The sequence below is a fragment of the Ureibacillus yapensis genome, from assembly GCF_003515775.1.
GTDB lineage: Bacteria > Bacillota > Bacilli > Bacillales_A > Planococcaceae > Ureibacillus > Ureibacillus yapensis.
Genome location: NZ_QWEI01000002.1, coordinates 402,927 through 460,597, shown reverse-complemented (window position 1 = coordinate 460,597; position 57,671 = coordinate 402,927). Strand labels below are relative to the sequence as shown.

The 57,671-nt window shown below is 40.2% G+C and carries 58 protein-coding genes, 1 pseudogene and 1 riboswitch (1 of these 60 only partly in view); of the genes and pseudogenes, 52 read left to right on the top strand and 7 right to left on the bottom strand.

What is annotated here, in order from left to right:
* The 7 genes in view from yqeH to D1B33_RS06965 are tightly spaced (at most 36 nt apart) and all read left to right on the top strand, a layout consistent with a single transcriptional unit that may run on beyond the window.
* Nucleotides 1–1,003: the 3' portion of a ribosome biogenesis GTPase YqeH gene (gene yqeH / locus D1B33_RS06995; RefSeq protein WP_118875648.1), read on the top strand. It extends 101 nt beyond the left edge of the window; the window shows 1,003 of its 1,104 coding nt (coding positions 102–1,104); its start codon lies off the left edge, out of view; its stop codon occupies nt 1,001–1,003.
* 36 nt (nt 1,004–1,039) lie between these two features.
* Nucleotides 1,040–1,870: a shikimate dehydrogenase gene (gene aroE, locus D1B33_RS06990; RefSeq protein ID WP_118875647.1), complete on the top strand. Its 831-nt coding sequence runs from the start codon at nt 1,040–1,042 to the stop codon at nt 1,868–1,870.
* Between the two features lie 5 nt (nt 1,871–1,875).
* On the top strand, nt 1,876–2,181 hold the full coding sequence (yhbY, locus tag D1B33_RS06985; RefSeq protein ID WP_118875646.1) for a ribosome assembly RNA-binding protein YhbY: 306 nt from the start codon (nt 1,876–1,878) through the stop codon (nt 2,179–2,181).
* Between the two features lie 12 nt (nt 2,182–2,193).
* Nucleotides 2,194–2,763 carry a nicotinate-nucleotide adenylyltransferase gene (locus D1B33_RS06980; protein ID WP_118875645.1) on the top strand — a complete coding sequence of 190 codons (570 nt, stop codon included), beginning with the start codon at nt 2,194–2,196 and terminating at the stop codon, nt 2,761–2,763.
* Nucleotides 2,753–3,328, top strand: coding sequence for a bis(5'-nucleosyl)-tetraphosphatase (symmetrical) YqeK (gene yqeK / locus D1B33_RS06975; RefSeq protein WP_118875786.1), 576 nt, complete (start codon nt 2,753–2,755; stop codon nt 3,326–3,328). Before D1B33_RS06980 ends, yqeK begins: the two co-directional genes overlap by 11 nt.
* Nucleotides 3,325–3,672 carry a ribosome silencing factor gene (gene rsfS, locus D1B33_RS06970; protein ID WP_118875644.1) on the top strand — a complete coding sequence of 116 codons (348 nt, stop codon included), beginning with the start codon at nt 3,325–3,327 and terminating at the stop codon, nt 3,670–3,672. Before yqeK ends, rsfS begins: the two co-directional genes overlap by 4 nt.
* Nucleotides 3,672–4,415, top strand: a complete 744-nt coding sequence (locus D1B33_RS06965; protein WP_118875785.1) for a class I SAM-dependent DNA methyltransferase — start codon at nt 3,672–3,674, stop codon at nt 4,413–4,415. Before rsfS ends, D1B33_RS06965 begins: the two co-directional genes overlap by 1 nt.
* A gap of 54 nt (nt 4,416–4,469) precedes the next feature.
* Here D1B33_RS06965 and D1B33_RS06960 read toward each other — a convergent pair whose 3' ends face one another.
* Entirely contained in the window at nt 4,470–5,342 is an 873-nt protein-coding gene (locus D1B33_RS06960; RefSeq protein WP_118875643.1) for an amidase, read from the bottom strand.
* Between the two features lie 44 nt (nt 5,343–5,386).
* A riboswitch (cyclic di-GMP riboswitch) is annotated at nt 5,387–5,476 on the bottom strand.
* 237 nt (nt 5,477–5,713) lie between these two features.
* Here D1B33_RS06960 and D1B33_RS06955 point away from each other — a divergent pair.
* The 3 genes from D1B33_RS06955 to D1B33_RS06945 all read left to right on the top strand — a co-directional run bounded on the left by D1B33_RS06955 (nt 5,714) and on the right by D1B33_RS06945 (nt 9,223).
* A complete protein-coding gene (locus tag D1B33_RS06955; RefSeq protein ID WP_233549405.1) occupies nt 5,714–6,304 on the top strand; it encodes a helix-hairpin-helix domain-containing protein in 591 nt (196 codons plus the stop codon).
* A 77-nt stretch (nt 6,305–6,381) separates the two neighbouring features.
* A complete protein-coding gene (locus tag D1B33_RS06950) occupies nt 6,382–6,954 on the top strand; it encodes a ComE operon protein 2 (protein WP_118875641.1) in 573 nt (190 codons plus the stop codon).
* Nucleotides 6,938–9,223: a DNA internalization-related competence protein ComEC/Rec2 gene (locus tag D1B33_RS06945; RefSeq protein WP_118875640.1), complete on the top strand. Its 2,286-nt coding sequence runs from the start codon at nt 6,938–6,940 to the stop codon at nt 9,221–9,223. The genes D1B33_RS06950 and D1B33_RS06945 overlap by 17 nt, the downstream gene beginning before the upstream one ends.
* Before the next feature lie 147 nt (nt 9,224–9,370).
* Here D1B33_RS06945 and D1B33_RS06940 read toward each other — a convergent pair whose 3' ends face one another.
* Nucleotides 9,371–9,541: a YqzM family protein gene (locus tag D1B33_RS06940; RefSeq protein ID WP_118875639.1), complete on the bottom strand. Its 171-nt coding sequence runs from the start codon at nt 9,539–9,541 to the stop codon at nt 9,371–9,373.
* Nucleotides 9,542–9,712: 171 nt separating this feature from the next.
* On the opposite strand from D1B33_RS06940, the gene holA reads away from it, so the two are divergent.
* The 3 genes from holA to D1B33_RS06925 all read left to right on the top strand — a co-directional run bounded on the left by holA (nt 9,713) and on the right by D1B33_RS06925 (nt 12,886).
* Entirely contained in the window at nt 9,713–10,723 is a 1,011-nt protein-coding gene (gene holA / locus D1B33_RS06935; RefSeq protein ID WP_118875638.1) for a DNA polymerase III subunit delta, read from the top strand.
* A 151-nt stretch (nt 10,724–10,874) separates the two neighbouring features.
* On the top strand, nt 10,875–11,558 hold the full coding sequence (locus tag D1B33_RS06930) for a hypothetical protein (protein ID WP_118875637.1): 684 nt from the start codon (nt 10,875–10,877) through the stop codon (nt 11,556–11,558).
* Complete coding sequence (locus D1B33_RS06925; RefSeq protein WP_118875636.1) at nt 11,555–12,886, top strand: hypothetical protein; 1,332 nt, start codon at nt 11,555–11,557, stop codon at nt 12,884–12,886. The genes D1B33_RS06930 and D1B33_RS06925 overlap by 4 nt, the downstream gene beginning before the upstream one ends.
* Nucleotides 12,887–13,033: 147 nt before the next feature.
* On the opposite strand, the gene rpsT is transcribed toward D1B33_RS06925, so the two are convergent.
* Nucleotides 13,034–13,285 (bottom strand): 30S ribosomal protein S20, encoded by a 252-nt coding sequence (gene rpsT / locus D1B33_RS06920; RefSeq protein WP_118875635.1) that lies wholly within the window; start codon nt 13,283–13,285, stop codon nt 13,034–13,036.
* 162 nt (nt 13,286–13,447) lie between these two features.
* Between rpsT and gpr the strand changes: the two genes are divergently transcribed.
* From gpr to D1B33_RS06900, 4 genes are all read left to right on the top strand, one after another.
* A complete protein-coding gene (gene gpr / locus D1B33_RS06915) occupies nt 13,448–14,476 on the top strand; it encodes a GPR endopeptidase (protein ID WP_118875634.1) in 1,029 nt (342 codons plus the stop codon).
* A 48-nt stretch (nt 14,477–14,524) separates the two neighbouring features.
* The gene (spoIIP, locus tag D1B33_RS06910; RefSeq protein WP_118875633.1) at nt 14,525–15,388 is read left to right on the top strand and encodes a stage II sporulation protein P; all 864 of its coding nucleotides are present in this window, start codon (nt 14,525–14,527) and stop codon (nt 15,386–15,388) included.
* A 302-nt stretch (nt 15,389–15,690) separates the two neighbouring features.
* Nucleotides 15,691–17,523 (top strand): translation elongation factor 4, encoded by a 1,833-nt coding sequence (lepA, locus tag D1B33_RS06905; protein WP_118875632.1) that lies wholly within the window; start codon nt 15,691–15,693, stop codon nt 17,521–17,523.
* A gap of 261 nt (nt 17,524–17,784) precedes the next feature.
* Nucleotides 17,785–18,111 carry a hypothetical protein gene (locus D1B33_RS06900; RefSeq protein ID WP_118875631.1) on the top strand — a complete coding sequence of 109 codons (327 nt, stop codon included), beginning with the start codon at nt 17,785–17,787 and terminating at the stop codon, nt 18,109–18,111.
* A gap of 145 nt (nt 18,112–18,256) precedes the next feature.
* Here D1B33_RS06900 and D1B33_RS06895 read toward each other — a convergent pair whose 3' ends face one another.
* Both D1B33_RS06895 and D1B33_RS06890 read right to left on the bottom strand, forming a co-directional pair.
* Nucleotides 18,257–19,036, bottom strand: a complete 780-nt coding sequence (locus D1B33_RS06895; protein ID WP_158582932.1) for an IclR family transcriptional regulator — start codon at nt 19,034–19,036, stop codon at nt 18,257–18,259.
* Nucleotides 19,017–19,805, bottom strand: a complete 789-nt coding sequence (locus D1B33_RS06890; RefSeq protein ID WP_118875629.1) for an IclR family transcriptional regulator — start codon at nt 19,803–19,805, stop codon at nt 19,017–19,019. The genes D1B33_RS06895 and D1B33_RS06890 overlap by 20 nt, the downstream gene beginning before the upstream one ends.
* 248 nt (nt 19,806–20,053) lie before the next feature.
* On the opposite strand from D1B33_RS06890, the gene D1B33_RS06885 reads away from it, so the two are divergent.
* The 29 genes from D1B33_RS06885 to recO all read left to right on the top strand — a co-directional run bounded on the left by D1B33_RS06885 (nt 20,054) and on the right by recO (nt 47,924).
* A complete protein-coding gene (locus D1B33_RS06885) occupies nt 20,054–20,461 on the top strand; it encodes an acyl-CoA thioesterase (protein WP_118875628.1) in 408 nt (135 codons plus the stop codon).
* 248 nt (nt 20,462–20,709) lie between these two features.
* The gene (locus D1B33_RS06880; protein ID WP_118875627.1) at nt 20,710–21,483 is read left to right on the top strand and encodes an IclR family transcriptional regulator; all 774 of its coding nucleotides are present in this window, start codon (nt 20,710–20,712) and stop codon (nt 21,481–21,483) included.
* A 22-nt stretch (nt 21,484–21,505) separates the two neighbouring features.
* Nucleotides 21,506–22,273 carry an IclR family transcriptional regulator gene (locus D1B33_RS06875; protein ID WP_158582931.1) on the top strand — a complete coding sequence of 256 codons (768 nt, stop codon included), beginning with the start codon at nt 21,506–21,508 and terminating at the stop codon, nt 22,271–22,273.
* Nucleotides 22,274–22,462: 189 nt separating this feature from the next.
* Complete coding sequence (locus D1B33_RS06870; RefSeq protein ID WP_118875625.1) at nt 22,463–23,149, top strand: CoA transferase subunit A; 687 nt, start codon at nt 22,463–22,465, stop codon at nt 23,147–23,149.
* Nucleotides 23,133–23,786 (top strand): 3-oxoacid CoA-transferase subunit B, encoded by a 654-nt coding sequence (locus D1B33_RS06865; RefSeq protein ID WP_118875624.1) that lies wholly within the window; start codon nt 23,133–23,135, stop codon nt 23,784–23,786. The genes D1B33_RS06870 and D1B33_RS06865 overlap by 17 nt, the downstream gene beginning before the upstream one ends.
* A 44-nt stretch (nt 23,787–23,830) precedes the next feature.
* Nucleotides 23,831–25,006, top strand: coding sequence for an acetyl-CoA C-acetyltransferase (locus tag D1B33_RS06860; protein WP_118875623.1), 1,176 nt, complete (start codon nt 23,831–23,833; stop codon nt 25,004–25,006).
* A gap of 70 nt (nt 25,007–25,076) precedes the next feature.
* Nucleotides 25,077–26,390: an MFS transporter gene (locus tag D1B33_RS06855; RefSeq protein WP_118875622.1), complete on the top strand. Its 1,314-nt coding sequence runs from the start codon at nt 25,077–25,079 to the stop codon at nt 26,388–26,390.
* Nucleotides 26,391–26,630: 240 nt separating this feature from the next.
* The gene (hemW, locus tag D1B33_RS06850; RefSeq protein WP_118875621.1) at nt 26,631–27,776 is read left to right on the top strand and encodes a radical SAM family heme chaperone HemW; all 1,146 of its coding nucleotides are present in this window, start codon (nt 26,631–26,633) and stop codon (nt 27,774–27,776) included.
* Nucleotides 27,777–27,866: 90 nt separating this feature from the next.
* Complete coding sequence (hrcA, locus tag D1B33_RS06845) at nt 27,867–28,901, top strand: heat-inducible transcriptional repressor HrcA (protein WP_118875620.1); 1,035 nt, start codon at nt 27,867–27,869, stop codon at nt 28,899–28,901.
* A 13-nt stretch (nt 28,902–28,914) separates the two neighbouring features.
* Complete coding sequence (gene grpE / locus D1B33_RS06840) at nt 28,915–29,475, top strand: nucleotide exchange factor GrpE (protein ID WP_118875619.1); 561 nt, start codon at nt 28,915–28,917, stop codon at nt 29,473–29,475.
* A gap of 43 nt (nt 29,476–29,518) precedes the next feature.
* Nucleotides 29,519–31,357, top strand: a complete 1,839-nt coding sequence (gene dnaK, locus D1B33_RS06835; protein WP_118875618.1) for a molecular chaperone DnaK — start codon at nt 29,519–29,521, stop codon at nt 31,355–31,357.
* A gap of 175 nt (nt 31,358–31,532) precedes the next feature.
* Nucleotides 31,533–32,651 (top strand): molecular chaperone DnaJ, encoded by a 1,119-nt coding sequence (dnaJ, locus tag D1B33_RS06830; protein ID WP_118875617.1) that lies wholly within the window; start codon nt 31,533–31,535, stop codon nt 32,649–32,651.
* 76 nt (nt 32,652–32,727) lie between these two features.
* The gene (prmA, locus tag D1B33_RS06825) at nt 32,728–33,666 is read left to right on the top strand and encodes a 50S ribosomal protein L11 methyltransferase (protein WP_118875616.1); all 939 of its coding nucleotides are present in this window, start codon (nt 32,728–32,730) and stop codon (nt 33,664–33,666) included.
* Between the two features lie 76 nt (nt 33,667–33,742).
* On the top strand, nt 33,743–34,486 hold the full coding sequence (locus D1B33_RS06820) for a 16S rRNA (uracil(1498)-N(3))-methyltransferase (protein ID WP_118875615.1): 744 nt from the start codon (nt 33,743–33,745) through the stop codon (nt 34,484–34,486).
* A gap of 15 nt (nt 34,487–34,501) precedes the next feature.
* A complete protein-coding gene (gene mtaB / locus D1B33_RS06815) occupies nt 34,502–35,839 on the top strand; it encodes a tRNA (N(6)-L-threonylcarbamoyladenosine(37)-C(2))-methylthiotransferase MtaB (protein WP_118875614.1) in 1,338 nt (445 codons plus the stop codon).
* 145 nt (nt 35,840–35,984) lie between these two features.
* Complete coding sequence (gene deoC, locus D1B33_RS06810; protein ID WP_118875613.1) at nt 35,985–36,653, top strand: deoxyribose-phosphate aldolase; 669 nt, start codon at nt 35,985–35,987, stop codon at nt 36,651–36,653.
* A gap of 109 nt (nt 36,654–36,762) precedes the next feature.
* Nucleotides 36,763–36,936 (top strand): 30S ribosomal protein S21, encoded by a 174-nt coding sequence (rpsU, locus tag D1B33_RS06805; RefSeq protein WP_004227078.1) that lies wholly within the window; start codon nt 36,763–36,765, stop codon nt 36,934–36,936.
* Nucleotides 36,937–37,216: 280 nt separating this feature from the next.
* Entirely contained in the window at nt 37,217–38,542 is a 1,326-nt protein-coding gene (locus D1B33_RS06800) for an NfeD family protein (RefSeq protein ID WP_118875612.1), read from the top strand.
* A 2-nt stretch (nt 38,543–38,544) separates the two neighbouring features.
* A complete protein-coding gene (gene floA / locus D1B33_RS06795) occupies nt 38,545–39,543 on the top strand; it encodes a flotillin-like protein FloA (RefSeq protein WP_199677370.1) in 999 nt (332 codons plus the stop codon).
* A gap of 35 nt (nt 39,544–39,578) precedes the next feature.
* Nucleotides 39,579–40,058: a hypothetical protein gene (locus D1B33_RS06790; protein WP_118875610.1), complete on the top strand. Its 480-nt coding sequence runs from the start codon at nt 39,579–39,581 to the stop codon at nt 40,056–40,058.
* Nucleotides 40,059–40,194: 136 nt separating this feature from the next.
* On the top strand, nt 40,195–40,446 hold the full coding sequence (locus D1B33_RS06785) for a hypothetical protein (RefSeq protein ID WP_118875609.1): 252 nt from the start codon (nt 40,195–40,197) through the stop codon (nt 40,444–40,446).
* The gene (locus tag D1B33_RS06780) at nt 40,433–41,557 is read left to right on the top strand and encodes a sporulation protein YqfD (RefSeq protein ID WP_158582930.1); all 1,125 of its coding nucleotides are present in this window, start codon (nt 40,433–40,435) and stop codon (nt 41,555–41,557) included. Before D1B33_RS06785 ends, D1B33_RS06780 begins: the two co-directional genes overlap by 14 nt.
* A gap of 3 nt (nt 41,558–41,560) precedes the next feature.
* Nucleotides 41,561–42,517 (top strand): PhoH family protein, encoded by a 957-nt coding sequence (locus tag D1B33_RS06775; RefSeq protein ID WP_118875607.1) that lies wholly within the window; start codon nt 41,561–41,563, stop codon nt 42,515–42,517.
* Nucleotides 42,518–42,640: 123 nt separating this feature from the next.
* A complete protein-coding gene (locus D1B33_RS06770; RefSeq protein ID WP_118875606.1) occupies nt 42,641–44,758 on the top strand; it encodes an HD family phosphohydrolase in 2,118 nt (705 codons plus the stop codon).
* Between the two features lie 39 nt (nt 44,759–44,797).
* Nucleotides 44,798–45,283: an rRNA maturation RNase YbeY gene (gene ybeY / locus D1B33_RS06765; RefSeq protein WP_118875605.1), complete on the top strand. Its 486-nt coding sequence runs from the start codon at nt 44,798–44,800 to the stop codon at nt 45,281–45,283.
* Nucleotides 45,270–45,620: a diacylglycerol kinase family protein gene (locus tag D1B33_RS06760; protein ID WP_118875604.1), complete on the top strand. Its 351-nt coding sequence runs from the start codon at nt 45,270–45,272 to the stop codon at nt 45,618–45,620. Before ybeY ends, D1B33_RS06760 begins: the two co-directional genes overlap by 14 nt.
* Nucleotides 45,621–45,642: 22 nt before the next feature.
* The gene (locus D1B33_RS06755) at nt 45,643–46,056 is read left to right on the top strand and encodes a cytidine deaminase (protein WP_118875603.1); all 414 of its coding nucleotides are present in this window, start codon (nt 45,643–45,645) and stop codon (nt 46,054–46,056) included.
* The gene (gene era / locus D1B33_RS06750; protein ID WP_118875602.1) at nt 46,037–46,954 is read left to right on the top strand and encodes a GTPase Era; all 918 of its coding nucleotides are present in this window, start codon (nt 46,037–46,039) and stop codon (nt 46,952–46,954) included. The genes D1B33_RS06755 and era overlap by 20 nt, the downstream gene beginning before the upstream one ends.
* 184 nt (nt 46,955–47,138) lie before the next feature.
* Entirely contained in the window at nt 47,139–47,924 is a 786-nt protein-coding gene (gene recO, locus D1B33_RS06745) for a DNA repair protein RecO (protein ID WP_118875601.1), read from the top strand.
* Between the two features lie 8 nt (nt 47,925–47,932).
* On the opposite strand, the gene D1B33_RS06740 is transcribed toward recO, so the two are convergent.
* Entirely contained in the window at nt 47,933–48,406 is a 474-nt protein-coding gene (locus tag D1B33_RS06740; protein WP_118875600.1) for a hypothetical protein, read from the bottom strand.
* Between the two features lie 512 nt (nt 48,407–48,918).
* Nucleotides 48,919–50,307, bottom strand: coding sequence for a glycine--tRNA ligase (locus D1B33_RS06735; protein ID WP_118875599.1), 1,389 nt, complete (start codon nt 50,305–50,307; stop codon nt 48,919–48,921).
* Nucleotides 50,308–50,956: 649 nt separating this feature from the next.
* Between D1B33_RS06735 and D1B33_RS06730 the strand changes: the two genes are divergently transcribed.
* The 6 genes and pseudogenes from D1B33_RS06730 to D1B33_RS06705 all read left to right on the top strand — a co-directional run.
* Nucleotides 50,957–51,595: a transcriptional regulator CcpN gene (locus D1B33_RS06730; RefSeq protein WP_118875598.1), complete on the top strand. Its 639-nt coding sequence runs from the start codon at nt 50,957–50,959 to the stop codon at nt 51,593–51,595.
* 11 nt (nt 51,596–51,606) lie between these two features.
* Nucleotides 51,607–52,422, top strand: a complete 816-nt coding sequence (locus D1B33_RS06725) for a pyruvate, water dikinase regulatory protein (RefSeq protein WP_118875597.1) — start codon at nt 51,607–51,609, stop codon at nt 52,420–52,422.
* Between the two features lie 314 nt (nt 52,423–52,736).
* Nucleotides 52,737–54,563 (top strand): DNA primase, encoded by a 1,827-nt coding sequence (dnaG, locus tag D1B33_RS06720; protein ID WP_118875596.1) that lies wholly within the window; start codon nt 52,737–52,739, stop codon nt 54,561–54,563.
* Nucleotides 54,564–54,595: 32 nt separating this feature from the next.
* Nucleotides 54,596–55,723, top strand: coding sequence for an RNA polymerase sigma factor RpoD (gene rpoD, locus D1B33_RS06715; RefSeq protein WP_118875595.1), 1,128 nt, complete (start codon nt 54,596–54,598; stop codon nt 55,721–55,723).
* A gap of 486 nt (nt 55,724–56,209) precedes the next feature.
* A complete protein-coding gene (locus D1B33_RS06710; protein ID WP_118875594.1) occupies nt 56,210–56,773 on the top strand; it encodes a hypothetical protein in 564 nt (187 codons plus the stop codon).
* 4 nt (nt 56,774–56,777) lie between these two features.
* Nucleotides 56,778–57,536: pseudogene (locus D1B33_RS06705) on the top strand (acyl-CoA dehydrogenase family protein); the annotation flags it as partial.
* Nucleotides 57,537–57,671 lie beyond the last annotated feature (135 nt).

Genomic DNA, 57,671 nt, shown 5'->3' with positions numbered 1-57,671 from the left:
AGTGATATGCCAAAGGTGTTTTCGCTTGAAAAATTACAATGAAATCCAGCCAGTCAGCTTAACGGATGATGATTTCTTGAAAATCCTGAATGGTTTAGGTGAACAACAAGGCCTTATTGTGAAAATCGTCGATATATTTGATTTTAATGGCAGCTGGTTGCCGGGCCTTCATCGTTTTGTCGGGAAAAACCCGGTTTTATTGGTGGCGAATAAAGTTGATTTGTTGCCTAAATCGGTAAAGCCGAAAAAGGTGATTAATTGGTTGAAACGTGAGGCGCGCAGCTTGGGGTTGCAGCCGGTTGATGTGATGCTTGTTAGTGCTCATAAGGGTATTGGAATGGGCGAAGTCGTAGAGGCCATCAACAAATATCGTGAAGGAAAAGATGTTTATGTTGTAGGTTGTACAAATGTTGGTAAATCCACTTTCATCAACCGAATTATTAAACAGGCAACCGGTGAAGGGAATATTATCACTACTTCGCATTTTCCGGGCACAACTTTGGACATGATCGAAATCCCGCTCGATGATGGGTCAGCCCTTTACGATACACCTGGCATTATCAATCATCATCAAATGGCTCATCATATTCATTCCAGTGAATTGAAAACGATTATGCCAAAGAAGGAAATAAAGCCGAAAGTATATCAGCAGAACGAAGGGCAATCTTTATTTATCGGCGCACTTGCACGCTTTGATTTTATAAAGGGAGATCGTTCCGCTTTTACAATTTATGCTGCAAACGATTTGCCGATTCATCGCACAAAGCTTGAAAAAGCGGATCTCTTGTACCAAGAACATAAAGGGGAACTGCTTGCTCCGCCGTCGAAGGAATTCATAGATCAATTACCGGAATTGGTGAGTCATGAATTTGCGATAAAAGAAGGCAAAACAGACGTCGTCATTTCCGGTTTGGGCTGGGTTACGGTGCAGCATCCGAATGTTGTGGTAGCCGCGCATGCCCCTAAAGGCGTAGAGGTATTTATTCGTCCATCATTGATTTAGCATAAATAGTAGTCTAAATTAGGGAGTTGTTTGGAAATGAAGAAATGGTTTGCTGTCATTGGCGATCCAATCGAACAATCAAAATCACCGGAAATGCATAATTCTTGGTACACCCAAGAAGGAGTAGATGCAGCCTATATACCTATTCATGTAAAAGCAGAGAATCTGGAACAGGCAGTTGCGTCATTTAAATTACTGGGGACAAGCGGTTTTAATGTAACCATTCCGCACAAATCCGCAATAATTCCATTTCTGGATGAAATCGATGAAACCGCAAAGCAAATGGGCGCAGTCAATACGGTTTTAAGATTAGAAGATGGCCGATTTAAAGGCTTTAATACAGACGGTGACGGCTTTGTAAGGTCTCTGGAAGAAAAGATTGGCGATGGGCATCGCCAAAAATCGGTATTGATCGTGGGAGCAGGAGGAGGAGCAAGGGGAATCGCCTTTGCTTTAAAAAAATATGGTTACCAAGATATTACGATTACAAACCGAACAATCTCAAAAGCAGGGGAAATCGTGGATGCCCTTGGGATGGGAAAAGTAATCACAAATGAGGAAGCCAGCTCAACACTTGATCGATACGGAATTCTTATCCAAACAACCCCGGCAGGAATGAAATATGGCGGCATTTCTTTGCCGTTTTCGGTTGATAAAATGTCTCAAGAAGCAGTTGCGGCCGATATAGTGTATAATCCACTCATGACGCCTTTCTTGCAGCATGCCGAATCGATTGGGGCAACTGTGGTAACAGGCGTTGGAATGTTTGTACATCAAGGAGCCATTGCCTATGAGCATTGGCTGGGGAACTACCCGGACACAAATTCAATGATTGCTCAAATAAGCGAGCAATTAGGAGGAAAATAAATTTTATGTTAACAGGTAAACAAAAAAGATTTTTACGTGCAGAAGCACATCACTTAACACCGATTTTCCAAGTTGGAAAAGGCGGCGTGAACGATCAGATGTTAAGTCAATTGCGTGACGTACTGGAAGTCCGTGAATTAATAAAAGTCCGCATTCTGGACAATTGTGAAGAAGAGAAAGATGTTGTAGCAGAGACACTGGCAGAAGGAACTGGTGCTGAACTGGTTCAATTGATTGGTTTGACGGTTGTTTTATATAAAGAATCAAAGAACAACAAAAAGATTGTATTACCCAAAGACAATAAAAAATAAGGTGTGTTGGCAATGAAAAAAGTCGGCATCTTGGGAGGAACATTCAATCCTCCCCATATTGGGCACTTAATAATGGCAAATGAAGCCTACCATGCGCTTGAACTTGATGAAGTCCGTCTTATGCCAAACGCGATTGCCCCGCATAAACAATTGGCGGATGATGCATCCATGGAAGATCGTCTTCGAATGGTGGAAATAGCAACAAGCCCGCATGAACATCTAAAAGTAGAGCCGATCGAATTGGAGCTTGGTGGCGTATCCTATACATACCAGACTATGGTCGAGCTTATTGAGCGGGAACACGATGCGCAATTCTACTTTATCATCGGAGGCGATATGATTGATTCGCTCCATACGTGGCATAGAATTGATGAATTAGTGAACCTAGTACAATTTGTTGGTTTAAGAAGGCCGGGAACGGTAGGGGCTTCTACATATAATGTCAAAATAATCGAAGCGCCGGAAATAGATTTATCCTCCACATTCATAAGAACGCGATTGAAGTCTGGCGGTACGGTGCAATTTTTATTGCCGGAGGGCGTGGAAGGTTATGTTAGAAAGGTTGGTCTTTATGGAACGTGACGATTATTTATCCGCAATAAAACCGCGTATGCCTGAAAAACGATTTATTCATACTATCGGTGTAATGGAAACAGCCATCTCTTTGGCTGATATGTATGGAGAAAATCGCAAATCTGCTGAAACGGCGGCAATTTTGCATGATATTGCAAAATATGCCGATGAAGAATGGATGCGCACAATTGTCAAAGAACATGGGCTTGATGAACGGCTGGCTGATTGGGGATCCGAAATATTGCACGGACCGGTAGGAGCATGGATCGCAGAAACTGAATTTAATATTAGCAACGACGACATTTTAAAGGCAATTCGTTTCCATACTACAGGCAGGGCAGGCATGTCGAAATTGGAAAAGATTATTTTCGTTGCCGATATGATTGAACCGAACAGAAAATTCGACGGTGTGGAAAAACTTCGAGATGTTGCGAACAAAGATTTGGACTTGGCAATGAAGGAATGCATCTGTCATTCAATCCGTTATTTAGTCCAAACCGAACAGCCAATTTTCCCGGTTTCAATTGAGTGTTATAATCATGTAATTTATCTTAGAGAGGACAGTGAAGGATGACACAACCCTTATTGGAGATTGTTTATAAAGCATTGGATGATAAAAGAGCAGAGGATATTGTTGTATTGAACATGCAAAGTATTTCACTGCTTGCTGATTATTTTTTAATCTGCAATGGTAATTCGGATCGCCAGGCACAAGCCATTGCACGAGAAGTCCAGGAAAAAGCACAGGAAAACGGCTTTACAGTAAAACGTGTAGAGGGGTTTGACTCCGCTCGTTGGATTTTGGTTGACCTTGGTGATATCGTGGTTCACATCTTCCATAAAGATGAACGTGCATTTTATAATTTGGAACGTCTATGGGGAGATGCTCCTCAATTAGATTTACCGTCTGCAGAATGATGAATTCCAGCTACGAAAGATTTGCGAGCGTTTACGATGAGCTGATGCAGGACATTCCTTATGACCAATATGTTCAATGGGTAAAAAAGAATGCTCCTGCAAAGCAATTCCCAAAGCTCCTCGATATTGGGTGTGGCACAGGGACCCTCTCGTTGCTTTTCCATGAAGAAGGGTACGATGTAAGCGGCATTGATTTGTCCGAGGAGATGTTGGCGGTTGCTTATGAACGTATACAAGCAAAGGGCGCAGCCATTCCATTATTCGCCATGTCGATGGATGAGTTGGAAGGGTTTTCCGAGCTTGATATTGTGACTGTTCCTATTGATTCGATCAATTATTTGGCGCAGCAGGAAGCTGTCATCGAAACACTGAGGAGAATTTATGAAGCCTTGCGTGCAGGTGGACAATTATTTTTGGATGTTCATTCATTGTTTAAAATGGATGTCATTTTTTTGGAAAGTCCCTTCACCTACGATGATGGCGAAATTGCATATATCTGGCATACGGAGCCAGGCGAGTTCGACCATTCCATTTATCATATAATGACCTTCTTTGTAAAAGAGGAAAAAAGCGGTTTATTCGAACGATTTGATGAAGAGCATTTTCAAAGAACCTTTCCTGCTGGAGAGTATGTTGCTTGGCTGCAGGAAATCGGCTTTTCGAAAGTGGAAATAACGGCGGACTGGGAACAGAAAAGCCCAACTGAAGATAGTGAACGCATATTTATTCGAGCAATTAAATAGCAAAGCCGAAAAAGGGTAGTCCAGAAAGTTAAACTTTCAAGACTACCCTTTCAATTACGGTTTCATTTTCATCCAACTGTCAACATGGTGTACGGCAATGCCGTTAAAACTGGAGAAACTGGAATAATAGTTTTTAACCGCTTCAAGCTCCCCTTTCATATACGTTTCTCCTTCTTCAAAGAAGGAGATATTATTTCCTTCGTATGAAAAATCTGTCTCAACGCCGACGACTAGCGGCTTCGTATGCTTTTTTGCCATATTTATTTCATTTTTGACCAACTCGATTATTTGAGTGGCATTATCTCTATAGGCCATTATTGTTACACTGTTGGTATTGGCAATAACCCATTCAGCAAGAAGGCCTTTTCCATAATTGTTTTTATAGGATATGCCGTCGAACCAGAAGGGCATGTCAGCCTCAAGAGGTAGCCCCATTGCCTGCGTACTATTTTTGGCATTTAATAAAAGCGATTGATACGATTTAATGGTCTCGGCTTGATTTGTTGCCCAGCCACTGTATATATAAGGCTCAACATCGAGATGGACACCCTTGAATTTCTGGATAGCCGTTGATGCTTTTTGGTATTGATTCAGCCAAGTCATTAAACGGTTTTGGCCTGTGGATCCATTCGGTGCCACCCACTGAGGGGAACCATCCAGAGCATACACCTGAATTCCCTTTGCTGAAGCTTTTTCTATAAAACTGCGGTAAACCCCCATCGAAATGTCTTGGTCAATTTGAAGATACACTTTGTTCAGCGATTTCTCTTCAAGAAAAGCGAGCACTTGCATTTCATTACTAACAATCGACCATAGATTCCAGAGCCAGGTTGCCTCGACTTCTTGTCCCAAAGCCAAAGCTTTGTTATTTGTACCTCCTGCAAGGAGTGTTGCAGCTAAAAGGACAGCGACAATCAATTTTTTCATTAGTATTTCCCCCATCCTGAAGACCGAATCTCACAGAATGAGAATCCGGCAACTTGACAACCATGCGTTGTTAAAAACGGTTAGGCTCAGAGCTTTGCGTCCTCCCCTTTCGGTGGAGTTTGCCTTTATCAGATTATTATTATTTTTTCATATTATATACGATTTTTATTTATTGCATTATATTTTTTAACAAAAAATAGTAAAAAGATATTAGAGAGTGTTCACAAAAATTCCTCTTTTTGTATGATAGAGTTTTATGTATATTTAAGATAAGCTCCATTTAATAGCCTCCCGAATCGAGGTGGCCTTTTATCCTTCAGCAAGTGATGAAGAAATATGGAAAAACAATACTTTTCCCCGGTGTTGTTTTGTTGATACTCCTATTTTTATTCTTTCAACAAGAATCTCCCTCTGATGAAGAAGTCTTTTCCATTGAAACTATTCCACAACAACCCAATGAACAAGTTAATAGTGAAACCGTAAGTGAATTAGCAGAAGAACCGGCAGTTAAAAAAATAATGGTTGATGTGAAAGGCGCGGTCCTTTATCCGGGCGTTTATGAGTTAACGACAGATCATCGAATCGTTGATGCCATCAAAGCTGCAGGCGGATATACGGAAGAAGCGCAAAATATGTCAATCAATCATGCTCAAAAACTTCAGGATGAGATGGCCATCTATGTTCCCAAAAAGGGGGAAGAGGCCGTTCCTATTCAAAATAACGGACAAGTCGTCACTGGAGCTGCCACAGCATCTGAATCCGGGAGTGAACAAGTGGATCTCAACCATGCCGAAGAAAGTGCATTAACAACGATTCCCGGCATTGGTCCGTCAAAAGCGCAAGCAATTATAGCCTACCGCGAGGAAAATGGCCAATTCAAAACGATTGAGGAGCTGAAAAACGTATCCGGAATTGGCGACAAGACATTTGAAAAACTAAAAGAACATATAACCGTCAAGTAAGAATCGTAGCTTATCGTACATTGCACAAAAAAGTATTTGCATCTAAACTAATAGTAATAAAATTTGGAGGTTATCATATGGAGCGAATTACATGGGACCAATTCTTCATGGCACAAAGCCATTTACTGGCGCTCAGAAGTACTTGTACAAGACTGGCGGTTGGCGCAACGATTGTACGTGAAAAAAGAATCATAGCCGGCGGTTATAATGGATCCATATCAGGTGATGAGCATTGTACTGAACAAGGGTGCTATGTGGTGGATAATCATTGTGTGCGCACAATACATGCCGAAACAAACGCCTTATTGCAATGTGCAAAATATGGAACGCCTGCAAAGGGTGCAGATATCTATGTTACTCATTTTCCTTGCTTGCCTTGTTCAAAAACAATCATTCAGGCAGGAATCAAGCAAGTCTATTACGCAAATGATTATAAAAACAGTGAATATGCAATGGAATTATTTAAAAAAGCGAATGTTGATGTTGTCAAGATTCCATTTGATGACGCAAAAATAGATTTCTTGAAAGATCAAAAGCTCCAATTAACGGTTGAGATGCTGGAGAAATTGAGAAATTTAGGTGCTTCCGATGCAGAATTAAGACCGTTTGAAGAGAAGGTGAAAGAATTATTTGATGTCGTTCAAGCATAAATGGATTTTTTATGCCTTGTCGATTCTGATTGCTTCACTTGCAGCTCATGAATCGATAAGGCTGATGATTTTGATCGTGCCAATACTTTTCCTTCTAAATCTGAAGAAGAGTGGAACCATTCATCTAATCCTCATCATAATCTTTTCAGTAAGTGCTTATTTTTACTTTGACCATACTATTATGAAAACCCAGGAACCCCTCAATTTTCCAGCGAAATTGGTGTGGACGGATGAATATAAAATAAGTGGCGACAAATTGCGCGGATTTATGAAAGACGAGAATGGCAGAAAGATTTATGTCGTGTATGAACTAAAATCCGAAGAAGAAAAAAATGCTTTTGCACAAGAATCATTGGTAGGCAAAAGCTATTTAACTACCGCAGAATTAGTTGAGCCTTCAGAACCAAATCATCCATATGCCTTTGACATGAAAAATTATTTAATGAGCAAAGGGGCAATCGGAATTGCCGAGGTACAGAATTGGCAATATGTCGGTACAAAAAACACGATCCCTCAAAAGATTTCCAAACAACGTTTTAGAATAAAAACCCATATTGAAGAAAAATTCCCATCATCCCTTGCTGCAGAAGCACAATCTTTGCTAATCGGTTTGCAGGAGAACGTAGATGAAGAGACAACCAGGGCCTATCAAACACTTGGAATTACACATTTGTTTGCGATATCGGGCTTGCATATAGCAATCATCGCGTTAATCATCTATCAAGGGCTGCTGCGGCTTCGCGTGCGTAAAGAGTTTGCCACAATTGTTCTGTTGGTTGCATTGCCGATTTATGCAGTGCTTGCCGGGGGTGCACCTTCCGTATGGCGATCCGTGCTGATTGTTGAAATCATGATGATCGGCAGGCTAAAGGGGAAAATATCCGCACATGATGCACTGGCAATCAGTTTTATCCTTTTTGTGTTTTTGGAACCTTGGTCCATCTATCAAGTTGGTTTTCAATTATCTTATTTAGCAACAATTAGCCTGATTTACTCGGGTCCACTCATTAGCAGATCATCTTCTTGGCTAATTCAATCTTTTCTGATTACATTTGTTTGCCAGCTGCTCGTTTATCCTCTTCTGCTTTACCACTTTTATGAAATCAGTCTTTCATCGTTTATTGTCAATATCTTCTTTGTCCCTCTTTTCTCGTTCATTATCTTGCCGATAAATATGATTCTTCTTGCAGCTTCGTATTTGCCTACTGCCGTGCCGGAGATTCTTTTTCAAATTTATGAGCCAGCACGAGCCATCTTAACTAAAATAATCGATTTATTGCAGAGCATTCCTTATCAAATGTGGAATCCAGGGAAGCCGTCCATTTATTTGGCTCTATTTGCATTTATTTGTGTTCTGTTGACTTTTTATTTGCTGGATAGTAAAGCCAGGCTATGGAAAGTTTGTTTGTCGCTTTTTATTCCAATTGTCATCCTCCAAACAGCAGGGAAAATTACCGATGATTTAATCATTACTTTTGTCAATGTAGGTCAGGGGGATTGCGTTGTCATCGAATTACCGTACAAAGAAGAGGTTTATATGATTGATACGGGTGGGTTTCTGAGATTTGAACAAGAGAAATGGAAGGAAAAAAGCGCTGTTTTCGAAGTGGGCAGGGATATTGTTGTGCCATTTTTGAAAGGAAAGGGAATTCAAAAGATCGATAAATTAATTCTTACCCATGCCGATAGCGACCATATGGAAGGGGCTGAAGAAATATTGCAAGAGATCCCCGTGAATGAAATACATGTATCGCCAAATTCTATTTTAAAAGGGAACATGTCGGATTTGCTAAAAGAAGCAATGCAGCAAAAAATCCCGGTGAAAGAACAAATCGGAAATGCCCAATGGAAGAATGGCGACATCATCTTTCATTATTTATGGCCAAATGATACAAATTATGAAGGGAACGATGATTCACTGGTTCTAAATGTAGCAAAAGGGGAATTTGAAGCATTGTTTATGGGCGATGTAGAAGAACAAGGGGAAAAACAAATTCTAAAGCAGTATCCTGATTTGGAAAAAATCGATTTATTAAAGGCGGGGCACCATGGCAGCAAAACTTCAAGCAGCGAAGGTTTTATCGAAAAAATGCAACCTGCATTGACTGTTTTCAGCGCAGGAAAAAATAACCGGTACGGCCATCCCCATAAGGAAGTGGTTGAACGTTTTGAAAAATTGGGGTTGCCAACAATCGGTACTTTTGAAAAAGGAACGATTGAAATCCGGGTTGATGAAAATAAAATGAAAGTTTTATCAGGTTTAAACTAATAAAAAAAGGGAACCTCTAATATGTTTGAGATTCCTTTTTTTCTGTCTAGCGCAAGCCGCCCAGCCCGATCTGAGTCGCGGTCTGCTGCTGTCGCTTCGCTTTCGCGCAAAAAACATCTGCCACTCGGTCGAAAGCTTCTTGAGCAACTAGTGTGAAGCTGTTACATCAATGATTGTGGCGATAATAAACATAATTGTAAAAAATAAGAACGAAACGCCAAATCCTACACCAGCGTCAATTGCCTGGTTACGCATAGATGCGCCATTTTTGCCTTCAAAAGGATTGTGTGTTACGACGTTTTCATCATGTGATGACATACTTATCCCTCCTACTCACACTCAATTATAAGTGAATCTATGATAAAAATCTATATGGAATCAAGAAAATTCTACCAACTAGTATTTGGTTGTTGGAAATGTTTTATACGAAGGCCATATGTTATAAAAATGTGTATACTAAAAGTATGTGAAGTGGCAGGAGGATACAGTATGTTTACAAAAGTTTGGAAAGAGATCAAAAATGGGCGGGTTGCGCCAGTGTATCTCATTTATGGACAAGAATCGTATTTTATCGATGAAACCATCAACCGCATCAAAGCGACATTAAATTCTACGGAAGAAACGGAAGTAAGAGTGTTTGATATGGAAGAATCTCCAGTAGATGCCGTAATCGATGAGGCGGACACATTTCCTTTTTTTTCGGAAAAAAAATTAGTGATCGCCAAAAATGCCTATTTTTTAAAAGCTGCCGAAAAAGGAAAAGAGAAAATCGATCATAATGTCAAGCGATTGGAAAATTGGCTGGCCAATCCATCCGATTTTTGCGTGACCGTTTTTATAGCGCCTTATGAAAAGCTGGACGAACGCAAGAAAATTACAAAAACAATGAAAGATAAAAGCGTTGTGCTATTTGCGGAAACTCCAAAGGAAAATGATTTAGCAACCTGGGTTAAGAGTGAGGTCGCAAATTTTGAAAAAAGCATTTCTGACGAAGCAGTAGATAAGCTTATTGAAATGGTTGGCTTGGATATGCTGAAGCTTCAAATGGAAATTGAAAAAATGGCATTGTATCTAGGAGAAGAAAAACAAATCACAATGGAGTTAGTAGAGGATTTGGTAGCGAAAACATTGGAGCATGATGCTTTTAAAATGCTGAATGCTTATCTGGCCAACAATAGGGTAGAAGCGTTGGAGATCTATCATGATTTGCTGCGGCAAAAAGAAGAGCCTATCATGCTTGTCGGTTTATTGGCTTCCAATATCCGTACAATGAACAACGTCTTTTATTTGCAGAAAAAGGGATATCACCCCAATCAAATCTCAAAGCAGCTTAAAATTCATCCATATCGTGTAAAATTAATGCTCGAAAACCGCCACCGCCCAAGTGAAGAGCGATTATTGAAGGCGCTGCATCAACTCGCCGACATTGATAAAAAATTAAAATCATTGAGCGGCAATCGGGAGCGGTATTTGGAAATGTTTCTTTTGAAGGGATTATAAACCAGGAGGAGCATTTCATACCTTTCATTTATATTAGATTACAATATCTGTTATATTAATAATAAGCTTATTAACTTTCTTTTTTGCACAAGAACTTGCGACAGGGTTAAAGATAGGCAAATCAATATTTTTATTGGAGAAAGGAATACATATGGACTATCAATTCAGATTTTGGCATTCGTTATTAAATCCAAGTAAACTAGCCTTTGTACTAGACCAAGAAGAATATACATTGAAAGGATATCGGAGCCGTTTGTTTTTGATTTTTGGCTTCACTATCCTCTTGTATATTTTAAGGGATGTCTGGGGAATGGGTACGGCGGGGCTGACCTATTTAAATGCAGCCAATTTGCAAGAAGAATATATCATAAGCAGGTATATGTCCCTGATTGGGGCAGCGTTACTGGGACTGTTGTGGTTCCTGTTTCACTATTATCTCATTCCGTTTTGCTTATCTATTTTGACGGATTTATCTTTTAAAGCCATCTCAAAGATTCAAATCTTTGTAATTGCTAGTATCTTAGTAGAGAAATTAATTGTTTTTATTGTATTTACAATGGTTGGCTATACTGCCCAGACTTCTTTTCTATCATTGGGACCTATTAGTGCTTACTTCATTGAGGATAGTTTTTTCAATTATTTCTTCAACCAACTGACAATCGCAACAGCTGCAACCGTCGTGATACAATATCTGTTTCTTTCTAAATGGGAAGAGGATAGCAAAGGGTTGCTTTTGGCAAAAATTATTGCAGTTCAAATTTTCTTTGCACTGGTTACAGCAGGAATAAGTATATTGCCTCTCTATGATTATTTTTCTAAGGTGGTAGGGTTATGAATCGAAAATTGAAAATTTGGGTTGGACTAGGCGGCATTCTGTTGGCCGCATTAATTATTGTCAATTGTGTGCTTATTTTTAAAGAAGATAGTAAAATTGCTCGTTCCTACTATATCTCGGATTATGAAAGGTTAAATGCAGGCCACCAGAAAGCATATCTTGAGAAGAAAGCAATCATCGTGCCGGAAGAGGAAATACGTATCGCAGTGGATGCGGAAGCTTTGTCCGAAATTTCAGTAAGGCAAGGCCAAGCCGTTGGTATCAGTGACGAAATTGCTGTCTATAAAACAGAGCAGGCGGAACAAGAGCAGTCCAGGCTGCAATCGGAATTGACTGCTTATGAAGAAGAATTAGCAACTTTGGAAGGCATTTTGTCGGCAGTGCAATCAAATTCGACCGACAGCCCACTCACAACCATCGATTCACAGCAAATTGATGAACAATTGTCCGTTGTAGTCGAGACGGAAATTTCTCAAGGATCTCCAACAGGAGCAATTGCCACAGTAGAGCAACGAATAGCAGAAGTGGAAAGAAATATTGAAATTTTATCTAGCCAAGTCTCCAATTTAAGCTTCTCGAATGTCCTATCAAGTCCTGTTGATGGGGTCATTGGAAAGATTGTTGAAGATGGCGGAACGGTGACATTTATTCTTTATACATCGGAAAAAAACTTCCTAGCCTATATCTCTGAAGAAGAGTGGGAACAAGTGGAAGAGAATCAGCTGGCGGAACTGGACCAGTCATTGTTTGAAGGAGAAGAAGCACTCGAGGGAGAAAGTGATTCTATCGAAACAAACGTAAACAGCTCAGGAGAAATAATGGGAACGGTTGTTGAAAAACAATCCATTCCGGCAAATAATTCTTCCGTATGGTTCAATGAAATGCAAAAAGTCGAGGAGCTGCCGCAGCCAACTTCTTTTGAAGTCCGAATTGATGTTGATGGTTTTATTCAAAATAAACCGTATGCAAGTTTAACGAAAACAAAAATCATTTTAAATGAAGCGCTAAATGCCTATAGAGTAAACAGCGAAATCGTCTTGACAAAAGAAGTAGTCGTGGATGAAGAAAATGGTGAAACCGTAGAAGAAACGTTTGTTTATACTATTGGCGAAGATGGCAGAATTGAACTTACGCAAGTGGATTTGGCATTCGAAGATAAGGGAGATACAATTTTCACGAGCAACTTTGCTGACGGCAGAATTATTTTGCATGATAAGGATTATCAGTATTTGTCTCAAGCCTTTTTCCCGATGCCGATGGAACTGCCAAATAAAGCAACTTTACAAACGCTAAATTGGAAAGAGTATTTCGAATATCTGATCTTCTAAAAACCAATCCCGGGAGTGTCTCCGGGGTTGGTTTTTATATAAGGAGGTGCAGGCATTCGGGAGTTGCGGTTAGCGGCCTGCATTCTTTGAAAAGAAAAAGAGGTTTTCCTCATCGATAGTTGATGATGGAAAACCTCTTTTAACATATTAGTTAGCTTTTTTAGCTAAACGTGATTTTTTACGAGCCGCAGCGTTTTTGTGGATAAGACCTTTAGAAGCTGCAGTATCAAGAGCTTTGCTAGCTGCTACTACTAATTCATTAGCGTTTTCAGCGTTGTTTGCAATCGCTTGTTCCGCTTTTTTAACTGTAGTACGCATTGCAGATTTAGCTTGAGAGTTCGCAAGGTTAGCTTTTTCAGCAACTTTAACACGTTTAATTGCAGATTTAATGTTTGGCATATCTTTCACCTCCTAGAAAGGTATCGAGATGTTATCTTCTCACTATTTCATGTGTCAATACAACAAAAATCATTCTACCAAACTGCAGAGTTAATTGCAATAGTTAAATGCAAAGAATATTTACTTGACAGTTTGACCACCATATAAATGAGGTGATTATTAATGACAGAAGTAAACTGGAGCAGAACCGATTTAATTGATGAATCGACCGAAGTAGTTGAACATAGGACCAAACACCAGAAAGAAAAATTAGAGCACACGGGCGGTGTGTCCATCAAGGAATTTGTAGATGGCCGTGTGAAAGTGACAAAAGTAATTGTGGATCAAAACGGTCAAGAACAAATCGGAAAAAAGGAAGGAACATATATTACCCTTTCCGTGCCTACTCTAACGGTAGATGACCATAATGGGTTTGAACAGCTGGAAAAGTCATTCGTCAAATATTTGGATGATATTCACAAAGATATTGAAATTACAAAAGACAGTAAAGTTCTTGTCGTTGGATTGGGAAATAAAACCATAACTCCGGATGCAGTCGGACCTTTTGCTATTGATTCGATGCAAAATGAACAGCTTGATAATCCGAGTGATCATTTTGTAATGTATGCTCCTGGCGTAACAGGACAAACAGGATTCGAAACTAGTGATTTTATAGGGGCACTAACTGAAAGAATTAAACCTTCCCTGGTTCTGGTCATTGATGCACTGGCGACAAGAGGAAGTACAAGATTGTGCAAGACAATTCAAATTACGGATACTGGAATTCACCCAGGATCTGGTGTTGGCAACCAGCGTACCGAAGTATCCAAAGAGGTAATGGGGGTCCCTGTAACGGCGATTGGGATACCTACGGTTGTAGATTCGACCGTCATCATTGCAGATGCAATCGAAAATGTATTTCGGTCGATTGCAGCCAGGATTGAAGAAAAAGGGAAGCCATCTGGCAAGCTATCCGTCTCTTCTTATACACCCGATCCAGATAAGCGCGTGGATCTGAACTTAATAAAACCAATTTTTGGTGAATGGTCAACGTGGTCACCGGAAGATCGTCTGCAATTATTTGAAGAAGTATTTTCAACGAAACCGGAAAGGTTGATTGTCACACCGAAAGAAGTAGATGTTTGGGTTACCAAATACGCCATTTTAATCAGTAAGTGTCTTTATAAATGGATGGATCATAAAGTCAAATAGTTCTAAAAAGACCTCTCTTTCCATATCGTAGTGGAAGGAGAGGATGCCATGTTCAAAAAATTAAAAGTGCTATCAGTTTTTCTATTCTTCTTTTTTATGTTGCCAATTATTACAGGACTATTGCCTTTTCCGAACAACGAAAAATATAAACCTCCGATGGCAGAAGAAAAGCAAGTAGTCTACGCTTCAACAGATGTCAAATCCTCGGAAAAAGCTTCTCCGGAAGTGTCGGCTACAGAGGTGACAGCTACGGATGTGGCCCCGGCAATGGATTCATTTGATGTGATGTTTGTATTTACGCATTCTCACGAAACCTACAAACCGTTTATCGAAAATGCAAATGGGACGGTCGAGGTCTACGATGATCAAACCAATTTGTTTTCCATGCAAAAGACAATGGAAGATTATTTCCGTTTAAACGGGTTGAATGCGAAAACGCTTGATGTGGATGTTATGACATTGAATAAACAAAATGGATTAACCATCAATGCGTCCTACGATACTGTTAGGCCCTACTTGAAAAAAGAGCTTGAGCAAAACCGCTATGATTTAATCCTGGATATTCACCGCGATTCCCTGAAGGCAAACAATACCACAATTGCACATAAGAATGTAAACTACGCGAAAGTTGCTTTTGTAATCGGGGCCGAAAATCCGAATTATAAAGCGAATCTATCCTATGCAAACGAAATTAGCCAATCATTGAACAAAATCATTCCCAACCTATCCAGAGGGATTATCGAAAAGCAGGGTAAAGGGGTAGATGGTGTATATAACCAAGATTTGTCCGACAATCTTTTGTTGATTGAGGTGGGAGGAATCGATAACACCGAAGATGAGGTTTATCGGACAATCGCCGTGCTGGCTCAAGCCATTTCAAAAACCTACGTGAAAAAAGAGGAAAATCTCTAACTTAACTTCTCAATGAAGACATTCGAACAATGAATCTGAAGATTTTATGTTTTTTCTCGCCTACATCATTGCTAAAGTTGTTGTTACACTGCTATAATTCAAATAAGTTTAGCCTTTTTTCAAAGGAAATGAAGTATAGAAGAACTTTTAGGTTACCAAACTTTCAGTAGAAACATGTGATGAAGGTTAATGCCTCCAGCGTCTCAAAAGATGAAAAGGATCAAGTCCTTAGCATCTTTCGACAATCTGTCGCCGGACAGATTGATGCGCAGGAGGTATATTTGATTAGGAGTGAACACGACATGAATCGAGAAGAACGATTAAAGCGACAAAAAAACATACGGAATTTTTCCATTATTGCACATATCGATCACGGAAAATCTACATTAGCAGACCGAATTTTAGAAAAAACGCAATCCGTCACCTCTCGTGAAATGAAAGCGCAATTGCTGGATTCAATGGACTTGGAACGTGAACGCGGAATTACGATTAAATTAAATGCAGTTCAATTAAAATATGCGGCAAAAGACGGAGAAACTTATACTTTCCATTTAATCGATACACCGGGACACGTCGATTTTACATATGAAGTTTCTCGAAGCTTGGCGGCATGTGAAGGTGCCATTCTAGTCGTCGATGCAGCACAGGGCATTGAAGCCCAAACGCTTGCCAATGTCTATTTGGCGCTGGATAACGATTTGGAGATTTTACCGGTCATCAATAAAATTGATTTGCCTGCAGCCGATCCAGAGCGTGTAAAGCAGGAAGTCGAGGATGTTATTGGCCTTGATGCATCGGAAGCTGTTCTTGCCTCTGCAAAAGCAGGCATAGGAATAGAAGAAATCTTGGAGCAAATTGTAGAAAAAGTTCCTGCCCCCGATGGCGACCCGGACGCACCTTTACAAGCATTGATTTTTGACTCTGTCTATGATCCTTACAAAGGGGTTATCATTTCAATGCGTATTGTCAACGGTACGGTAAAAGCGGGCGATAAAATCCGCATGATGGCAACCGGAGCGGAGTTTGAGGTGATTGAAGTCGGTATTCATACACCAAAAGCGGTTCCCCAATCAGAGCTAACTGTCGGCGATGTTGGTTACTTGACAGCCTCTATTAAAAATGTCGGGGATACACGGGTAGGGGATACGGTCACTTTTGCAAATCGTCCCGCAGAAGCACCGCTTGCAGGATACCGCAAATTAAACCCAATGGTTTACTGCGGTCTATACCCGATCGATACGGCTAAATACAATGATTTGCGTGATGCGTTGGAAAAGCTGGAGTTGAATGACTCGGCCCTTCAGTATGAGCCTGAAACGTCCCAAGCATTAGGCTTTGGCTTCCGTTGCGGATTCCTGGGTCTGCTGCATATGGAAATCATTCAAGAGCGTATCGAACGCGAATTTAATATCGACTTAATTACGACAGCACCATCTGTAATCTATGATGTGCATTTAACAAATGGTGATATTTTGAAAGTGGACAACCCTTCCATGATGCCGGATCCTCAAAAAATAGATCGTATTGAAGAACCATATGTAAAAGCGACGATTATGGTACCAAACGATTATGTCGGCCCAGTAATGGAGCTTTGCCAATTGAAACGCGGCAACTTTATGACGATGGATTATATTGATTCAAGCCGTGTGAGTATCATTTATGAAATGCCATTATCTGAAATCGTCTATGATTTCTTTGATTACTTAAAATCCAATACAAAAGGGTATGCATCATTTGATTATGAATTGATTGGCTATAAACCATCCAAACTTGTGAAGATGGATATCTTATTAAATGGTGAACAGGTCGATGCGTTAAGCTTTATCGTGCACCGTGACTTTGCTTATGATCGCGGAAAAGTGATTGTTGAGAAATTAAAAGAATTAATTCCACGCCAACAATTCGAAGTACCGGTTCAAGCGGCAATTGGCCAAAAAATTGTTGCCCGTTCTACGATTAAATCAATGGGGAAAAACGTTCTTGCAAAATGTTACGGCGGGGACATTTCACGTAAACGTAAATTGCTTGAAAAACAAAAAGAAGGTAAAAAACGCATGAAGCAAGTCGGTTCGGTTGAAGTTCCGCAAGAAGCATTCATGGCAGTGCTGAAAATGGATGATAATAATAAAAAATAATTATTATATTAAGTATTAAATGCAGCAGGTTATCTCAGAAATCCAGAGATAACCTGCATTTTTTTACACTATCTTTAGGCTAATTTTTAAAATATTAAATAAATGAGTGAAAATGAGTAATAATTGCACTTCTTTTTACCGAATAGTTGTAGTACAATTTATCTAGAAATTCCAGTTGCTTTGGTTTTTATTTGTTAAATTTTGGTACTTAATAGAATTAATTTGAGCTTCAACAGAAAAACTGCGAGGGAGATGTATTAAATGGAGAATGTTGTTGATGTAGCAATTCCGCAATGGTTCGAGTACGATGAATTGGTGGTAATGAAAAAAATCGTTAATCAACAAGACAAAACAACTGGAATTTTACTGGCTGGAGACAATTTGGAGCAATTGCGTCCGTATAAGCCGGTGGTAAGAATTTACGTACTAACATTGGTAAACAATCGTTTTGAATTGACGAAAGAAATGGGTGCCATCAGCTTTGAATCCAAGGAGTGTGCAGAGGATTTTGCTGCAAACCTTGCAAAATATTCGGCAATAGACTTTTTTGTAGATATACATAAACAGCAAATAGACTTGGCTATTTAACTTCATTCAGACATATTTTGACTTGACGCAGTTTGAGCAGTGGTGAAAATTTTGAATCGTTGGAAGCTGCAGTGTCGGTCGCAAATAGACCTGGCTATTTGATTTTTTAAGGATCTGAATTTTTCAGATCCTTTATTTATTCATTTCAATATTCATAATAACCAAGCATTTCGGAAATGACTTTCGCCTCTTTTTGCAGTCTTGAAAAAATCTCCTTGTATTGACTTTCCTTCACATACTTGGAATGGCCAATAAGAGCTAAAGAGGAGACAACCTCTCCCGTGTAATCTTGAATAGGGACAGCGAAACTGATATAGCCGATGTCAAAAGTATCTTTTTGAATTGCAAAACGTTTATAGCGGATTTGCTGAATTGCTTTCTTCAGTTCCTTGGGATCCGTAATTGTATAATCGGTGTATTTGGTTAATGGTTTGCTAATGATATCCTGAATGATCTTTTGGCTTTTAAATGCCAAAATGGCAAGCCCCTCCGCTGTACAATGCAAATCATTATAGCGTCCACTCTTTGTTATAAGTTTTACGGGCTGTTCCCCCATTTCCCGCAGTAAGTAAACCACTTTATGATGTTCCATTACACAAATATGCGCGGGCAATAGAAATTCTGACGCAAGATTGGCAAGAATCGGTTTGGCTTCTTCGTATATTTCCTGATGTGATTGAACAATACCCCCAAGCGTAATAATGGAAAGCCCAAGCCGATATTTTTTGTTTTTGCTATTTTGAACAAGAAACCCTTCAATTTCAAGCTCCTTTACCAATCGGTGAACGGTGCTGCTAGGCAGTTCGATACGTTCAGCGATATCGGAAATGCCCAGCTCAGGTAGTTTGGGAGTGAATTGCCTTAAAATACGCAATGCATTTTTTACGGATACAACGAAGTATTTGTCATCTAATGAATGCTTCAAGGTCAACATCCTTTTCGTGAGTTTGTATGAAAATCGAGATATCATTGCTTACTTCCACTACGGCATCAATCATTTTATCGATATTTGCAATCATTCGCTTAACAGGTCCGGTAACCGTAAGCGAGGCAACAACCATTTTATTTTTATTAAAGATAGGCGCCCCTACAGAAACGATTTCTTCAATAAAATGCCCTTTCGAAAGCGCATAGCCATTTTCGCGGACCTCCTGCAAATAGGAGTGCAGTTCTTCCAAAGAGGTAATGGTGTATTTTGTATAGCTTGTCAATGGCTCTGTAAATATAGTGGTAATGGTTGCTGAATTTAAGTAAGCCAAAATAGCTAAACCGGATGCCGTACAGTGTGCTGGATTTCTTCTTCCAATATGCGATCTTAATTCGACCCGATATTCACTATCCTCTTTTTTTAAATAAATCACGTCTTTTTTCTCCAGGATGGCAATATGTACACTTTCATTTGTTTGGAATGATAACTTTTTCAAAAAAGGTGTGGTTTCTTTTAAAATAGCAAACTGATCGACAGCTGTGTTGGCCAGTGCCAAAACAGAAGAACCTAGACTATATGTGTTAAAAAAGGAATTCTGATAGATAAATCCTTCGCTTTCCAAAGTTTGCACCAATCGGCAAGCTGTACTTTTAGAGACTTTCAGAATCTCGGAGATTTCACTTAAATTTAATTCAGGTTTATCGATTGAAAAGCATTTCAAAATTCGCAGTGCGTTTGTTAACGAACTATTGGCAGTGCGTGTCATCTAAAGCCCCCCTAACTTTTAATTCCTTATTATTAAAATATCATGTAAAATAGAAATAATCTTCTAAATAGTAAGATTACTTATGCGATTTTTCCGTATAGCGGAATAGTAGCCTTTTCAATCATTAAATTTCCTTATAAGATGTTTGGAAAGTGAACAAAATTTTTGCAAATTTTATAAAATAATTATCTAGATGAGTATTGGACAAGTACTCGAACAAGCAACACATCACTTTTAAGGAGGAAAACATGAATTATACAGTCAAAGTGCAATGGGGAGATACAGATGCAGCGGGAATTGTATTTTTCCCGAATTATTATAAATGGATGGATGAAGCAACCCATGCATTATTCTCTGAAATTGGATACCCAACAGACCAATTAATGAAAGACCATTTGGCGATTCCGCTTTTGGAAACGCATTGCGTATTTAAACAAGCAGTTTCATTTAACGTAGAGTTAAGTATTCAGACCAGTATTGAATTTGTGAAAGAAAAAGTATTCAAGGTCAATTATCAATTTTACCTGGAAGACCGTTTAATAGCGGAAGGATATGGCGTACGGGCATGGACTTCAACGGAAGGGAAGCTTAAAGCTGTTCCGATTCCTGAAGATTTGCGTGATTTATTGCTGCAACATAAAGAAGAAGAAGTTTAACGGATAGCCATCATGTCTTTATGTCAAAGAAAGGTTCGATGGAAGTCTATTGAGCAGCTGTTCAGCCCTCCTTCAATCAAATATTTATATATCGGCATTTGCCAAAGAAATTGAATGCCATCATCCGAAACGTCAGCTTAATTTGTTGGCGTTTTTGCTATTTAAAGCAGAAATATTGAAGGATCACCGATTAAGCATGTATGAATCTTGGAAAATAGAATTTCATTCTTCAATAGGAGTGTGAGGGAATGACAAAGGATTATAGTATCCAAACGGTACAAAATGCCATGCAGATTTTGCGTTTATTCAATGCGGAAAAAGATGAATGGACACTGACAGAAATTGCACAAGCAAAAGCGATGAGTATTAGTACGACTAAAAGATTATTGGATATCCTTGAGGTTTATGGCTATTTAACAAAAGGTGCCGGCGGTTTGAAAAAGTATCGATTAGGTCTATCGGTTTTGAAACTTTCCGGAATCGTCAAGACAAGATTTGAAATAACAAAGGAAGCCCAGCAACTGCTAAACAAGCTTCTTGAGGATTTTGTTGAAACTGTTCATATCGGTGTATTGGAAGGAACACACACGGTTTATTTAGATAAACTGGATTCCAGGTATCCAGTTCATCTGTCCACTTACATCGGAAAACAATCCCCGGTTTATTGTACGGGGTGTGGAAAGGTGATGATGGCATTCAAAAATAAGAAGGAACAAGATGAAATCATTCAACAAATTGTCAATGAAGGGTTTTATCCTTTTACTTCCAAAACGGTTCGCAATGCTGCAGAGTTGAGGGAACATTTGCTGCAAATCAAAAAACAGGGCTATGCGGCGAGTACTGACGAATACCAAGAGGGGATTACTAGCATCGCTGCGCCAATTTACGATTACAATGACACGGTTGCTGCCGCCATCAGTGTTACCGGACCCACTAAACGGATGGAAATCCCCGAAATAATTGAAGGGGTCGTTAAAACGGCAAATGAATTTTCAAAGAGCATGGGATATATTCCGAATTAAACTAGAATGGAAGGTGACGGCAGTGAAGCAAAAAAATTTCTCTTCACTTGAAAATGCACTCCGGTTGCTTGATTTGTATAGCGTGGAAGAGCAAGAGTTTAGCTTGAAAGAAATCGCGAATCGTCTAGCGGTTGCAGACAGTACAGCACACCGTCTTTTGTCCACGCTGAAAAAGGAAGGTTTTATTGCCAAGGATCATCGAACCAACCGATACCGATTGGGTGTTTTTATTCGAACATTCGAGTCGGTGATTTTAAAGGACTTTGATTTATATACTATTTCCGATCCTTTTTTGTTGGAGCTATCCAGCAAACTGCAAGGAACGGTTTCGCTATGTATTTTGGATCATTCTCAAACCTTTTACCTGAACTCGGTAGATTCAGGGATGCCGATTTATCATGGTTTGACCTATCTCGGGAAAACGCATTCGGTATTTAGCTCAAGTGCGGGTTTTGTATTGCTGTCGGAAAAAAAGGAAGAGGAACTATTGGAAAAATTATCAGAAGAAAATTCCGTTTACTCTTCGCAAAAAATACCTGTCCAGCTAAAAGAATTGCCGCAAATTCAAAAACAAGGCTATGCAGTCTGCCATAACATTTTTGATTCGGATATGGGGTCGATTGCAGTTCCAATAAAAAATAATAAAGGAAATGTGATTGCAGCAATTGAAGTCATCATGCCTGATGTACGATTGCACTCTACATATATTACTTCGTGTATAACGAAGATGGAGGAAGTGGCAATACAATTAACTGAGCGGCTATATAATCATGCTGTCAAATCAAGGTGAACGATATAACAATTACCTATAAAAATGGGTTCGTATAAAAAATTCGATAAAATTTCACTTTTGCCACATAGCAGAATATTAGGTTTGATAATGATTTTTTTGGTTGTTATTATTCTAAATATATCAAATTATTAGAATATTCATCAAAAGGTATTCTCTTAATGATTTACGCTTAGGGAGGTAGGAAATTTGAGAAAAGTAATCCAGGCAAATGAAGTAAGCAACTTAGTTAAAAGTGGTGACACGTTGTTGGTCGGTGGATTTGGGTTGTCAGGAAGCCCATTGACACTTATTTATGAACTATTACACTCTGATGTTAGTGAATTGACGGTTGTGAGCAATAATCTCGGAGAGGATGGCTTAGGCCTTCATAAATTATTTGAAGCAGGAAAAATCAAGAAAATGGTCGGATCCTTTTTTTCTACTAATAAGCCAGCAGTAACCGCTTGGCAAAAGGGGGAACTGGAAATCGACTTGATTCCCCAAGGAACACTGGCTGAAGCCATTAGAGCAGGCGGCGCCGGAATAGGCGGTTTTTACACGAAAACGGCAGTTGGAACAGAGTTGGCGGAAGGCAAGGAAGAGCGTGTAATTAATGGGGAACGTTATATTTTCGAAAAAGCCATCAAAGGAGATGTATCGTTTGTAAAAGCTGCAAAAGCTGACAAATTGGGGAATCTAATTTACCACACAACGGCTAGAAACTTTAATCCACTGGTAGCCACCGCCGGAAAAATTGTCATTGCAGAAGTGGATGAAATTGTTGAAGTAGGACAACTAGATCCAGAGCAAATCATCACGCCTCATGCCTATGTTGATTATGTAATTCAGAGTAAATTTGTGAAACAAGGAGTGAATTATGTTGAGTCAAGATAAAAGACATCTTATCGCAAAGCGAGTTGCCGAAGAATTGGAAGAAGGGCAAATTGTCAATTTAGGAATCGGCATTCCGACCTTGGTACCTCAATACTTGGGAGAAAAAGAAGTATATTTGCAATCGGAAAATGGGTTGTTGGGAATCGGCCCTGCTCCAACTGAAGAAGAACTTGATATTGATTTAATGAATGCCGGCAAAGAACCTGTAACGGCAATTAAAGGGTCATCTTTTTTCAGTAGTGCGGATTCGTTTGCTCTGATTCGCGGTGGCCATATTGATGTTGCAATCTTAGGAACACTTCAAGTGGATGTAAAGGGAGAAATAGCAAACTGGGCAGTACCGAACCAGCCCATCCTAGGCGTTGGAGGAGCAATGGATCTAGTTGCGGGAGCCAAGAAAGTAATCATTGCTGCTACCTTATTTAATAATAAAGGCGAGTCGAAACTTGTGTCTAACTTGACTTATAAAACCAGTGGCATTCGCCGTGTAGAGCTATTTGTTTCAGATTATGCTGTATTCAAGTTCACGGATGATGGTGTCAGAGTAGTTGAAATAATCGAGGATATTACCATTGAAGAGTTAAGTGAGAAGGTAGGCATTTCTTTAGAATACGCAGAAGAGAAAATTTTAAATTAACTTTTGACTGGAATGTAAGCGTTTAAAAAGGGAGGAAGAATAATATGAGTAATATTGTATTGGTAGAAGGAGCACGTACTGCATTTGCCGAGATTTCACAATCGTTCCGCGAGATTTCTGCAATTGATTTAGGGGTTTTTGCTGCGAAAGAAGCGATGAAAAAAGCGAATATTGCGCCTGACGATATTGATCAAGTGGTTTTCGGGAATGTCCAGCAATCCAGCAAAGATGCGCATTTTCTGGCTAGGCACATTGGTTTGAAGTCGGGTATCCCGATTGAGGTGCCGGCCCTGACGGTAAATCGATTATGCGGAACCGGCATTGAAGCAATTTTAACAGGAGCACGCTACATTATGACAGGTGAAGCGAAAATGGTATTGGCTGGCGGCACGGAAAGCATGAGCCAGGTACCCCATGTTATCCCGGGAATGCGTTGGGGAAGCCCGTTAGGCGGACCACGGATTGAGGATTGGGTGTGGGATGGATTGTATGACACATACGGAGAATGTTCAATGGGTGTGACAGCTGAGAACCTTGCCAAGAAATATAATATTCCCCGAGAGGAAATCGATGCACATGCACTATCCAGCCATCAACGTGCCATTGCTGCTAGAGAAAAAGGCTACTTCAAACAAGAAATCGTTCCAGTGGAAGTGAAAGGCCGAAAAGGAAGCAAAATGGTGGATGAGGACGAACATATTCGGGAAACGAGTCTTGAACAGCTTGCCAAATTAAAGGCACGGTTTATAGAAGATGGGGTTGTCACGCCCGGCAGTGCGAGCGGAATGGTTGATGGCGCGGCTGCCGTTATTATTACAACGAGCGAATATGCAGAAGAAAAAGGGTTAAAACCGATTGCTAGACTCGTATCGTGGGATGTTGTAGGGGTTGAACCGAAATACATGGGAATTGGTCCTGTACCAGCCATTCAAAGTGCGTTAAAAAAGGCAGATCTTACATTGGAAGATATGGATTTAATTGAAATTAACGAAGCATTTTCCGCACAATATTTAGCCTGCCAAAAAGAACTGGGTTTCCCTCTGGAAAAAGGAAATGTCAATGGCGGCGCAGTTGCCCTTGGGCATCCTTTGGCGGCAAGCGGCACTAGAATTACATTAGCCCTTGCTTATGAATTGCAAAGACGCCAGGCAAGATACGGTGTGTCCGCTGTATGTATCGGCGGGGGTCAAGGGATTGCGAGCGTTTGGGAGAGACTGTAGCCTGTCGAATTTATATTTATTAAGAATAATTTTGGTTATTGATTAACGTTTCACGCTTAGGGGGGCAGAAATGAATCATATTCAAGCAGTTGAAAAATCCGCGGTAAAAAAGACGATGGTTCGTATTTTGCCGTTTGTTCTATTACTCTATATCATTGCATATCTTGATCGTGTGAATTTAGGCTTTGCGGCACTAGAGATGAATGCCGACCTTGCATTAACTGCTGAAGTTTTCGGATTGTTATCAGGAATCTTCTTTATAGGTTATTTCTTCTTTGAAATTCCGAGCAATATGATTATGCACAAAGTAGGAGCTCGTTTATGGATTGCGCGCATCATGTTAAGCTGGGGAATTATCGTTATATTAACGGGGTTCGCTCAAAGTACAACCCATTTATATATTTTGAGATTTTTACTGGGAATTGCGGAAGCTGGATTTTTCCCAGGGATTATATTGTATCTAACCTATTGGTTCAGAGCGAGAGAACGTGGGCGTGCGACAGCAACCCTATTGCTGGCATTGCCGCTTGGAGGCTTGGTGGGAGCTCCATTGTCCGCATGGATCATCGACAATATTGCCTGGGCAGGCTTGCAGGGCTGGCGTTGGATGTTCATTTTGGAAGGAATCCCTGCTATTATTTTAGGGGTTGTTGTAATCTTCTATTTAACCAACCGCCCAAGTGAGGCAAAGTGGTTAACTAAAGAGGAAAGAAATTGGCTGGAAGGCGAAATTGAAAAAGAACGAAATGAGAGCTTGAAAGTTAATGTTGTTTCTAAAAAGGAAATGCTTAAGGATAGCAAAGTATGGAGATTGGCCTTGATTTATTTTGCCAATTACACATGTATGTATGGGCTTTCGTTCTGGCTGCCGACAATCATAAAAAATCTTTCGGCAGTAGGCACTGCGAATATGAGTATTGGCTGGCTGGCTTCCGTTCCAGCGTTAATGGGAATTCCGGCAATACTGTTTGCAGGATGGAATTCAGATCGGACAGGAAAATATAAGGAACACTTAATCGCAAGTTTCATTATTGCAACGATTGGATTTGTCGCAAGCAGCTTTATTTCTTCACCTGGGTTGATGGTTGTTATGTTGGCATTTGCTTCTATCGGTTTATATATGTTCGCTGGTTGTTTCTTTGCCTACAAGACGCAATTCTTCACCGAATCAACGGCACCAGTGGGAATAGCATTGGTTAACTCATTCGCAGCCTTAGGTGGATTTGCAGGACCTTACTTGTTGGGGGTCTTCTCCTTTACTTCAAGTATGTACTTCTTATGCGGCTTGTGTATACTCGCAAGTTTTATGCTTTATACTTTAAAACGCAAACCACAGCAGCATGAAGAAGTGGTCATGATGAAAGAAGCAATGAATGAAAATTAATTAAAAATTAATTCATGATTTAAACTTATAATGGGTCCTTTCTAATGGAGCTGTACAGGTTGCATCTTGGCTTCCTCTATTAGAAGGGGCCTTTTCTATGCACAAATTTAGAGATTTTCTATTTATAATTTTACTGCCTTTTAAGTTCGGAAATAAATGACAGAACCGCAAAATTGAATTTTTATATGGAAACGGTACAATAGAGGGAAAAAGAGATTTTATTAGGAAGAAGGGATTTACATGGCGCGGGGTGTCTACATACATATTCCTTTCTGTCATCAAATTTGCAATTATTGCGATTTCAATAAAGTATATTTTAAAAACCAGCCAGTGGATGAATATATCGAAGCCGTCGGGAAAGAAATTGAAATGGCTGTCAGTCAAACACCCGAGCAGTTTCAACAGATTGAAACTATTTTTCTGGGCGGCGGAACACCCACTGCCTTGTCGGCCAAGCAAATCGAGCGACTTTTAAAACTGATTGGGGCCAGCCTCCCTACAAAGCAGTTAATCGAATTTAGTTCCGAAGCAAACCCTGATGAACTATCCGAGGATAAGCTGGAGGCATTGTTGGCTGGCGGAGTAAACCGATTGAGCATGGGCGTACAATCCTTCGATCAAACGCTGTTAAAAAAACTTGGGCGCACCCATGCCAATGAACATGTTTTTGAAACGATTAAACAAGCAAAAAAAGCGGGATTTGAAAATATAAGCATAGATTTAATGTATGGTTTGCCCGGCCAAACAATGGACCAATGGCAGGATACATTGGAGAGGGCACTTGACTTGGATTTGCCGCATTATTCTGCGTATTCGCTGATTGTAGAGCCAAAAACCATCTTTTATATTCAATATGCAAAAGGTAAACTCCATTTGCCTACCGAAGACCTGGAAGCGGAAATGTATGATTTGCTAATGCGGCGCATGGAGGACAATCATAAACAGCAATACGAAATTAGCAATTTTGCAATAGAAGGGCGTCAATCAACACATAATAAAATCTATTGGGATAACGATGAATATGCAGGCTTTGGGGCAGGCGCCCATGGCTATCTGAAGGGTAAGCGCTATTCCAATATTGGTCCAATAAAAAAATATATCGAGTCCATAAACAATAACGAACTACCCATTCTTCACCGGCACGAAGTTACAAACGAAGAGAAATGTGAAGAACAGATGTTTCTGGGGTTGCGCAAAAATGACGGTGTATCTTTTGAAGAGTTTGAAACAAAGCTCGGTGTTTCAATGAAAGAAACGTTTGGCAATGAAATTGCAAAACTTGTCCGGGAAGGTTTGCTTATCGAGGATGAAAAAGGGGTAAAGCTTAGTCGAAAGGGACGATTTGTTGGAAACGAAGTGTTTCAGCAATTTTTATTGGGAGAATAAAGCGATTCCGTTGACATAATATGAGAGATTTGATAATTTAATATTAGTATTAGCACTCTTGATTAACGAGTGCTAACAGAGGTGATGACAATGTTAACAAATCGACAATTACAAATACTTCAAGTAATCGTTGATGATTTTGTTGCTTCAGCTCAACCAGTAGGATCACGCCAAATTTCCAAGAAAGATTGGATTACTTTCAGTCCTGCAACCATTCGCAATGAAATGTCCGATTTGGAGGAGCTTGGGTTTATTGAAAAGACCCATACGTCCTCGGGTCGTGTGCCTTCTGAAAAAGGGTACCGGTTTTATGTGGATCATTTGTTGCAGCCAGCTTCAATGTCTGAAAGAGAAATTGGCTTATTTCAATCTATTTTTCAAAACCACTTGGCAGAGAAGGAGCAAGTCATTCGCGAATCTGCCAACATTTTGTCCGACTTAACTACGTATACAACGATTTTGCTTGGACCAAATGTTGGAAAACACCGCGTGAAGCGATTTCAAATTGTTCCACTCACAGACCAAACAGCAGTGGCAATTATTGTAACAGATACTGGACATGTTGAGAATCGAACAATCACTCTGCCGCAGGGGTTCAATCCTTCAGATATTGAAAAAGTAATCAATATCCTGAACGATCGTTTGGCGGGTGTCTCATTGTTGGAGCTTCAAAGAAAACTTGAACTCGAAACTTTTAATGTTTTAAGGCAGCATATTAAAACTGCGGATTCCTTTATTCAATCATTAAGAACAATTGCTTCGTTTGAAAATGAAGGAAAACTTTATTTTGGCGGAAAAACAAATATGTTCAATCAACCAGAGTTCCACGACTTAAATAAAGTTCGTGCACTCATGGAAATGATGGAGAGGGAAAGTCAAGTGATTTCTTTATTCCACCCTGAAGATACAGGAATCCATATTCGAATCGGTTCCGAGAACAACCATTTGGCAGTAGATGACTTGAGCGTCATAACGGCTACGTATTCCATAGGGAAAGATCAAGAAGGTTCGATTGCGATTATCGGTCCTACAAGGATGGATTATCAACGTGCCGTAACATTGCTTGATGTTATGAGAAGTGGATTATCCCGAACACTTTCAAAAAAAGTTAATGATGGCTTATAAGGAGGAAATATCTGTGTCTGAAGCAACAGAAAACAAAGAGCATCTAGAAGAGAAAAATGAACAATTAAATGAGGCAAATGAACAAGCCGAGCAGCAAGAAGAAGCAACGGTTGAAGAGCAGTCAAATGCCAAAATTTCCGAACTTGAGGGTAAGCTGCAAGAAGAAGAAAACCGCTATTTACGTCTGCTTGCTGATTTCGATAATATTAAACGCCGCTTCCAATTAGATCGTGAAGCTGCGGAAAAATATCGGGCACAAAAATTGCTGACAGAACTATTGCCGGTAATTGATAACTTTGAACGTGCATTGCAAGTAGAAGTAAGTTCAGAAGATGCGAATGCTTTATATAAAGGAATTGAAATGGTCTATAGATCATTGATTGATGCTGCAAAGCAAGAAGGTTTGGAGCTTATTCCTGCAGAAGGTGAAGCTTTCGACCCGAACGTTCACCAAGCGGTTATGCAAGAATCCGATTCCGAAAAAGAGTCGGGGATTGTTTTACGCGAACTTCAAAAGGGTTATAAGTTAAAAGACCGTGTATTGAGACCTTCGATGGTTTCAGTAAACGAATAATTCATTTTAGTTGATTGGTATATATTAGGAGGCGTATTTTATTATGAGTAAAATTATTGGTATTGACTTAGGTACAACAAACTCTTGTGTAGCTGTGTTAGAAGGCGGGGAACCAAAAGTTATTCCAAATCCGGAAGGGAATCGTACAACTCCTTCAGCGGTTTCATTCAAAAACGGTGAAAAACAAGTTGGGGAAGTGGCAAAACGCCAATCCATTACAAACCCAAATACAATTTTATCGATTAAATCAAAAATGGGTACTTCCGAAAAAGTAACAATTGAAGACAAAGATTATACTCCTCAAGAAGTTTCTGCAATGATTCTTCAATACTTAAAAGGCTATGCAGAAGACTATTTGGGAGAAAAAGTAACAAAAGCGGTAATCACTGTTCCTGCTTACTTTAACGATGCGCAGCGCCAAGCGACAAAAGATGCCGGCAAAATCGCTGGTTTGGAAGTGGAACGTATTATCAACGAGCCAACTGCTGCAGCTTTGGCATATGGTTTGGATAAACAAGACGTTGACCAAAAAATTCTTGTATTCGACCTTGGAGGCGGTACATTCGACGTATCAATCCTCGAATTAGGGGACGGCGTATTCGAAGTATTGGCAACAGCAGGGGACAACAAACTTGGCGGAGACGACTTCGACCAAAAAGTAATCGATTATTTAGTAGAAGAATTCAGAAAAGAAAACGGCATTGATTTATCAAAAGATAAAATGGCCATGCAACGTCTGAAAGATGCAGCTGAAAAAGCGAAAAAAGACTTATCGGGTGTAACTTCCACTCAAATTTCGTTGCCGTTCATCACAGCAGGAGCTGACGGCCCGCTTCACTTGGAAGTTAACTTGACTCGTGCAAAATTTGATGAAATCACACGCGATCTTGTGGAACGTACGATCATTCCAATGCGTCAAGCAATGAAAGATGCTGGATTGAATGCATCCGAACTAGATAAAGTAATCTTGGTGGGTGGTTCAACTCGTATTCCTGCAGTTCAAGAAGCCGTGAAAAAAGAAACAAACCAAGAACCTCACCGTGGCGTAAACCCGGATGAAGTAGTAGCAATGGGTGCTGCTGTTCAAGGCGGCGTGTTGACTGGTGATGTGAAAGATATCGTGTTGCTTGACGTAACGCCGCTTTCACTTGGTATCGAAACAATGGGTGGTGTGTTCACAAAATTAATCGAACGCAATACAACGATCCCGACTTCAAAATCACAAGTATTCTCAACAGCTGCAGATAACCAACCAGCAGTAGATATTCACGTACTGCAAGGTGAACGTCCAATGGCAGCCGACAATAAAACATTGGGTCGCTTCCAACTGGCGGATATCCCACCAGCACCACGCGGCGTTCCTCAAATTGAAGTAACATTCGATATCGACAAAAACGGTATCGTATCTGTAAAAGCGAAAGATCTAGGAACGCAAAAAGAGCAAACGATTGTTATTCAATCTGATTCGGGCTTAACGGACGAAGAAATCGAGCGCATGGTTAAAGATGCGGAAGCAAATGCAGAAGCGGACAACAAGCGTAAAGAAGAAGCAGAAATTCGCAACGAAGCCGATCAATTGGTATTCCAAGTTGACAAAACAATCGCCGATCTTGGAGAACAAATCACGGAAGAAGAGAAAAAATCAGTAGAAGATGCTAAAGAAGAATTGAAAAAAGCATTGGAAGCTGGTGAACTTGAAGGCATTAAGTCTTCCAAAGAAAAATTGGAAGGTGTATTGCAGCCTCTAGTAATGAAAGTCTATGAGCAAGCAGCAGCTGCTGCACAAGCTGCTCAAGGCGGCCAAGATGCAGGCGCTGACGCCGGTAAAAAAGATGATGGCGTTGTAGATGCTGACTTTGAAGAAGTAAAAGACGACAAATAAGTCGGCGAAGGAAGTACAGATAGAAGGAGAAAAAGTCAAAGTCGTATTCCAGACTTTGACTTTTTCATTGCAAACTTAGCAATTTTAAAAATTAAGTGAATAAAATCATTCATCATATACAGTGATTTTTGAACATGTTAAAATAGACGTTATGAAAAAGAGCGGAGTGTGAACGATGAGTAAACGCGATTATTATGAAGTGCTTGGCGTTAGTAAGAGCGCCAGCAAAGATGAAATAAAGAAAGCGTATCGCAAACTTTCAAAACAATATCACCCAGATCTTAATAAAGAGCCAGGTGCAGACGAGAAATTTAAAGAAATTGCCGAAGCGTACGAAGTTTTAAGCGATGATACAAAACGTTCGCAATATGACCAATTTGGCCATGAAGGACCGAACCAAGGTGGATTTGGCGGTTTCGGCGGCTCTGGATTCGGCGGCTTCGAGGATATCTTCAGCTCGTTCTTTGGCGGCGGTGGCCGTCGTTCTGATCCGAACGCTCCAAGAAAAGGCGATGACCTTCAATATCGAATGAATATTTCGTTCGAGGATGCCGTTTTTGGTAAGCAAACTGAAATAGAGATCCCAAAAGATGAAACATGTGATACTTGTCATGGATCCGGCGCAAAACCGGGAACGAGTCCGCAAACTTGTACAACGTGTAATGGGGCAGGGCAAGTTAACCAAACTGTCGAAACACCATTTGGACGCATGGTAAACCGCCGCACATGCAGCACATGTCGAGGTACAGGCAAGATTATTCCAGAAAAATGTACAACATGTCACGGTACAGGTACTGTCCAAAAACGCAAAAAAATTAAAGTAACCATTCCAGCAGGTGTTGACGATGGCCAACAATTGCGTGTATCCGGTCAAGGTGAACCTGGTATAAACGGTGGACCGGCAGGAGATTTATATATTGTCTTCAGTGTGCGCAATCATGAATATTTTGAACGCGATGGAGACGATATTTACTACGAATTAAAATTAACGTTCCCGCAAGCTGCTCTTGGCGATGAAATCGAGGTTCCGACGATTCATGGCAAAGTAAAACTTAAAATACCTGCGGGTACACAATCGGGAGCTCAATTCCGCATTAAAGATAAAGGGGTTAAAAACGTACATGGCTACGGTACCGGTCACCAATATGTCATTGTAAAAGTAATGACTCCTACAAAGTTGACAGAAAAACAAAAGCAATTATTGCGAGACTTTGCGGAAATCAGCGGAGATATCCCTGAAGAACACGGAAGTTCGTTATTCGATAAAATAAAAAAAACTTTTAAAGGCGAGTAATTTTGAATGCGTCCAAAAAATTGGGCGCTTCCATTTTGATTTCCCTAGCATCAAAAGTATAAGGAGCTGATTGTAAGTGAAATGGGCAGAATTGTCGGTTTTAACAACGAACGAAGCGGTTGAAGCAATTTCGAATATATTTCATGAAGCAGGCGCAAGCGGTGTTGTCATTGAAGATTCAACAGAAATGGAGAAGGAGCGAGTAGATCAGTTTGGTGAAATCTATGATTTGGATCCAAATGATTTTCCGACGAGCGGGGTGGTTGTCAAAGCTTATCTGCCGGCATCCAGTTTTTTAGTAGAAACTGTTGAAGAACTAAAACTTGCAATCACGAATCTAGAAAATTTTGATATTAATTTGGGTGACAATCTTTTCTCAATTACGGAAGTGAATGAAGAAGATTGGGCTACTGCATGGAAACAATATTATCATCCGGTGAAAATTTCGGAACGTTTTACAATCGTGCCGACTTGGGAAGAATATACACCAGTGAATACTGATGAACTGATTATTGAACTTGATCCTGGCATGGCTTTTGGAACAGGCACGCACCCCACAACGGTTATGTGTCTTCAAGCATTGGAAAAAGTAGTGAAGCAAGGCGATTTTGTTGTTGATGTGGGGACAGGTTCGGGTGTCTTATCCATCGCAGCAGCAATGCTGGGTGCGAAAAAAGTACATGCGCTTGATTTGGACCCGGTAGCCGTAAAATCAGCCAAAGAAAACATTGAACATAACAAAGTGCAGCAAATTGCAGAAGTATACCAAGGCAACCTGCTGGATACAGTTACCGGGCAAGCAGATGTTGTCGTAGCAAATATTTTGGCCGAAGTCATCATGACCTTTACAGATGATGCTTTCTCCATTGTGAAACCAGGAGGGGTTTTTGTCACTTCCGGTATTATTAATGCAAAAAAGGAAGATGTCAAACAAGCTTTGGTTGAATCTGGTTTTACTATCAAAGAAGTGTTAATGATGGAGGATTGGGTGGCAATTATTGCACTGCGTCCATAACTTCGAGGAGTTGTCCCGAAACCCAGGGCAACTCCTTGTCCTTTTGAAAAAGGTGAGATTACGCCGGAGGTAGAGTATGCAACGATATTTTGTAGAAGAATCATTTAATGAACTAAGTGAAATAACAATCATGGGTGAAAATGCCCGCCATATTTCAAAAGTAATGAGGATGGACATCGGCGAGGAAGTCGTCGTCGTGCATGATCATACGGCTTATATATGCGAAATCATTTCAATTGGCCAAGAAGTTGTCGTAAAGCAAACAGGAAAGACGATACCATCCCCTGAAATGCCGATTAAAGTGGATATTGCATGTGGGTTGCCCAAGGGCGATAAATTTGAACTCATCGCACAAAAAGGGACTGAGCTTGGCATGCATGCGTTAATTCCTTTTAGTGCAGAACGATCGATTGTTAAATGGGATGAGAAAAAAAGCGAAAAAAAAATAGAGCGTTTGCAAAAAATCGCACAGGAAGCTGCAGAGCAATCGCATCGAACACATATTCCAAAGATTGGTCTCCCTTTATCGTTTAACAAATTACTGGCACTATTGCCAAGTTATGATGCGGTATTTGTGGCAGATGAAGAAGATGCAAAGAAAGAAAACCGAACAAGATTTGCGGATAAATTAAAAAAAGTGTATGATAATGAATCGAAGTCGATTTTATTAATTTTCGGACCAGAAGGCGGAATTTCCCGCAACGAAGCAAAAAGCTTGATAGAAGCAGGTGCGCAAATAATGTCTCTGGGGCCTAGAATATTACGGGCAGAAACAGCGCCTTTATATGCGCTGGCTGCGATATCTTATGAATTTGAATGAAAGAGGTGTTAGCCGGTGTCAACCGTGGCTTTTCATACATTAGGCTGCAAAGTGAACCATTATGAAACAGAAAGCATTTGGCAGCTATTTAAAGAACAAGGATATGAACGTACGGAATTTGAGCATCAAGCGGACGTTTATGTAATTAATACATGTACCGTTACAAATACAGGTGATAAAAAATCGAGACAAGTAATTCGTCGTGCGGTACGGCAAAATCCGGATGCCGTGATTTGTGTAACAGGATGTTATGCGCAAACTTCACCAGCTGAAATTATGGCAATTCCCGGAGTGGATATTGTTGTGGGAACACAAGATCGTCAAAAGATGCTGGGTTATATTGATCAATATAAAAAAGAACGCCAACCGATCAATGCGGTAGGTAATATTATGAAAAATCGCGTATATGAAGAGTTGGACGTACCTTATTTTACAGACCGTACACGTGCCTCTTTAAAAATCCAGGAAGGATGCAACAATTTCTGTACTTTCTGCATCATTCCATGGGCTCGCGGATTAATGCGTTCACGTGATCCACAAGAGGTGATTCGCCAAGCGCAACAATTGGTAGATGCGGGTTATCTTGAAATTGTCTTAACAGGTATTCATACAGGCGGGTATGGCCAGGATTTCAAGGATTATAATTTGGCGCAATTGCTTCGAGACCTTGAAGAGAATGTTAAAGGATTAAAACGCCTGCGAATTTCATCGATTGAAGCTTCTCAATTGACGGACGAAGTAATTGACGTTTTGAAAAACTCGAATATTGTTGTGCGCCATTTGCATATTCCAATTCAATCTGGTTCAGATACAGTTTTAAAACGTATGCGTCGTAAATATACAATGGATTTCTTTGCTGAACGTTTGGCGCGCTTGAATGAAGCATTGCCGGATTTGGCCATTACTTCAGATGTTATTGTTGGTTTCCCGGGAGAAACGGAAGAAGAGTTCATGGAAACATACAACTTTATTGCAAAGCATCAATTTGCGGAACTGCACGTTTTCCCATTCTCCAAACGTACTGGTACACCGGCGGCAAGAATGGAAGATCAAATTGACGAAAATGTAAAAAATGAACGCGTTCATCGATTGCTTGCATTGAATGATCAATTGGCCAAAGAATACGCTTCTCGTTTTGAAGGAGAAGTATTGGAGATTATCCCTGAAGAACACTACAAAGAATCGGATCAAGAGAATCTATTTGTAGGATACACAGATAACTATTTACGCGTGGTCATTGAAGGTACGGAAGAAATGATTGGAAAACTAGTAAAAGTAAAAATCAACAAAGCAGGCTATCCACATTGTGAAGGTCAATTTGTACGTGTATTGGAAGAACAGGCTCTAGTTTAACCATCCGAACTTTCGGATGGTTTTTTTGAGTCCATTCAGTGCAACAGACAGCAAGTTTATTTATCAAATAGTTTGTCATTTCACAACGATTGCGTTTAATGGTATTATGGTAGAGGTACGTACAACTTATAAAGGGAGTAATTTTATGGCTCAAAACTATGCAGCAATGATTGATCATACATTGCTAAAACCTGAAACGACAAAAAATCAAATTGAAAAATTATGTGAAGAAGCAAAAAAATATGAATTTGCATCTGTTTGCGTTAATCCAACATGGGTGAAAAATTCCGCACAGCTGCTAGCAGGTTCAAACGTCAAAGTTTGTACAGTAATTGGTTTTCCGCTAGGTGCTACAACATCGGAAGTAAAGGCTTTTGAAACAAAAAATGCGATTGAAAACGGTGCACAGGAAATTGATATGGTCATCAATATCGGCGCACTAAAAGATCAACAATATGATCTAGTTCGCGAAGATATCAAAGCGGTGGTAGACGCTGCAAATGGTACATTGGTAAAAGTGATTATTGAAACTTGCCTTTTAACGGATGATGAAAAAGTGAAAGCATGTGAATTATCTGTGGAAGCTGGTGCAAACTTTGTTAAAACGTCTACCGGTTTCTCAACAGGCGGTGCAACTGCTGAAGATGTTGCCTTAATGAGAAAAACGGTTGGAGCGGATATCGGTGTAAAAGCATCCGGCGGTGTAAGAAGCCTTGAAGATATGAAGAAAATGATTGAAGCCGGTGCTTCCCGTATTGGTGCAAGCTCTGGTGTAGCCATCATGAATGGATTAATTTCGGATTCTAATTATTAATTTTATTCTATGTATTGACTCATTTGGGACAATACGTTATAATTCTTTAGTACACAACTAACATATGTTGATTGTGTATTGACGTGTGTTCGGAGGGAGGGAAAGAGAGATGTCAAAAACTGTCGTTAGAAAAAACGAATCGCTTGAAGATGCTCTTCGCCGCTTCAAACGTACTGTATCTAAAAGTGGTACTATTCAAGAAGTTAGAAAACGCGAATTTTACGAAAAACCGAGCGTAAAACGTAAAAAGAAATCAGAAGCTGCACGTAAACGTAAGTGGTAATTTCCTATCAATCCCTACGTTCATAACACGCAATTTTATGATTCAACAAAGGTAAAAAACTGATATACCCTAGTATTTGTTCTCAAATACTAGGGTATTTTACATTTTTAAGATGGAAAATTGGTAACATTTGCACTCATTCCTTTTTTTAAATACTTATTGGGGTAAAATATAAATAATAGATTTTTTTGAATCTTTTTTGATGGTTCATCCGTATTCTTTACTAAGTACTCTGTGAAAAGTTTTTTAAGGTCTTGTCTACGATAAAGGAGGGTAGAAAATGAAGAAAATACGTTTGTTTAGTTGGATGCTTCTTTGTTTGATATCAATTTCCTTGCTGCTTCCAATCTTATCTGTTCAGGCCAGCGGAAAGGTGTATCATGTTCCGCTTGAAAATGAAGTGGAAGACGGGTTAAAAGCCTTTCTTGAAAGGGCATTCAATGAAGCGAAAGAACAAGGTGCCGAAAAAATCATACTAGAAATACATACACCTGGTGGGTATGTGACATCCGCAGATGAGATTGGTAAATTAATTGATAAACAACCAATTGATGTCATTGCTTTCATTAACTCGAAAGCCCTTTCAGCAGGAGCCTATATAGCGCTGCATGCCAAAGAAATCTATATGGTTCCCAATGCTACAATCGGTGCTGCAGCCATTATCGACGGTGCGGGAAATGCGGCCGGAGAAAAAGCCAACAGTGCCTGGATTGGTGCAATGGAAGCTGCGGCCGAGGCAAAGGATAGAAATCCAATCTTTGCACAGGCAATGGCAGATTCGTCGGTGAACCTTCCAAAATACAGGGCTCCGGAAGGAAAACTTTTAACTTTATCCGCCGAAGAAGCACTGGAAGTTGGCTATTCAGAAGGGACAGTATCCAATCTGGACGAACTGCTGAATAAATTAAATCTATCTGACAGTGAAGTAGTTTCAGTAGAACCGACATTTGCGGAAAAACTCGCCCGGTTTATTACAAATCCGCTTGTTGTTACGTTGTTATTGACAATTGGCTGCTTCGGCTTGGTAATGGAATTATTTTCCCCAGGATTTGGCTTTCCGGGTATCATTGGTCTGGCGTCATTTGCCCTATTCTTCTTTGGTCACACCATTGCGGGCTTTGCCGGATACGAATCGGTCGTTGTCTTCATTATAGGATTTGCACTCATTCTGGCAGAGTTGTTTATCCCAGGAGGTATTGTTGGGATAATTGGTGGAGGATTGATGCTAATCAGTTTATTATTCGCAGGGGAAAGTGTGGTTCATATGGCATATTCCATTTTAATCGCCGTGTTTATTGCAACTATAGGAATGGTGATAATTATGAAGTTCTTCGGAAAAAATCTTTATCTTTTTAATAAGCTTATTTTGCGTGATGCAACAACTACTGAAGAAGGATATGTTTCGAATATCAATCGAATCGACCTATTGGGCAAAGTTGGAGATTCCGTGACACCCCTCCGTCCTGCTGGTGCGGTCATTATTGGAAATGAGCGAATCGATGCAGTGTCGGAAGGAATTTATATTGAAAACAATAAAAAAGTAGAAGTAGTTCAAGTGGAAGGTTCACGAATTGTCGTGAGAGAAATTAAAAAAGGAGTGGAATAGGCATGGTTTTTGATGCAGCAGCAATTAGTTTAATCGTAACGATTGTCTTGATCGTTATTGTGCTGGCAGTTATTTTAACGGTTGTACCGGTAGCTCTGTGGATCAGCGCATTGGCAGCTGGAGTTCGGGTAAGTATTTTCACATTAATCGGGATGAGGCTGCGAAGAGTTATTCCTGCGCGGGTTGTCAATCCTTTGATTAAGGCACATAAAGCAGGTTTGGAAGTAACCATTAATCAACTCGAGTCCCACTATTTAGCAGGCGGGAATGTGGACCGGGTAGTAAACGCCTTGATTGCAGCCCACCGCGCCAATATCGAGTTGACATTTGAACGCGCAGCAGCCATCGATTTGGCTGGCCGTGATGTTTTGGAGGCCGTACAAATGTCCGTTAACCCAAAAGTAATCGAAACACCATTTATCGCCGGTGTGGCTATTAACGGGATTGAAGTGAAAGCGAAAGCACGGATTACGGTTCGTGCGAACTTGCACCGATTAGTCGGTGGTGCAGGGGAAGATACAATCATCGCTCGTGTAGGCGAGGGGATTGTATCCACGATTGGTAGTTCCGACAGCCATTCAAAAGTGTTGGAGAACCCGGATTTAATCTCACAAACTGTTCTTTCCAAGGGATTGGATTCCGGAACGGCCTTCGAGATTCTTTCTATTGACATTGCAGACGTTGACGTTGGGAAAAATATCGGTGCAGAGTTGCAAATCGAGCAAGCGCAGGCGGATAAAAATATCGCCCAAGCCAAAGCGGAAGAACGCCGTGCAATGGCCGTAGCGGAAGAACAAGAGATGGTTGCAAAAGTTCAGGAAATGAAAGCGAAAGTAGTGGAAGCGGAAGCCGAAGTTCCGATGGCAATGGCAGAGGCGCTGCGCTCAGGCAACTTTGGGATTATGGATTATATGAACTACAAAAATATCCAGGCAGACACTTCCATGAGAGATTCCATTTCAAAAGTAACGAATGATAAACAGGATGGAACGAAAAAATAAAGGCATGCACACCTGAAGAAGGGAGTGTCGACTAAGTGGAAGGGATTATCATGATGGTTGTCTTATTTATTATAAGTTCAATCATCAATAGCACCAAAAAGAAAAATGAACATCAAAAAACAATGCCGCCATTTAATAATCAGCCCTCAAAGCAAACTTTTGATGTACCAGGTGAACGTCAAAAAAAGAATGGGCCCCGCAGTCTTGAGGATTTTGCTAATGAAGTCTTTCAGCAACTGAATGGAAAATCACTCAAATCTTCGGACAGTCGTGTATCTTCCGAGCAAGAAACAGAGAAAGAGGTTGAAACAATACCTTCAAAATCGACTGAAAGAGCATCATTGAATGAAAATCGTTCGACGGCTCGCTTGGGTGGAAGAATCAATTCCAATGCAGAGAATGATCATATGAAGTTGAATGACATTGACAGTTTGATTCCTGCTAATCGACGTGCATTGGTGCAAGCAGTGATTACTTCCGAGATTCTGGCTCCGCCAAAAGCGAAACGAAAATAGCGGCAGGTGGATTAGCTTCATTGACTTAGTGAAGTTCACAAATACGCCAAGGCGCATCTGACACATTGTCAACTTAATAATTTACACATGCCCCCCTTTCTTAAAGCATATACTTATGCGAAAGGGGGCTTTTTATTTGAAAAAATTATTCCAGACAGACCCATTAATTGAAATTGTAAATAGCAGCCAACTTCGCTTGATTGGCACCTATAAGTTTTTGGAAGCTTCGGAAGGGCATTGCTCGTTTATATATGAAAATTTTTCATTTTTAATAAAGGCAAATCGTGTACATATAGATGTGATGAAAGAGGAAGAATTTATACTGCATGTAGAAAACTTATTATTGATTGAAATGAAAAGACAGGTGAATGATTATGGAAAAGTTTGATAATCGCCCTGTCGAAATTACGATTGTCCAGAGCAATGGAGCCCATGCCTTTATTCAAAACTTGCATGTAAAAGGAATAAAAATCAGAAATTTAAAACATCATGAAAAAAACATACACTTTGAGATTGCACGAAAAGATTTAAAAGTCCTTCGGGCATCCCGAAAAAAGTATCGTGTAAGAATGAAAATACGCTATATGCAAGTGTCGCGGATTTTCCAGAAAAATAGTTGGACAGCTATTGGCTTGCTTCTCCTCATTCTGTTCCCGATGATCGGCTCCCAGCTAATGTGGGATATTAATGTGGAGGCAGAAACGCCTGAACTGCGAGTTGCGGTGGAAAATGTGATTCAAGAAAAACTGGCTTTGGAACAACCAATCTTAAAAGGGAAAGTACAGTCTGATTTTGTCATCCGCCAAACCATCATGGAGGAATTAAGGGATTTGTCGTGGGTGCATATTCTGAAAAAAGGCAGCAGCATGACAATCATTCCCCAAATGGCTCCTATTACTGACAATAAAAATAATATAAGCAAGGAGAAGAATCATTTAATTGCTGCTAAAAGCGGTGTTGTTACACACTTTGATATTTCGAGCGGGGAACGCCGTGTATTGCCGAATACGACGGTATATAAAGGCGATACGCTTGTTTCAGGGGTAATAACAGTAGGAGACAAGTCTGTTGTTGTAGGTGCTGAAGGTGGCGTTTATGCGGATTACTGGCTCGAAACAGAGTTTGCCATTCCTAAGCAAGTTCAATATATTTCAGCCAATTCCAGGGAATGGGTATTTGATTTCAAATTAAACGAAGAAAAGGAGCAGGGAAAATCGTTTCAAAAGGTCGATTTACCGGTATGGCTTTCAAGTTTTGTCGAAATCACAGCAGTTCAAAAGTACAGCACAGTGACGCAAGAAATCACCGAAGAGCAAATCGAATCGTTTATTTTGCCTCTATTGCACGAAAAAATTTTAAAATCTTTGCCGCCCAAAACGATTATAAAAAAGGAAAACGTTTTGCACGTTTCATTCGATGATGATAAAGTGAAAGGGAAAGTCTTATTTTTGGTAAATGAAAATATTGCAGAAAACTACCCAATTGACCAAGGAGATTGATTTATGTCAGAACAATTATCAGAATTACAAGTTGAAAACCCTAATGAAGCAGTCATGCTTCTTGGAATGTCGGATGCGAACATAAAGCTGATTGAAGAGACATTCCAGGTTCAAATTATCACTCGCGGTGCAGTAATTCAAATCGCAGGACCCGAACCCCAAAAGCAACAGGCGAGGGATTTGCTGCATGCGCTCTTAAAGGTAATTCGCAAAGGTGTAAATATTGATTTGCGTGATGTTGCTACAGCAATCGAAATGGTAAATAAAGGGACAATCGAATATTTTGCTGAATTATATGATGAAGAAATTGCTCGAAATTATAAAGGGAAGCCCATCCGTGCGAAAACGATTGGCCAGCGGGAGTACATAAAAGCCATTCGTCACCACGACCTCGTATTTGGCATTGGGCCAGCAGGTACCGGTAAAACTTATTTGGCGGTAGTAATGGCCACGCAGGCTCTGAAGAACGGACATGTTAAACGAATTATTTTAACAAGACCTGCAGTGGAAGCTGGAGAATCTTTAGGGTTTTTGCCTGGCGATTTAAAAGAAAAGGTGGATCCATATTTAAGGCCCCTTTATGATGCCTTGCATGATATATACGGACAAGAACAAACACAGCGCTTAATTGAGCGCGGGACAATCGAAATTGCACCGCTGGCATATATGCGCGGCCGAACATTGGACGATGCATTCGTCATTCTCGATGAAGCCCAAAATACAACGCATGCACAAATGAAAATGTTTTTAACGCGGTTGGGTTTTGGCTCCAAAATGGTGATTACCGGCGATAAATCACAGATTGATTTACCGAAAAATACAGAATCGGGATTAATTATTGCCGAGCGAAGCTTAAAATATGTGAAAGATATTCAATTCAAAATGCTGGAGGCGGGAGATGTAGTTCGCCATCCGCTTGTTGCCAAAATCATCCATGCATACAGCGATCAAGAATTGTAATTTCAAACTGTAAAGAATGAATGTGTACGTTTTACGTGCACATTTTTTATTTTCCAAAAAACTTCGATGAAATTAGTTTCATAAATTGGTAAACTATTCATATAGACATTTGGGGGTGCGCAAGTGGAAAAGCATTTTAATAGATTGCTGAACCTGATCAGTTTTCGGACCTTATTAATCGTCACACTATTCACAACCGGTGTGCTGCAATTTTTCCTGATGTTCGGGAATATACACAGTACTACATATGATATTCAAGCTTTCCAGCTCGCTCCGGAAACGATTCGCGCCGTAAAGACAGTGGAAGACACCGTTAAGACGCAACAAGAACGTGAACAAGCAGAAAGCAGCGTAGAACCAGTCTATTTATTCAATGAGGAAATGGCAGAACATCGAGCCGCATTTGTACGTTCCTTATTTGATATCGTACTGGATGTAAGAAAAGAAATAGATGCCAAAACCGAAGAAGTTCCAATGGAAGAACAAATCGAGTTATTAAGTGTCCAGTTGAGAGAAATTACGGATAGCCAATCTCAACTGAATTTTACCAATAGCCAATTGCAGTCGCTTTTGACAGCTCCTAAATCAGCGATCAGTGCTGCGAAATCTTTTCTGGCAAAAGAAGTGGAAACCATGTTGGAAGAGGCAATCCGAGCAGAAGATGTCGCGCTCAAACGAAGCGAATTGGAATCCAGCATACGTCAGCAAGGTGCGCTTGATGAAAGTATTTTAAGCGCTGTCATCATGATCGGACGAGCCGCAATTGTCGAAACCGAAATTTTGGATGAAGTCCGGACTGAAGAGTTGGTTCTTCAAGCCCAGGAAGAGGTAGAGCCTACCCGAATTCTGCAAGGGCAGATTATCGTTCAAGAGGGCGAATTGATTGACCGTGAAGTGTATCGGCAGTTAGAATTACTTGGTCTTTTGGATAATCAGACAACAACAAAACCGATTGTGGGTTTAATCATTTTGATTATCTTGCAGATGGCTTTTTTGTATATTTTATTTATACAATTAAATATGGAAATCGAGAAAAAAAGAAAAGCGTTGTTCGTTACCGCAAGCGTTTATTGTATTTCTCTCGTATTAATGAAGATTTTAAGTTTGCTATCTGATGAATTTGAATCAACCATCGCCTTTTTATATCCTACTGCATTGGCGACAATGCTTGTAAGGCTTCTGGCCAATGAAAGAGCGGCAGTATTGATTACCGTATTAACGGCTGCCTCAGGGGGCATTATTTTCCATGAAGGCTTTTCTGCAGTCCTTCAAATGGATATTGCTCTGTACATTATTTTCGGCGGGCTTTCAAGCGTTTTCTTTATGAGAAGCTTCGAGAAAAGGTCACACCTATTAAAGGCATGTGGAGTAGTAGCGATTTTTAATTTATTATTTATTGCTTTTTATTTGCTCATGTCCCAGACGAATTATGATGTGTTTGAACTGATGTATTATGTGATTGCGGGCATTGCTTCGGGTATATTATCCGGGGCGCTTACCATGGGATTATTGCCTTTCTTTGAATCAGCCTTTGGATTATTGTCGACAATGAGGTTAATTGAGTTATCAAATCCAAATCATCCATTGTTAAAAAAGTTGTTAACGGAAACACCCGGCACCTATCATCATAGCGTAATGGTGGCGAACTTGGCTGAAACTGCTTGTGAAGCGATTGGTGCAGATGGACTCTTGGCCCGGGTGGCATGTTATTATCATGATATAGGAAAAACAAGAAGACCCGCTTTCTTTATTGAAAATCAAATGTCCGGTATTAATCCGCATGATTCATTGCCGCCGGAAAGAAGCGCCGAAATCATCATTGCCCATACAACAGAAGGGGCCGACCTTTTGGAAAAACATAAAATGCCGAAAGAAATAGTTGATATTGCACTTCAGCATCATGGAACGAGCACTTTAAAATTTTTCTTGCATAAAGCAAAAGAAGAAAATGAAGAAGTGGATGAAAAGAAATTCAGCTATCCAGGTCCAAAGCCGCAAACGAAGGAAGCGGCTGTCATCAATATTGCAGATAGTGTGGAAGCAGCTGTCCGTTCGATGAAACACCCCAATGCCGAAAAGGTTCAGCAGCTGGTACATTCCATTATTCAAAGCCGTGTACAGGAACACCAATTCGATGAATGTGATGTCTCCATCAAGGAATTGAAGCAAATTGAAAACGTTCTTTGCGAGACGTTGAATGGGATTTTCCATTCAAGAATTGAATATCCAAAAGAGGGATAATTTAATTCAAAAGGCGAATAAGATTTTTAGGAGGAACCTATGCTCAGTATTGATTTTTTAGATGAAACAAATGAAGTGAAGGAGCAGCATATTGACTTAGTCGAAAAATTGCTCCAGCATGCTGCAGAAACATTGGAAATTGAAGATGGCAGTGAAGTATCAATCACGTTTGTTACAAATGAAGCAATTCATGCCATTAACCGTGAATACCGCGATAAAGATCAACCCACGGATGTGATTTCCTTCGCTCTTGAAGAATTGGGAGAAGGAGAAGTTGAAATTGTAGGAGAAGGTATTCCAAGAGTTTTGGGCGATATTATTATCTCGACAGATCGAACAAGGGAACAAGCCGAAGATTATGGCCATTCGTTTGAACGCGAATTGGGGTTCCTGGCGGTTCATGGGTTCTTGCATCTGCTGGGCTACGACCATATGACAGAAGAGGATGAAAAAATCATGTTTGGGAAACAGGACGAAATTTTATCGTCGTTTGGCCTGGGTCGTGATTTTCATGGACGTTCGTAAGCTGATTAAATCTTTTGGATTTGCTTTTTATGGCATCTTGACGGCACTGCAAGAGCAAAACATGCGCATTCATTTTTTGAGCGCGCTGGTTGTCATCATAGCTGGGTTATTAACAGGTCTGTCTTATACAGAATGGCTAATCATTACGGTTATTATCGCTCTAGTCATTGGAGCTGAAATGATCAACACCGCCATTGAAAGTGTAGTTGACCTGGCATCGCCCGAACTTCACCCCCTGGCGAAGCAGGCGAAGGATGTGGCTGCGGGTGCGGTGCTTGTATTTGCCATAGCAAGTGTTATAATCGGTTTACTCATTTTTTTGCCAAAATGGGCTTAAAAGAAAGAATTGAGGGATGAAAATGGATATGAAAGAATTAATTGAACAATCAAAAACGGCCAGAGAAAATGCTTATGTGCCATACTCAAAGTTTAAAGTAGGTGCAGCACTCCTGACAGAGGATGGCAAAGTTTATCAAGGATGCAACATTGAAAATTCCAGCTATGGCTTGGCGAACTGTGCAGAAAGAACAGCGATTTTTAAAGCGGTATCCGAAGGCAGCAAGAAATTTAAAGCGATCGCAGTAGTTGCGGATACAGAAGGTCCATGTTCTCCTTGTGGAGCTTGCAGACAAGTCATTTCAGAGTTTTGTTCACCTGAAATGCCGGTTTACTTAACAAACTTAAAAGGGGATATACAGCAAACGACAGTAGGCGAGCTTTTGCCAGGCGCCTTTAAACCGGAGGATTTATCAAATGCAGGAAATCAACAATAGCTATAAGTCAGGTTTTATCTCGATTATAGGACGGCCAAACGTTGGGAAATCAACATTTTTGAACCGCGTCATTGGGCAAAAAATTGCCATTATGTCAGATAAACCGCAAACAACAAGAAATAAAATTCAAGGCGTCTTGACGCGTGAAGACTCCCAGATGATTTTCATCGATACACCGGGAATTCATAAACCCAAACATAAACTGGGCGAATTCATGATCAAAGTATCAAAAAATACATTACGAGAAGTAGATTTGATTATGTTTATGGTCAATGCCGAACAAGGGATTGGCAAGGGGGATGAGTTCATCCTTGAATTATTGGAAGGCACAAAAACACCTGTCTTTTTAGTTGTGAATAAAATCGATCAAATACATCCAGATGAATTGATTACAATTATCGAAACATATAAAGTGAAATATCCGTTCGCTGAAATTGTCCCGATTTCGGCACTGCAAGGAAATAATGTGGATCATCTCCTGGGAACAATCGAAAAATATTTGCCGGAAGGACCGCAATATTATCCTGCAGACCAAGTCACGGATCATCCGGAACGATTTATCATTTCAGAGTTGATCCGAGAGAAAGTGCTGCACTTAACAAGAGAAGAAATCCCGCATAGCATTGCGGTAGTCATTGATAAAATTAAGCGTGATGAAGAAAACGAAAATATGATTCGCGTGCAAGCAACCATTATGGTGGAACGTGATTCGCAAAAAGGGATTGTCATTGGAAAACGCGGTTCCTTATTAAAAGAAGTAGGTACCCTTGCACGAAAAGATATCGAAATGCTGCTTGGATCAAAAGTATATCTGGAGCTTTGGGTCAAAGTACAAAAAGATTGGCGAAACAAGTCCACGCATTTGCGTGACTTTGGCTATCGCGAAGATGAATATTAGAAAAGCGGAACCGCCCTTGAGGGGCTGGGCGCTGCAGCTAGACAATAGAAACTAATCAAACAGGCGAGCCGGCAAAAGGCTTGTCTGTTTTATATTTGCAAAGGAAGGGAATGAATGAATACTAGACTGTCTGCTAAATGATGTATAATGAAAATAGGAAAATATATCGAAGGAAGTGCCGCGGGTGCTACATAAATGGGAAGGCATAGTTTTAAAGTCTCGCGCTTATGGCGAGTCCAATAAAATCGTTACTTTAATGACAAGAGAAGCCGGCAAAGTAACTGTCATGGCCAGAGGTGCCAAGAAACCAACGAGTCGTTTGGCGGGTGTTACACAAACTTTTATGCATGGGATGTATGTAGTCCAAAGAACATCCGGAATGGGGACGCTCCAACAAGGCGAGCATTTGTCCTCAATGCGACATATCCAAACAGACATTTATGCGACAGCCTATGCAAGCTATATCGTAGAGCTGATTGACCGTCTTGTGGAGGAAGGGGGCCCACAACCCTTTGCATTCGAAGTACTTCAACAAGCTCTGAATGCAATTGAAGAAGAATATGATCCTGAAGCCATCGCTTTATTTGTGGACTGGAAGATGCTGCCTTTCACAGGCGTGCAGCCGATTCTTCATGCGTGTGCTTCATGTGGTGCGATAGAAGGGGAATTTGCATTTTCATTCTCACAAGGCGGTTTTTTATGTCACCGTTGTTTCCATCACGATCCATACATTATTCGACTTTCGCCAACGCAACTAAAGCTCGTTCGGATGTTCTATACAGTCCCGATTGATCAAATAGGCAAGTTGGAGTTAAAAAAGGCGACAAAACAATTTATCAAAAAAATAGTCACGACCATCTATGAAGAACAAACGGGGATTCGCTTAAAGTCACGCTCATTTATTGAGCAATTGGAAAGAACCCCATTACTGACAAGAAAATCAAGCAATGAGGATGGAAAAACAGAGTGAGCGGAAAATTATAGGACTTTACGGATGATTTCAAGGGCATCCATTTTTAATGCCTGCCAAAAAAAGGTGCTATATTCTTCAATATATTGTCGATCTTGGAATTGGGTATAGTTTTCATAGAGGTAATGGATTTTATCATGATAAAAGTGCAGACGATGATTCATTTGCTTTATATCGATGTTAAGTTCCATATAGCCATCCACCAAGCATTGCAGTTCACTCACTTTTTTTCCTATTTGTTCGTACATTTCGCTATGAAAGTTGCCCAATTTTTGATGGACATTTGATTGGCTGCGATGATGGGTTAAAAGATTGCGAAAAATTTCTAGTCTGGTATTTGCCGTGTATAAGATATGATGGTGTGATCGATGTTCAGGAAGTTCTTTATTTAATAATTCACGGACAATCGTGAGGAATTTTTCGGCAGCGGAAATTTCGATTTCCTCTTTTTTTTGCTGTTTAAATAAAGCTTGAAGGAACATCCATCTCACCTCTTATTTTTTATCCATTATAATCCAAATATTCCAACAATTCATTATAGGAATGAACAAAATGAACAAAATAAGGAAACTTTCCTATTTTAGAGAGTGAAAAAGCACACATTGAAGAAGAAAAATATCAATGTGTGCTTTATTTTAATGTAAAATTGTTAAATTAGAATTGAAGATGCTTTTCGATATAAGCTTTAATTTCTATTTAAAAGGCTTGTGCCTGTCGCTACGCTTTCGGCACAGAACTCGCATATCTTTGGAAAAAATTTCAGTTTTAAAATTATAAGTGACTTTCAATAATCTTTAACTTTTGAGATGGGCGTGCGAGTTTGCACCTGCCGCTTCGCTTTCGGTGCAGAACTCGCATACCTTCAGGAAAAGTATCTAGTTTTAGAATTTCAAATGACTTTCAATATAAGCTTTAACTTCTGAAATTGGCATTGTTTGTGCCTGTCGCTTCGCTTTCGGCACAGAGTCCGTTTTTTTTCCGAAGGCAGTACCTATTAGAATTGAAGATGCTTTTCGATATAAGCCTTTACCTCGGCAATCGGCATACGGACTTGGTCCATGCTGTCGCGGTGGCGGACTGTTACTTGGCCATCTTCTTTTGAATCGAAATCATACGTGATACAGAATGGCGTACCGATTTCATCTTGGCGACGGTAGCGTTTACCGATTGATTGTGATTCATCGTAATCGACAGGGAAGGATTTACGCAGTTCCGCCCATACTTCGCCGGCTTCGTCAGCCAATTTTTTGGACAATGGCAACACCGCTGCCTTAAATGGAGCAAGAGCCGGGTGGAAACGCAGCACTGTACGAGATTCGCCGCCCTCTAATTCCTCTTCATCATACGCATCGCATAAGAATGCCAAAGTCACACGGTCTGCACCAAGTGACGGCTCGATGCAATAAGGAACATAACGTTCGTTTGAAATCGGGTCAATATAAGTGAAATCCTCGCCGGAATTCTCCATATGTTGTTTTAAGTCATAATCCGTACGGTCGGCGATTCCCCATAACTCGCCCCAACCAAATGGGAAGCGGAATTCGATATCTGTTGTTGCATTCGAATAGTGCGATAATTCATCTTCTTCATGATCGCGAAGACGCATGCTTTCTTCTTTCATGCCCAAGTTTAATAACCAGTTTTTGCAGAATTCTTTCCAGTATTGCTGCCATTCTAAATCTTCGCCTGGCTTACAGAAGAATTCAAGCTCCATTTGTTCGAATTCGCGAGTACGGAACGTAAAGTTTCCTGGCGTAATTTCGTTGCGGAATGACTTGCCGATTTGGGCGATGCCAAATGGTATACGTTTACGCATCGAACGTTGGACATTTTTAAAGTTAACGAAAATGCCTTGTGCCGTTTCGGGGCGCAAGAAAATCTCGTTTGTAGAGCTTTCCGTAACACCCTGGAAAGTTTTGAACATTAAATTGAATTGGCGAATGTCCGTAAAGTCGTCTTTACCGCATTCAGGGCATGTCACAGCTAACTCTTCCATTTTTGCTTTCATTTGATCGAAGCTCATGCCATCGACGATAATCTCTTTGCCAGTTTTCTCAAGGGATGCTTCTTCGATTAATTTATCCGCGCGGTGGCGGGCTTTACATGATTTACAGTCAATCATTGGGTCATTGAAGTTTCCAACGTGGCCAGATGCCACCCATGTACGAGGGTTCATCAAAATGGCTGCATCCAGACCAACATTGTATTGCGATTCTTGAACGAATTTTAGCCACCATGCTTTTTTGATGTTGTTTTTCAGTTCAACTCCAAGTGGACCGTAATCCCACGTATTGGCTAGACCCCCGTAGATTTCAGATCCAGGGAAGACGAAGCCTCGGTGTTTTGCCAAGCTAACGATTGTTTCCATAGATTTTTGTGCCATAAATGTTTCCTCCTATGTTTAGTTTTTGTTCAAATTCGCCTTGGCAAATTTGAGTGGAATATAAAAGCACCCGTCTCCGGGCGTATTGCCCGGGGACGAGTGCGTATGTACACCCGCGGTTCCACCCCGCTTGATTGTTCGGTTGAAGTAAAGCGCTTCGCTGTCTCGCGTCACTTGTCAAAAATTAATCCTGGGCAAACACGATGTTTGTCATGCGGATGTTGCTGCTGTCGCTTCGCTTTCGCGCAAAAGACATCTGCCACAGGACGTGGCGGTTTTAGTCCGCAAACCTCAAAATGTTCACTCCGGTTAATTTTTTCCGCGTTCCTTGTCTGACAAACGCTTTCTTTTCAACCTCTTTCGGTTGAAGTAAAGCGCTTTTTCGCTTACTGAACTTTGAACAATCCTCTTTTTGAAAAAATGGCTCCAGGGTGCCGTTTCTCTTTTCTTGTAGGCTTGCACCAATTCCTACTCGCTGGGTATAATTGAAAAGATACTATTGTCCTGTCATTGCCTATGTTTTGCTTACCGCTATTTTATGCTATTTCTTTAAACTGTGTCAATAATATATAATTTTTATTCTTTTTTCGCACAGTTCTTTAAATTAGTATATAATATTTAAGTAAAAGTATAACACTATTTAAAGCGGGTGAGTCCAATAGAACTCAATAAACGTCAAGACACGATTCTGCAGATTGTCAAAGAAAATGGCCCAATAACAGGTGAGCAAATTGCAGAACGTTTAAATTTGACTCGGGCTACTCTTCGACCGGATTTAGCAATTTTAACGATGGCTGGCTTTTTGGATGCTAGGCCGCGAGTTGGTTATTTCTATTCCGGAAAAAAAACGATGACAACTGTAAGTGAATCAATGATGAATTTAAAAGTAGGAGATTATCAGTCCCTGCCGGTTGTTGTTTCAGAAAATATGACGGTTTACGATGCGATTGTCCAGTTGTTCCTGGAAGATGTCGGCACGTTGTTCGTTGTGGATGACCATTCATTTCTGCAAGGCGTGCTTTCCCGGAAAGACTTATTGCGAACAAGCATAGGTTCTCAAGAACTAACGAAAATACCGGTTCATATTATTATGTCCAGAATGCCCAATATTGTATATTGCAAAAAATCAGATTCATTAATCGGCGCTGCTAAAAAATTAATCGAACGCCAAGTTGACTCACTTCCTGTTGTAAACGAAACAGAGAATGGTCTTGAAATCGTTGGCAGGTTAACCAAGACCAATGTTACTAAAGCGTTTATCTCGTTAGCCGAAACGCATGATTTATAAGGAGTGCTAAATTGGAAAATTTAAAAGTATTTGTCGTATCTGATTCAGTTGGGGAAACAGGTGAACAAGTTGTGAAAGCGGCAGTTTCTCAATTTCGGCCAAACTTCGATAATACTGTGATACGCAAGTTCCCTAATATTGAAAATAATGATCATATAGAAAAAATTGTTGAAATCGCAAAAGAACAAGAAGCGATTATCGTTTTTACATTAGTTGAAGCAAAAAAGAGAAAATTCATGATGGACAGCTGCAACGAAGAAGGGCTTCCTTGGATTGATTTGCTTGGACCGCTGATTCATATTTTTGAAGATAAAGTAGGCGAGCAGCCGCGCGAAGAGCCGGGACTTGTTCACAAGCTGGATGATGAATATTTCAAAAAAATTGAAGCGGTTGAATTTGCAGTGAAATACGATGATGGCCGGGATCCTAGAGGGTTGCTATTAGCCGATGTTGTTTTGGTGGGTGTTTCCAGAACTTCGAAAACACCGCTTTCCCAATACTTGGCCCATAAACGCTATAAAGTGGCTAATGTGCCATTAGTACCCGAAATCAAGCCTCCAGAAGAATTATTCAAAGTGGATCCAAAAAAATGTTTTGGATTAGTGATTTCTACGGAAAAATTGAATGTCATTCGGAAAGAGCGCTTAATGGCTTTAGGATTAAATGATGATGCCATTTACGCAAAGCCTTCCCGTATTGAACAAGAAATCGAGCATTTTTACAAAGTAGTCGAAAAAATTGGATGTTCCATTATTGACGTAACCAATAAAGCAGTCGAAGAAACAGCAAATGTAATTATGGAAAAAATTGAACAAAACAATTTATAAGCATGAAACCATGAACCCCTCTAGTTTTAGAGGTGGTTTTTTTGCGCGCTAGAATTTTCTTTGCCATCACCTGATCGGCGAAGGCATAATTGCTGGCATTGTTCAAACAGCAAATTTCGACAATGGTTAAGAATTTTTTTATAAAAGCAACAAAAAAAGTGGAAATATTCATCTATTTGTTTTATAATGAGAAAATTGTGGTAAAAATATAATGAAATAAGGATTTTAAAAATTTAACTATTTTTGTCGAAAAAATAGAGGTTTTTAATTATTTATCTCGAATAATGTAGTAAGCATGTGAAGTTGGTGATGAAATGACTGGAAAAATACCTGAAGAGATGATTGAGCAAATCCGCTCTCAATCGGATATAGTCGATGTCATTAGCGATTATATGCAATTAACAAAAAGAGGGCGTAACTGGTTCGGATTATGTCCTTTTCACGGTGAGAATACACCTTCGTTTTCGGTGTCGCAAGACAAGCAGATTTTTCACTGTTTCGGATGCGGTGCAGGTGGCAATGCGATTACTTTTGTAATGGATATTGAGAATATACCATTTCCAGATGCTGTTGTAAAACTGGGAAGCCGCATTGGCATCAATTTGGAGCTTCAAAGCCCAAGTATGTCCAATGAAAGGTCTGCCTATTCCTTAAAAGAAGAAAAAATGCTTGAGGCTCATGCATTTACTGCCGAATATTTTCATCATTTACTGATGAACACGGAAGAGGGCGAACAAGCTTTAAATTATCTTCTAAAAAGAGGATTTACAAAGGAAAGTATCGAAACGAATGGTATAGGCTGGTCATTGCCCGCTTGGGATACGCTGTCAGTTTTGCTAAAAAGAAAAGGCTTTGACCAAGAAGAAATGGCGGAGTGCGGACTCATCATCAAGCGTGAAAGTGACCATACTTACTTTGATCGCTTTCGTGGACGAATCATGTTTCCAATTCGTGATGAAAATGGAAAAGTTATTGCTTTTTCCGGTCGAGTCATTGATTCGCAAGATGAGGCCAAATATTTAAATAGTCCGGAATCGCCTATTTTTCACAAAAGTAATGTTCTTTTTAATTTGGACAAGGCCAGAACCGTTATCCGAAAAAAACGTCAAATTATATTGATGGAAGGCTTTATGGACGTACTGGCTGCCAATCAGGCTGGTGTTTATAATGCGGTTGCAACAATGGGCACTTCCTTAACGCCTCAGCACATCACAAAGTTAAAGCGCTTAAGCGAGCAAATAATTGTTTGTTATGACGGTGATCATGCTGGTTGGGAAGCGGCCAAAAGGGCTTCTGAAATGCTGCATTCCGAAAAATTGAAAGTCCAAGTTGCTGTCTTGCCGGAAAAGTTAGATCCAGACGATTATATAAAAAAATATGGTGCCGATTCTTTTATTGGACAAATTTTAGAAAAACCTCATGCATACATTGCTTTTATGATGATGTATTCAAGGAAAAATAAAAACTTCCAATTTGAGAATGACGTATTGCAATATACCCAGGAAGTACTTGAACTCCTTGTTGGCCGATCTTCACCCATTGAACGAGATCTTTATATAAAACAGTTAGCAAGTGAAACAAATATTTCTGAGGAAGCCATATATGCACAATATCGGAAATTTGAAGCGGATCATGCCAAGAGGTATAACCGATCTGAAAGTAAACAACAACAACCAGTAAATCAAGTTGCTGCTCAAACAAAAAAATCATTAAATGCAACTGAACGTGCAGAACGGATGCTGTTATCGCATATGCTATCAAGTATCGATGTTGTTGATCATGTTTTAAGGACCCTTGAACTTCAACCTTTCATAAGAGATGGATACAATGCTGTATTTGTTCGTTTAATCGGTTTTTATGAAGAGCATGGGTCCCCGGACTACCAAAGGTTCCTTGAAGTCCTGGATGACCCCGATTTAAGAAAACTGGTGATGGAAGCTGCGCTTGCGGAGCATGATCCAGACCAGGCTGAAGCAGAAATTTCAGATTGCATAAAGCAGTTAAAAAAGCATCGGATAGAGCTAGAAATTCAAAAATTGCTTCATGATTCACAAGAAGCTGAAAAAATGCATGAGCATAAACGCGCGCTTGAAATCGCTCAGGCCATTATACAATTGAGGAAATCACTATCGGCGATTTAACCCGATTTTCGTTGTTAGAAGGAGGAAGGTTTATGGCGGACAAGTCAGAACAATCAAAAGAAGTTGTCAATGGACAGACAATTGAAGAAGTGAAAACACTTTTACAAGAAAAAGCAAAAAAAACAAATGAAATCTCGATGAAAGAGATTTCAAGCAAACTCTCTCCATTTGAGCTTGAAAATGAAGAAATCTTCCATTTTGCCGAAGATATTGAGAAAAGTTTCGGTATTGAAGTAGATGGAAAAGAAGAATTTGAAGAAGAAGTTTTAGCGAAGCAAGAAGAGAGCGAAGAAGCGTTTGATCTTAATGACTTAAGTGTTCCTCCAGGTGTTAAAATCAATGACCCTGTTCGTATGTACTTAAAAGAAATTGGTCGCGTTGACTTACTTACTGCTGAAGAAGAAATCCGATTGGCAGAACGTATTGAACAAGGTGATGAAGAAGCGCGCAAACGTTTGGCGGAAGCAAACTTGCGCTTGGTTGTCTCAATCGCCAAGCGATATGTTGGACGTGGGATGTTATTCCTTGATTTAATTCAAGAAGGAAATATGGGTCTTATTAAAGCCGTGGAGAAATTTGATTTCCGCAAAGGGTTTAAATTCTCGACATACGCAACTTGGTGGATCCGCCAAGCGATTACTCGTGCAATTGCAGACCAAGCCCGCACGATTCGTATCCCGGTACACATGGTGGAAACAATCAACAAATTAATCCGTGTTCAAAGACAATTATTGCAGGATCTTGGTCGCGAACCGTCTCCGGAAGAAATTGGGGAAGAAATGGATTTAACACCGGAAAAAGTGCGTGAAATCCTCAAAATCGCCCAAGAACCGGTTTCTTTGGAAACACCGATTGGGGAAGAGGATGATTCGCATCTTGGCGACTTTATCGAAGACCATGAAGCGCAATCACCATCCGATCATGCTGCATATGAATTATTAAAAGAACAGCTTGAGGATGTACTTGATACACTAACGGACCGTGAAGAAAATGTTCTGCGTTTGCGTTTTGGACTGGATGATGGCCGTACGCGTACGCTTGAAGAAGTAGGGAAAGTATTCGGCGTAACCCGTGAGCGAATTCGTCAAATCGAAGCAAAAGCGCTAAGAAAACTGCGCCACCCTTCCAGAAGCAAACGTCTAAAAGATTTCTTGGAATAGGTAACAAGAAAAGCGGAAGCGCCCTGCTTAGCCCCGCGTAGACGAAAACGCAACGTCCTGTTGCATCGTCGACATGACTAACATCCTGTGAGCCTCAAGCGCTGGCCGACAACAACGCCACGTCGTGTGGCAGATGTTTTTTGCGCGAAAGCGAAGCGACAGCAGCAGATGTTTTAACTGTACCGAAAGCGAAGCGACAGGTACATTGTCGGCACTTGTACATCTATGTACGGCGGAAGGCCCGAATCGAAAGCATCTTTTCAGCTTTCGACCGAGGGCAGATGTTTTTTGCGCGAAAGCGAAGCGACAGCAGCAGACCGCGACCTCGAGGGGCTGGGTGGCTTGCGCTAGACACTGCTCGAAATCTTTATAAATTAAAGGCATCCAAATTTGGATGCCTTTTTAATTTAAATTAACTATCCCTAGCTCCTTAAAATAAGATAAAATGGAAATATACATAATTCTACAAATTTGGAGACAATTAAAATGCCAAATCCTCGACAAAAAATTATCCTGAACGAAATACTTTTTTGGAAACAAAATAAATTATTGCCGGAGCATTATTGCGATTTTTTGATGACGTTATACTCTGAAGGCAATGAGCTTGAATTGGAGGACGAGATTAGCCCTAAAAAATCCCTTAAGGCTAAAGAAAAGAACAAAAAAATTCTCTCCTCAATACTCGCAGCTGTTTTCACCATTGCATTGATTGCCATCTTGTTTTTGGCTTCCAACTTAACGTGGCTGGTTGCCATCATGGTTGGCTTCGTTGCGATTTTACTATTCATATTTGCTTTTCGCTTAGCCAAGAAGGAAGATGTCTTGGCACCGATTTTGCAGGTATCATCGGCCCTTTTATTTTTTGGTTTGTGCGTAAAAGTAGGTACCGAATATTTCTCTGAACAACCATTTATACTCTTGGGCTTGCTAACGGCCAATTGCATTTTGTGGCTATTGACGGGCTTTAAATTTAAATTATTGTATTTCACGATATCCGGAATAGTAGGGTTACTAGTATTAATTGGTTACTTTGCGATATCATTCTTTTAGCATCTTAACCGAACCAAATGTCGGTTCGGATGCTGGCGGTACAGAAACCAAAGCGCAATTAAAAGATGGGGATTTTGGTATCAATGGCTCAAAAGTTTTTATTACGAATACAAATTTTGCCAAGCATTTGGCTTTCTCAGCCATAACAGACTCCAAAAATGGGAAGGAAATAAGTGGAATTATTGTCCGGACGGATTCTGAAGGATTCACTATTAATAGCGATTATGAAAAAATGGGATTGAATGCCTCCAATACGACGGAGCTTATTGGAGAATGTTAAAGTCCCCGAAGAAAATTTATTAGGAACAATGGGAAAAGTATACGAGCAATTCTTGGTCACCCTGGATGGGGGGCGAATCGGAATTGGAGCGATGGCAGTCGGGATTGCATAGGCTGCTTTCGACAAAGCAGTTTCCTACTCCATACAAAGAAAGCAATTTGGCAAAAGCCTTTCCCATTTCCAGGCGATTCAGTTTAATTTGCTGATATGGCTGTGAAAATCGAATTAGCGAGAAATATAGTTTATAAAGCAGCTTGGCTAAAAGACCAGGGAAAGCGATTTAGCAAAGAAGCAGCGATTGCCAAACTATGCATCCAAAATGGCGGTTGAAGTAGCAGACGAAGCCATCCAAATCCATGGCGGGTATGGGGATATGAAAGAGTATGAAGTTGAAGATACTTAAGGGATGCCAAATTGCTGGAAATCGGGGAAGGCACAAATGAAATTCAAAAACTGGTCATCGCTCGTCATATCCTGCAGTAAAACTTTCTTGTCCAATTTGTGTCAATACTTGTAAAAGTTGCACATAAGGGCTTTTCGTTTTCCAAATAATGCAGTACAATAATTATTGTTGACAAGATTCTATATTAATAGATGTAGAAACATTAAAACTAAGGG

Coding starts and splice junctions, on each gene's coding strand:
- aroE (WP_118875647.1), top strand. CDS start 1,040: ATGAAGAAATGGTTTGCTGTCATTGGCGATCCAATCGAACAATCAAAA.
- yhbY (WP_118875646.1), top strand. CDS start 1,876: ATGTTAACAGGTAAACAAAAAAGATTTTTACGTGCAGAAGCACATCAC.
- D1B33_RS06980 (WP_118875645.1), top strand. CDS start 2,194: ATGAAAAAAGTCGGCATCTTGGGAGGAACATTCAATCCTCCCCATATT.
- yqeK (WP_118875786.1), top strand. CDS start 2,753: ATGGAACGTGACGATTATTTATCCGCAATAAAACCGCGTATGCCTGAA.
- rsfS (WP_118875644.1), top strand. CDS start 3,325: ATGACACAACCCTTATTGGAGATTGTTTATAAAGCATTGGATGATAAA.
- D1B33_RS06965 (WP_118875785.1), top strand. CDS start 3,672: ATGAATTCCAGCTACGAAAGATTTGCGAGCGTTTACGATGAGCTGATG.
- D1B33_RS06960 (WP_118875643.1), bottom strand. CDS start 5,342: ATGAAAAAATTGATTGTCGCTGTCCTTTTAGCTGCAACACTCCTTGCA.
- D1B33_RS06950 (WP_118875641.1), top strand. CDS start 6,382: ATGGAGCGAATTACATGGGACCAATTCTTCATGGCACAAAGCCATTTA.
- D1B33_RS06945 (WP_118875640.1), top strand. CDS start 6,938: ATGTCGTTCAAGCATAAATGGATTTTTTATGCCTTGTCGATTCTGATT.
- D1B33_RS06940 (WP_118875639.1), bottom strand. CDS start 9,541: ATGTCATCACATGATGAAAACGTCGTAACACACAATCCTTTTGAAGGC.
- holA (WP_118875638.1), top strand. CDS start 9,713: ATGTTTACAAAAGTTTGGAAAGAGATCAAAAATGGGCGGGTTGCGCCA.
- D1B33_RS06930 (WP_118875637.1), top strand. CDS start 10,875: ATGGACTATCAATTCAGATTTTGGCATTCGTTATTAAATCCAAGTAAA.
- D1B33_RS06925 (WP_118875636.1), top strand. CDS start 11,555: ATGAATCGAAAATTGAAAATTTGGGTTGGACTAGGCGGCATTCTGTTG.
- rpsT (WP_118875635.1), bottom strand. CDS start 13,285: ATGCCAAACATTAAATCTGCAATTAAACGTGTTAAAGTTGCTGAAAAA.
- gpr (WP_118875634.1), top strand. CDS start 13,448: ATGACAGAAGTAAACTGGAGCAGAACCGATTTAATTGATGAATCGACC.
- spoIIP (WP_118875633.1), top strand. CDS start 14,525: ATGTTCAAAAAATTAAAAGTGCTATCAGTTTTTCTATTCTTCTTTTTT.
- lepA (WP_118875632.1), top strand. CDS start 15,691: ATGAATCGAGAAGAACGATTAAAGCGACAAAAAAACATACGGAATTTT.
- D1B33_RS06900 (WP_118875631.1), top strand. CDS start 17,785: ATGGAGAATGTTGTTGATGTAGCAATTCCGCAATGGTTCGAGTACGAT.
- D1B33_RS06890 (WP_118875629.1), bottom strand. CDS start 19,805: ATGACACGCACTGCCAATAGTTCGTTAACAAACGCACTGCGAATTTTG.
- D1B33_RS06885 (WP_118875628.1), top strand. CDS start 20,054: ATGAATTATACAGTCAAAGTGCAATGGGGAGATACAGATGCAGCGGGA.
- D1B33_RS06880 (WP_118875627.1), top strand. CDS start 20,710: ATGACAAAGGATTATAGTATCCAAACGGTACAAAATGCCATGCAGATT.
- D1B33_RS06865 (WP_118875624.1), top strand. CDS start 23,133: ATGTTGAGTCAAGATAAAAGACATCTTATCGCAAAGCGAGTTGCCGAA.
- D1B33_RS06860 (WP_118875623.1), top strand. CDS start 23,831: ATGAGTAATATTGTATTGGTAGAAGGAGCACGTACTGCATTTGCCGAG.
- D1B33_RS06855 (WP_118875622.1), top strand. CDS start 25,077: ATGAATCATATTCAAGCAGTTGAAAAATCCGCGGTAAAAAAGACGATG.
- hemW (WP_118875621.1), top strand. CDS start 26,631: ATGGCGCGGGGTGTCTACATACATATTCCTTTCTGTCATCAAATTTGC.
- hrcA (WP_118875620.1), top strand. CDS start 27,867: ATGTTAACAAATCGACAATTACAAATACTTCAAGTAATCGTTGATGAT.
- dnaK (WP_118875618.1), top strand. CDS start 29,519: ATGAGTAAAATTATTGGTATTGACTTAGGTACAACAAACTCTTGTGTA.
- dnaJ (WP_118875617.1), top strand. CDS start 31,533: ATGAGTAAACGCGATTATTATGAAGTGCTTGGCGTTAGTAAGAGCGCC.
- D1B33_RS06820 (WP_118875615.1), top strand. CDS start 33,743: ATGCAACGATATTTTGTAGAAGAATCATTTAATGAACTAAGTGAAATA.
- deoC (WP_118875613.1), top strand. CDS start 35,985: ATGGCTCAAAACTATGCAGCAATGATTGATCATACATTGCTAAAACCT.
- rpsU (WP_004227078.1), top strand. CDS start 36,763: ATGTCAAAAACTGTCGTTAGAAAAAACGAATCGCTTGAAGATGCTCTT.
- D1B33_RS06800 (WP_118875612.1), top strand. CDS start 37,217: ATGAAGAAAATACGTTTGTTTAGTTGGATGCTTCTTTGTTTGATATCA.
- floA (WP_199677370.1), top strand. CDS start 38,545: ATGGTTTTTGATGCAGCAGCAATTAGTTTAATCGTAACGATTGTCTTG.
- D1B33_RS06780 (WP_158582930.1), top strand. CDS start 40,433: ATGGAAAAGTTTGATAATCGCCCTGTCGAAATTACGATTGTCCAGAGC.
- D1B33_RS06775 (WP_118875607.1), top strand. CDS start 41,561: ATGTCAGAACAATTATCAGAATTACAAGTTGAAAACCCTAATGAAGCA.
- ybeY (WP_118875605.1), top strand. CDS start 44,798: ATGCTCAGTATTGATTTTTTAGATGAAACAAATGAAGTGAAGGAGCAG.
- D1B33_RS06760 (WP_118875604.1), top strand. CDS start 45,270: ATGGACGTTCGTAAGCTGATTAAATCTTTTGGATTTGCTTTTTATGGC.
- D1B33_RS06755 (WP_118875603.1), top strand. CDS start 45,643: ATGGATATGAAAGAATTAATTGAACAATCAAAAACGGCCAGAGAAAAT.
- era (WP_118875602.1), top strand. CDS start 46,037: ATGCAGGAAATCAACAATAGCTATAAGTCAGGTTTTATCTCGATTATA.
- D1B33_RS06740 (WP_118875600.1), bottom strand. CDS start 48,406: ATGTTCCTTCAAGCTTTATTTAAACAGCAAAAAAAAGAGGAAATCGAA.
- D1B33_RS06735 (WP_118875599.1), bottom strand. CDS start 50,307: ATGGCACAAAAATCTATGGAAACAATCGTTAGCTTGGCAAAACACCGA.
- dnaG (WP_118875596.1), top strand. CDS start 52,737: ATGACTGGAAAAATACCTGAAGAGATGATTGAGCAAATCCGCTCTCAA.
- rpoD (WP_118875595.1), top strand. CDS start 54,596: ATGGCGGACAAGTCAGAACAATCAAAAGAAGTTGTCAATGGACAGACA.
- D1B33_RS06710 (WP_118875594.1), top strand. CDS start 56,210: ATGCCAAATCCTCGACAAAAAATTATCCTGAACGAAATACTTTTTTGG.